The sequence below is a fragment of the Pandoraea eparura genome (genome assembly GCF_902459725.1).
Classification (GTDB): domain Bacteria; phylum Pseudomonadota; class Gammaproteobacteria; order Burkholderiales; family Burkholderiaceae; genus Pandoraea; species Pandoraea eparura.
This window is the reverse complement of sequence record NZ_CABPSH010000010.1, coordinates 54911-110560: the sequence shown is the minus strand read 5'-3', so window position 1 is coordinate 110560 and position 55650 is coordinate 54911. Positions and strand designations below refer to the sequence as shown.

Sequence of the window (55650 nt, the reverse complement as noted above, 5' to 3'; positions counted from 1 at the left end):
CTCGACGCTTGCCACGGGAATGCCCGGGTCCTTGCCACCGTACAGGCCGAGCAACGGTCCGTGCAGGCGGCCGGCGATATCGATCGGCTGGCTCGGGAATTCGGCGCTCCTGTCTCCGACGATTCGCCCATACCAAGCCACCGCCGCCTTGATGTTTGGATTGTGCGCGTCGTAGAGCCAGGCAATGCGCCCGCCCCAGCAGAAGCCGGTAATCGCGAGTCGCGTCCCATCTCCCCCATTGGCCAGCGCCCACTTGAGCGTCGCATCAATGTCGCGCATCACCTGCGCGTCCGGTGTTCTGGCGACGATCTGCGTCTGAATCTCGGCAATCGTCCCCAGCGACTGGGGATCGCCGGCGCGTGCGAACAACTCCGGCGCGAGCGCCAGATACCCGAGTTTGGCGAAGCGTCGGCAGATGTCGGCAATATGCTCATGTACACCGAAGATCTCCGAGACCACGACGATGGTCGGCAGATGCGTCTTGCCCGCGGGCTTTGCGTAGTAGACCGGCATTTTGATGCCGGGCACGTCGAGCAAGGTTTCGCCTGCGTCCAACCCTTGCGTGTCGGTGGTGATGGTTTCGGCCGCCACCGGCAGCACGGCCAGCGCAAACGCCGAACCGACGGCGGTCTTCAGGAAGTCGCGCCGATTGCGCGGCGCCACTTCGGGCACAAGACTATCCAGATCCGCTTGCGACATATCGCACTCCAGGGAAACGCGTCAGTAATGGCTTGCCAGGGAGACCGCCAACGGGACCGTCGGGATGCACCACCGCCCCGAGGCTGGACGTTGCGATCTTACTAGAGTGGGGATGCGCTTGCACTCGGACGCCGGCGCGACGGTGATCGGAACCGTCCGAAACCGGTACCCACAGCGCAAGCCGACTGACACCCGGTCAGGCTGCGAACCCGTGCAGCCTGACCGGCGAAAAAATGTCAGCACATCGTCAGCATAGCTTCACTGTGTCGTCAGCGCAGCTTCAGTGCAGCTTCACGCGCGGCACGGTCGAGCGACGCAGGCGATTGGCAACGGTATCGAGCATCATGCGCCAGACACCATGCAACGCCGCCACGTGCATGCGGTAGAGCGACGTGTACATCACCCGCGCGAAGAGGCCTTCGATGAACATGCTGCCGCCGATGAGCCCGCCCATCAGATTGCCCACCGCGCTGAACTTGCCCAGCGAGACGAGCGAGCCGAAATCGCGATAGGTAAACGTCGGCAGGCTTTGCCCCTTGAGCCGCGCATCAATCGCCTTGACCAGGAAGCTCGCCTGCTGGTGCGCCGCTTGCGCGCGCGGCGGCACAAAGCCGTGTTCCGGCCATTCGCAACTCGCGCAGTCGCCGAAGGCGAAGATGTCCGGGTCCGATTTGCTTTGCAGCGTCGGCAACACTTCGATCTGGTTCAAACGATTGACGGCGAGCCCCAGCGTCCCCAACACCGGCGGCGCGGTGATGCCCGCGGACCAGACCGTGATGTCGGCCGGCAGCACCCGGCCGCCGGTGGTCGTGACTTCGTTCTTGCGCACCTCGGCGACCGAATCGCCACACAGGATGTCGACGTCGAGCTTGCCCAGCAACCCGGCCACTGCCCCCGACACCCGCTCCGGGAGCGCCTTCAGAATGCGCGGACTCGATTCGATGATGGTGATGCGCACGTCCTTGCGCGGATCGAGCTTCAAGCCGTAGGAGCGCAACACTTCCGCCGTGTTGCGCAGCTCTGCCGACAGTTCGACCCCCGTCGCACCAGCGCCGACGATGACGAGATTGACCTTGGGACGCCCCTCGACCCTGGGGGCCGGGGCAAGCGCCGTACCGGGCGGCACGTCGCGACTGTCTTGTTCGGCAGACGCCGCCTGCGCGCTCGGCAACGGCGCGTCGGCTTCGTTCTGCGCGCGCACGCAGGCCGCCATCAGCCGACGTCGGAAGCGTTCGGCCTGCTCAACGGTATCCAGCGCGATGGTATTTTCCTGAGCGCCCGCTACCCCGAAGAAGTTGGTGGTGCTGCCGATGGCGAGCACGAGCGTGTCATACGCCAACGTGCGCTCGGGCAGCAGATCGCCCTCGCCTTCATCGGCTGCCGCCGGCACCGCTGCCAGCCGGATCGTCCGGTTTGCGCGATCGAGCCCGATCATCTCGCCGGCCGCAAACTCGAATCGATGCCAGTTGGCCTGCGCGACGTATGAGAGTTGATGCGTTGCGGTGTCCATGACACCGGCCGCAACTTCGTGCAACAACGGTTTCCAGATGTGCGACAGGGATCGGTCGACCAACGTCACCTGAACGTCCTTGCCACGCCCGTACTTGTCGCCCAGTCGGGTAACGAGTTCGAGACCGCCGGCGCCACCGCCGACCACAACGATACGATGCACACTCACATTCACTCCCCGTGCTTGGAAAACCGTCCGGCCGGTCGGTATTTGCCACCCCGGCAATAGCGATTACCTTACCGCAGAGTGCGGACTTCGGGTATGCCTGTCCCCCTATTCCCGCTATCGAGCCGATCCCATTCCGCCGATGCGTGGCGTCTGCCAAGGCGTATGGCCAGTGGCGCGACGCACTCACTTTAGGTGTCAGCCCAACGCAGTTCAGTGAGCCTGCTCCCAATTCGCGCCCACCCCGACTTCGGCCACGAGCGGCACGCGCAGCTTCGCCACGCCGCACATCAGCTCCGGCAAACGCTTGCGAACCTCGGCCAGTTCATGATCGGGCACTTCGAGCACCAGTTCGTCGTGCACCTGCATGATCTGCCGCGTCTGCAGGCCGCTGTCGTCCAACCAGCGCTGCACGGCGATCATCGAGAGCTTGATGAGGTCGGCGGCCGTGCCCTGCATCGGCGCATTGATGGCGGCACGCTCGGCGGCCTGACGACGCGGGCCGTTGCCGCCATTGATGTCCGGCAGCCACAGACGGCGACCGAAGACGGTCTCGACATAGCCGCGCGCCTTCGCGCTCTTGCGCGTCTCGTCCATGTAACGTGCCACACCGGGGTAGCGCATGAAGTAGCGGTCGATGTACTGCTTGGCCGCGTCGCGCTCGATCCCGAGGTTCGCGGCCAGCCCGAACGCGCTCATGCCGTAGATCAAACCGAAGTTGATGACCTTGGCGTAGCGGCGCTGTTCGGTCGACACCTCGATCGGCGTGACGCCAAAGATTTCCGCCGCCGTGGCGCGGTGAATGTCCTCGCCGTTGGCGAACGCGCGCAGCAGGCTTTCGTCGCCCGAGATATGCGCCATGATGCGCAGCTCGATCTGCGAGTAGTCCGCCGAGACCAACTGGCTGCCTTGCGGCGCCACGAACGCTTCGCGAATGCGGCGGCCCTCGGCCGTGCGCACGGGAATGTTCTGCAAGTTCGGATCGTTCGACGCCAGGCGCCCGGTGATCGCCACGGCCTGCGCATAGTTTGTGTGTACGCGGCCCGTCGCGGCATTGACCATCTTCGGCAACTTGTCGGTGTATGTCGACTTGAGCTTGGCGAGGCCTCGGTAGTCGAGCAGCACCTTCGGCAACGGATAGTCTTCGGCGAGCTTCTGCAGCACTTCCTCGTCGGTCGACGGGGCGCCGCTCGCCGTCTTCTTGACGATCGGCAGTTGCAGTTGTGTGAAGAAGATGTCGCCGATCTGCTTGGGCGAATTCAAATTGAATTGCTGCCCGGCCAAGGCGAACGCCTCGGCTTCGAGCGCGACCAGCTTCTGGCCGATCTCGTCGCTTTGTGCGGCCAGGCGAGCGGTGTCGACGAGCACGCCGTTGCGCTCCATACGCTGCAGCACGCGCGCCGTGGGCATTTCGATGTCGCGATAGACGAACTCCAGCGTCGCCTCACGCGCCACGTCGGGATAGAGCGCGCGGTGCAGCCGCAGCGTGATGTCGGCGTCCTCGGCGGCATAGGCGGTCGCGCGCTCGACGGTGACTTCATCGAAGCCGATCTGCTTGGCGCCCTTGCCGCACACGTCTTCGTACTTGATCGTCGTCACGCCGAGATGGCGCGACGCAAGGCCGTCCATGTCATGGCCGCGGTGCGATTCGAGCACGTACGACTGGAGCATCGTGTCGTGTGCAATGCCGCGCAACACGATGCCGTAGTTCTCCAGCACATGCGCGTCGTACTTGAGGTTTTGGCCGACCTTCTTGTGGTCCGGACTTTCGAGCCAGTGCTTCAGTCGTGCCAGCACTTCGTCGCGTGGCAATTGGTCGACGTCGCCCGGCGCGCGGTGCGCCACCGGGAGGTAGGCGGCGCGACCCGGCTCGCACGAAAACGACAGGCCGACGAGTTGCGCCTGCATCGCATCGAGCGAGGTGGTCTCGGTGTCGAATGCCGTCAGCTCGGCCGACTCGATGATCTTCAGCCATGCGTCGAACTGCGCCCACGTCAGCACCGCTTCGTATTGACGCTCGAGCGTATCGGCCGCAGGCGCCGGCGCTGGCTCACCGGCCTGCGTGGCGACGGCGGCCTGCGCTTCGCGCAGCAAGGTTTTGAAGCCATGACGCACGAAGAAATCGCGCAGCATTTCGACGTCTTCGGGCTGCGACTGCAAGCTCGCGTCGATGGAGGTGACCTGCGGCGCGAGATCGCAGTCGAGCGCGATCGTCACCAGCTTGCGCCCCATCGGCAGCCAATCGAGCGCGCGGCGCAGGTTCTCGCCCACCGCCCCCTTCACTTCAGCGGCGTTCGCCACCAGATTATCGAGATCGCCATACTGGGTGAGCCACTTGACGGCCGTCTTCGGCCCGCATTTTTCCACGCCCGGCACGTTATCGACGGTATCACCGACGAGCGTGAGGTAATCGACGATGCGCTCGGGCGGCACGCCAAATTTTGCGGTGACGGCCTCGGCATCGAGTGCTTCGTTGGTCATCGTGTTGACCAGCGTCACGCGGTCGTTCACGAGTTGCGCCAGATCCTTGTCGCCGGTGGAGACGACCACGCGCATGCCGCGCTCGGCCGCCTGCTTGGCGAGCGTGCCGATCACGTCATCGGCTTCCACGCCATCGATCATCAACAGCGGCCAGCCCATGGCGCGCACCGCCTCGTGAATCGGCTCGATCTGCGCGCGAAGATCGTCCGGCATCGACGGACGATTCGCTTTGTATTCGGGGTACCAATCGTCGCGGAAGGTCTTGCCCTTGGCGTCGAAAACGCAGGCGCTATACTCTGCATGTACGTCTTTACGCATGCGGCGCAGCATATTGACGATGCCGTGAAGCGCGCCCGTCGGTTCGCCGTTGGGACCGCGCAAATCCGGCAGGGCGTGATAGGCTCGATAGAGATAACTCGAACCATCGACCAATAAGAGCGTCTTACCTTCCAGACTTTGCTGTTCCGACATATGATCAAGAGAAGAAAAGAAATACCCAGTCTGCGCATGCTGGCAGACCATGAGCGCGCCACTGCCAAAAAGGCGCGCGCGTCGTGGCAAATGTTCACGATTATGGCAGAGTTCATTGAGGCGACCGAGTACCTGTCCGAGATCCGGCCGGCCGTCAGCATCTACGGCAGCGCCCGCATCAAGCCGAAGTCGCCGTTCTACAAACTGACGATGACCATCGCCCGCAAATTCTCCGACAACGGCTTTGCGGTGATCTCCGGCGGCGGGCCCGGCATCATGGAAGCGGCCAACAAGGGCGCGCATGGTGGCGCCTCGCCGACGGTCGGTCTGAATATCGAATTGCCGCATGAACAAAAGGGCAATCAATACCAGGACATCTCACTGCGCTTCCGTCACTTCTTCACGCGCAAGGTCACGTTCGTGAAGAACTCGGATGCCTTCGTCATCATGCCGGGCGGCTTCGGCACGCTCGACGAACTGTCCGAAGTCCTCACGCTGATTCAGACCCAGAAGTCGCGCCACGTGCCGGTGATTCTCGTCGGCACGGAATTCTGGAAAGGGCTGCTCGACTGGGTGCGCTCGACGATGCTGCCGATGGGACTCATCGGCGAGAAGGACCTCGATCTGGTGCAGGTCATGGACGACCCCGACGACATTCTCAAAGCGGTATTCGCGTTCTATGACGGCCACATCGAACCCGAGACGGAAAGCACCGAGAAGATGTTCTACCTGTAATCGCGGCTGCCCGCCGTGCAGGTGACATCGCACAACATCAAAGCGGCGCCGCGAGTGATCGCAGGCGCCGTTTTGCTGCGCGGCAGACGAACGGCCTGCCGGAAGGTGACGGCATGACATGACTGGGCACGCCCCCCTCGGCAAATAGGTAACGGGCGGTCCATCGCAACGGTGTCGCGGGATGCCAGAACATGCCCTTGACGGGCACGGCTGACTTGCCCGTCACTTATAACCAGAAAGAATATAAAACCGATCGAAGGTGCACCCTCGAATCGTTTATCGCGTCGCCGATGGCGCGAGGCAATGCGCGTCCGAGGCATCGCATTCCCCCACAGACGAGCAACGACGCCACATACGGCGCGATTTCACGATGCGAAGCGGGGGACGTTTGATAGAATGGATAGATTGGAACCCGTTGCGCCGACCCGGCCTGGCCTTAATGTCGCGGATGCGTTCCCGCCCTCGGAGAATAATGATGACATCGCGCTTTTCCCGTGCCCTGCCCCTGGTGATCGGTGCCGGCCTGCTGTTTGCCGGCCACGCGTTCGCCCAGGACGGCAAGGAGACCTCCGCGCAGGCCGCCAAACGCGAGGCCGACGCCCGCGCCGCCGCGACCAGCAAATCGTCGGTCGACGTCAACCAGGAACGCAAACCGAGCTATTACGTCAACGACCAAGGCACCACCGTGACCGAGTTCCGCGACCGCGGCAAACCCACGGAGATCGACGTCCATTCGCGCTTCGGCACCAATTATCAATTGACCACGCCGCCGGACAATGCGCCGCGCACGCGCGACAACACGTCGCAAAACGACCGTTTGCCGTCCGTCGGCCTGAAGTTCTGACGTCTCTGGTACTCTGACTCACCTCCGCGCGCCCACGCTTGATCAAGAGCGCGCCTGCTTCCTGTCTGTCTTGAACCAGCGGCCCGCTGCTCGTGCGCGGGCCGTTTGTCTGAGACACCTCCACCCGACGCACGCATGGCTGTTTTCACTTCCGTCTCGCCCGAGCAGCTTCAGGAATGGCTGCAACGCTACGATTTGGGGAATGTTCTCGACTTCCGGGGCATCACTTCCGGCATCGAGAACACCAACTACTTCCTGACGACCGAGCGCGGCGAGTTCGTGCTGACGCTGTTCGAAAAGCTCACGGCGACCCAGTTGCCGTTCTACCTCCAGTTGATGGGCCACCTCGCCCATCACAGCGTGCCGGTGCCCGATCCGATTCCCGATCGCACGGGCGAGATCCTCGGCGAGCTGAACGGCAAGCCCGCCACGATCGTCACCAAGCTGGCGGGACGCTCCGAGCTGGCCCCTGCGCCCGAACACTGCGCGCATGTCGGGGCGATGCTCGCACGCATGCACCTGGCCGGTCGCGACTTCACGCTGGAGCAGGCCAATCTGCGCAGCCTGCCCTGGTGGCGCGAGGCCGCCCCCGAGGTCGCGCCGTTCCTGAGCGACGCCGAGCGCACGCTGCTGGACAGCGAGATGGCGCATCAGGCGGCGTTCTTCGCGTCGAACGACTATCGCGCCATGCAGGCAGGCCCGTGCCACTGCGATCTGTTCCGCGACAACGTGCTGTTCGACAAGGCTGAAGACGGCTCGCCGCGATTGGGCGGATTTTTCGATTTCTACTTCGCGGGCTGCGACAAATGGCTGTTCGATCTGGCCGTGACGGTCAACGACTGGTGCTGCGACCTGGCGACCGGCGTGCTGGACGAGGCGCGCGTGCATGCCATGCTGCGTGCCTACGAGACGGTGCGCCCCCTGACGGACATCGAAGCGTCGCACTGGCGCGACATGTTGCGCGCCGCTGCGCTGCGCTTCTGGCTGTCGCGCCTGTATGATTTTCACCTGCCGCGGGCGGCCGAAATGCTCAAGCCGCATGATCCGGGACATTTCGAACGAATCCTGCGCCAACGCATCGAAGCCGTTTCCATCCCCTGGCGGTAACCCGACGTCCTATCGGAGTCATTCGAACCCTATGCAATTGCTTGAAGTCCCGCCGAAGAGCGGATACGTGTGGCTGCGCCAAGGCATCTGGCTGTTCCGCAAGAACCCACTCGCCATCCTGACGCTGCTCTTCGCCTATCTGTTCGGCGTGATGGTGCTGTCGATCCTGCCGGTCGTCGGCGCCTTCCTGCCGCTGCTGTTCATCCCCGGCCTGTCGGTCGGCTTCATGGCGGCCTGTCGCGACATCATCAAGAACAAGCAGGTGCTGCCCCACGTGCTGCTCGACGGCTTTCGCGGCCACGGCAAGGAAGTCTCGCGCCGGCTGCTCATGCTTGGCGGCTACTACATCGTGGCGATGACCGTCGTGTTCCTGTTCTCGGCACTGTTCGACGGCGGCGACCTGGTCAACAAGATGCTCTTCGACGGCCGCATCAGCGAAGAGTCGCTCACCAACGGCTCGATGGGCCAGGCGATGCTGGCGGTGGCGGTGGCCTACGTGCCGGTGGCGATGATGTTCTGGTTCGCACCGGTGCTTGTGGCGTGGCACGACATCCCGCCCATCAAGGCGCTGTTCTTCAGTTGGACGGCTTGTGTGCGCAATCTCCGCGCGTTTGTCGTCTACGGCGTGTGCACGGCGGTCATCGCTACCGTGTTGCCCCTGATCGTGACGCTGACGATGGCCGCGATGGGCTTGCATCAGTATGTGATGCTCCTGCTGATGCCGTACTCGATCCTGTTCACGGCCGTGCTGTATTGCTCGTTCTATGCGAGCTATCGCGGGTGCTTCGGCGTGCAGGAGATCGGCGCCATCGACCCGAACGTCGCCCCGCCGGAGGCGTAAGCAGGAACGTCGGCGGCAACGTCGGCGACAACGTCAGACGCGCAAAACAAAGGGCACCCGCGGGTGCCCTTTGTCATGGGTGACGACAACCACGTCGTTACTCGATCGGCTGGAGCTTCGCGACGGCCAGCGCCAGCCACTTCTCGCCGTGCCGGCCGAATTTCACATGGGCGCGCGCTTCGACGCCCGCTCCCTCCAGGCCGATGATCTTGCCTTCGCCGAACTTGGTGTGGAACACGCCCTGCCCCACCTTGAAACCCGTTTCCGACGCGCGCGAACGGTCGGCCAGCGCCTGCTCCGACTTGGTGGCTACCCATTCTTCCGGCTTCGGCGCACTCGTCTTGCCACGCCCGAACCAATCGCGTCCCCAAGCGGGCTCTGCCTGGCCGAGCCGCGCACCCGGTTGCGCACGCGGCGTCAGGAACTTCAGCACCGTTTCGGGGATTTCGTCGAAGAAGCGCGAGCGCACGTTATAGCGCGTCTGACCGTGCAGCATGCGGCTTTGCGTGAACGACAGATACAGTCGCTCCTTCGCGCGCGTGATGGCCACATACATCAGCCGCCGCTCCTCTTCGAGACCGTCGAGTTCGAGCGCACTGTTCTCGTGGGGGAACAGTCCCTCTTCGAGACCGGTGACGAAGACCGCCGTAAACTCAAGCCCCTTGGCCGCGTGGACCGTCATCAGTTGCACCGCGTCTTGCCCGGCCTCGGCCTGGTTGTCCCCCGCTTCGAGCGACGCATGCGACAGAAAGCCAGCAAGCGGTGTCATTTCCACCGGCGTGTCGGCATCGACCACACCGTCGGGCGAAGCCAGCAGATCGGGCGCGCCCGGCAGAGCGGGCCTCATGGCGATCAGACGTGCCGGGGCGTCGAGCCCGTAGCCTTCCTCGGCAACGAACGCCGTGGCCGCATGCACCAATTCCTGCAAGTTCTCGATGCGATCCTGGCCTTCCTTTTCGGTCTGGTAGTGCGCGATCAGCCCGCTCGCGTCAATCACGTGGGCGACCACCTCCGGCAGCGTGAGCCTCTCGGTATCGTGGCGCATCTGCTCGACGAGCCGGACGAATGCCGCCAGGTTCGTGCCTGCCTTGCCGGTCATATAGGGCACGGCGGCATACATCGAGCAGTTGTAAAGCCGCGCCGCGTCGGCCAGTTGCTCCAGCGAACGCGCGCCAATCCCCCGCGTCGGGAAGTTCACGACCCGAGCGAACGCTGTATCGTCGTTCGGATTCTCGATCAGACGCAGGTACGCCAGCGCATGCTTGACTTCCTGACGCTCGAAAAAGCGCAAACCACCGTACACCCGATAGGCGATGCCCGCCCCCACGAGCGCGTGCTCCATCACCCGCGACTGGGCGTTGCTGCGATAGAGAATGGCCACGTCCTGCCGCGAGAGCCCCTGCGCGACGAGCGCCTTGATCTCTTCGACGAGCCAGCTCGCCTCCTGGAGGTCGGTCGCCGCCTCGTAGACGCGGATCGGCTCGCCGTGTCCCGCATCGGTACGCAAATTCTTGCCCAGCCGCCGCGCGTTGTTGGAAATCAACGCGTTGGCCGCGTCGAGAATATTGCCGTGCGAGCGGTAGTTCTGTTCCAGCTTGATCAGGTGGCGCACGCGGAATTCGCGTTCAAAGTCGGCCATATTGCCGACGTTAGCGCCACGAAATGCGTAGATACTCTGATCATCATCCCCCACAGCGAACACCGCGGCGCTCGATCCCGCGAGCATCTTGAGCCACGCGTACTGGAGCTTGTTCGTATCCTGGAACTCGTCGACGAGAATGTGCCGGAAGCGCGACTGGTAGTGCACGCGCAGCGGTTCGTTGTGCTTGAGCAGTTCAAAACAGCGCAGCAGCAGTTCGGCGAAATCGACCACGCCCTCTCGCTGGCACTGCGCCTGATAGGCGGCGTACAGCTCGACGAACTTCTGGTTGAAGGCGTCGTTGGCCTCGACTTCGTGCGGCCGCAGGCCCTGTTCCTTGGCGTTGTTGATGAAATACTGCAGGTTTTTCGGCGGATACTTCTCGTCGTCGACGTTCGACGCCTTCAACAGGCGCTTGATGGCCGAGAGCTGGTCGGCCTGATCGAGGATCTGGAAGCTTTGCGGCAACCCGGCGTCGCGAAAATGCGCGCGCAGCATGCGGTTGCACAGCCCGTGGAAGGTGCCGATCCACATCGCGCGCGTGCTGATCGGCAGCATCGCACCCAGGCGGGCCTGCATTTCCTTGGCCGCCTTGTTGGTAAAGGTGACGGCCAGAATCCCGGCCGGCCCCACGTGGCCCTGCTGGATCAGCCAGGCGATACGCGTGGTCAGCACCCGCGTCTTGCCGGACCCCGCGCCCGCCAGAATGAGGGCCGGCTCGTCCGGAAGGGTTACGGCAGCCAGTTGTTCGGGGTTCAGATTGGCGAGCAGATCGGGCATGTCGGGAAGGAATTTCGAGGGAAGCTCGATTATAAATCCTGCTGCGGCGCGGAAATGGCACCGAATCTTTTATAATTCAGGGTTTCACGCATTACACGGTCCATCCAATCCATGAGCGACAGCGACAATACGCTTGCCAAGAGCTTCGAGCCGCAGGACGTCGAAGCCCACTGGGGCCCCGAATGGGAGCGCCGCGGCTATGCCCGGCCGACTTTCGACGACGCCCGCGAAGATTTCAGCATCCAGTTGCCGCCGCCGAACGTGACCGGCACGCTGCACATGGGTCACGCGTTCAACCAGACGATCATGGATGGCCTCACCCGCTATCACCGCATGAAAGGCGCCAACACCCTCTGGGTGCCGGGCACCGACCACGCGGGCATCGCCACGCAGATCGTCGTCGAGCGCCAGCTCGATGCCCAGAAGGTCTCGCGCCACGACCTCGGCCGCGAGAAGTTCGTCGAGCGCGTCTGGGCATGGAAGGAAGAGTCGGGCAGCACGATCACGCGTCAGGTGCGCCGCCTGGGTGCCTCCATCGACTGGAGCCGTGAGTACTTCACGATGGACGAAAAGATGTCGCGCGCCGTGCGCGACGTCTTCGTCACGCTCCACGAGCAGGGGCTGATCTATCGCGGCAAGCGTCTCGTGAACTGGGAATCGACCCTGCTCACGGCCGTGTCCGACCTGGAAGTGGTCAGCGAGGAAGAGGAAGGCTCGCTGTGGCACATCCGCTACCCGCTCGCCGACGGCTCGGGCTCGCTTACGGTCGCCACCACGCGTCCGGAAACGATGCTCGGCGACACCGCGCTGATGGTCCACCCGGAAGACGAGCGCTACAAGCACCTGATCGGCAAGACGGCCAGGCTGCCGCTGTGCGATCGCGAGATCCCGATCATCGCCGACGATTACGTCGATCTCGAGTTCGGCACGGGCGTGGTGAAGGTCACGCCGGCGCATGACTTCAACGACTACGCCGTCGGCCAGCGCCACAACCTGCCGCAGATCAACATTCTCACGCTCGACGCGAAGATCAACGAGAACGCCCCGGAAAAGTACCGCGGACTGGATCGTTTCGACGCGCGCAAGCAGATCGTGGCCGACCTCGACGCGCTCGGCTTGCTCGAATCGGTCAAGCCGCACAAGCTGATGGTGCCGCGCAGCGACCGCACGGGCACGATCATCGAGCCGATGCTCACCGACCAGTGGTTCGTCGCAATGAGCAAGCCGGCCCCCGAAGGCACGTTCCATCCGGGCAAGTCGATCACTGAAACCGCGCTCGACGTCGTGCGCAGCGGCGAGATCAAGTTCGTCCCGGAGAACTGGACGACCACGTACAACCAGTGGCTCGAAAACATTCAGGACTGGTGTATCTCGCGTCAGCTCTGGTGGGGCCACCAGATTCCGGCGTGGTATGACGACGCCGGCAACGTGTACGTCGCGCGCACGGAAGCGGAAGCCGCCGAGAAGGCCCGCGCCGCGGGCTACACCGGCGCGCTCAAGCGCGACGAAGACGTGCTCGACACGTGGTTCTCGTCGGCACTGGTGCCGTTCTCGTCGCTCGGCTGGCCGCAAGCGACACCCGAACTCAAGCATTTCCTGCCGTCGTCGGTGCTCGTGACCGGTTTCGACATCATCTTCTTCTGGGTGGCGCGCATGGTCATGATGACCACGCACTTCACCGGCAAGGTTCCGTTCAAGACGGTCTACGTGCACGGCCTGGTGCGCGACGCCGAAGGTCAGAAGATGTCCAAGTCGAAGGGCAACACGCTCGATCCGATCGACATCGTCGACGGTGTGTCGCTCGAGGCCCTTCTCGCCAAGCGCACGACGGGTCTCATGAACCCGAAGCAGGCGGCGAGCATCGAGAAGAAGACGCGCAAGGAATTCCCGGACGGCATTGCGCCGTTCGGCACCGACGCGCTGCGCTTCACGTTCGCCTCGATGGCCACGCTCGGCCGGAACATCAACTTCGATCTGGCGCGCTGCGAAGGCTATCGCAACTTCTGCAACAAGCTGTGGAACGCCACGCGCTTCGTGCTGATGAACTGCGACGGCCACGACTGCGGTCTGGCGCCGTGCGTGGGCGATTGCGGCCCCGACGGCCAGCTCGACTTCTCGCGCGCCGACCGCTGGATCGTATCGCTGTTGCAGCGCGTGGAAGCCGATGTCGAGAAGGGTTTCGCCGACTACCGTTTCGACAACATTGCCAGCGCAATCTACAAGTTCGTCTGGGACGAGTACTGCGACTGGTACGTCGAACTGGCCAAGTGGCAGATTCAGAACGGCACGCCGGCGCAACAGCGCGCCACGCGCCGCACGCTGCTGCGTGTGCTCGAAACGGTGCTGCGTCTGGCGCATCCGATCATTCCGTTCATCACCGAAGCGCTGTGGCAGAAGGTGGCGCCGTTGGCTGGCCGCTATCCGGCGGACAAGGCGGCGGGCGAAGCCAGTCTCATGGTGCAGCCATACCCGGTGGCCGACGCAAGCAAGATCGACGAGGGCGACGAAGCCTGGATGCAGCAGTTGAAGGCCGCGGTCGACGCCTGCCGCAACCTGCGCGGCGAAATGAACCTGTCGCCGGCGCAACGTGTGCCGCTGCTGGTGGCGGGCGATGTGGACTTCCTGCGCTCGATTGCGCCGTATCTCCAGACGCTGGCGAAGCTCTCCGAAGTGCAAGTGCTGGCCGACGAGGCCACGCTCGACGCGCAAGCCGCCGGAGCGCCGCTCGCGGTCGTGGGCGCGAACAAGCTGGCACTGAAGGTGGAAGTGGACGTTGGCGCGGAGCGCGAGCGTCTCGGCAAGGAAGTGAAGCGCCTCGAAGGCGAGATCGCCAAGTGCCACGGCAAGCTCTCCAACGAGAGCTTCGTGGCGCGCGCGCCCGCCAACGTCGTGGAACTCGAGAAGCAACGATTGGTCGACTTTGAAGCCGTTCTCGGCAAGTTGCAGGCCCAGCTCGCCCGCCTGCCCGCCTGAGACAAGCTCACACCATCAGGGAGATACCAATGAAAGCCGTTGTGACCAAAGCCGTGTTCCCCGTTGCGGGCCTCGGCACCCGATTCCTCCCGGCGACCAAGGCAAGCCCGAAGGAAATGCTGCCCGTCGTGGACAAGCCGCTGATTCAGTACGCGGTGGAAGAAGCGGCGGCCGCCGGTATTACGGAGATGATCTTCGTGACGGGTCGCAACAAACGCGCGATCGAAGACCACTTCGACACCGCCTTCGAACTCGAAGCGGAACTCGAGGCCAAGAACAAGCAGGCGCTGCTCGACGTGGTGCATTCTATCAAGCCGCCGCACATCGACTGCTTCTACGTGCGTCAACCCAAGGCGCTCGGGTTGGGTCACGCCGTGCTGTGCGCCGAGAAACTCGTGGGCGACGAACCGTTCGCGGTCATCCTCGCCGACGACTTGCTCGACGGCCAGCCGCCGGTGCTCAAGCAGATGGTCGATCTGTACAACCACTATCACAACTCGATCATCGGCGTGGAAGAGATCCCCGTCGAGCAAAGCCGCTCGTACGGGATCGTCGCGGGCAACGAGTGGGGCGAGAAGAATATCGTCAAGCTCACGAATATCGTCGAGAAGCCGGCGCCGGAAGATGCCCCGTCGAATCTGGGCGTGGTCGGCCGTTATGTGCTGCGCCCTCGCATTTTCGATTGCATCCGTGAAATCGATCCGGGCTCGGGCGGTGAGATCCAGTTGACCGACGCCATCCAGAAGCTGATGCAGGATGAAGTCGTGCTGGCGTATCGCTACCAGGGCAAGCGCTTCGATTGCGGCAGCAAGCTCGGCTACTTGAAGGCAACGGTCGAGTTTGCGCTGCGCCACCCGGAACTCAAGGATGCCTTCCGCGAGTACCTGCGCGAGACGCAAATCGATCTGGCGTAACTGCCAGGGATGGCGTCAAAAAAAGCCGACGGCAGTTTCCGTCGGCTTTTTTGTGCCCGCTGCGCCGCGCATTACGCGTCGGCAGGCGGGTTCCGCAAGCGTGCTGGGCGCGATCAGCGGCGGCGCATCAGAAAGTGGAACGTCTTGCCCTCTTCGCGCGACTCGATGAGTTCGTTGCCCGTTTGTTTGGCAAACGCGCTGAAGTCGCGCGCCGAACCCGGATCGGTAGCGATGATGTGCAGCACTTCGCCGCTCTGCATATCGGCGAGCGCCTTCTTGGCGCGCAGGATCGGCAGCGGGCAGTTCAGTCCGCTCGCGTCGACTTCTTTCTGGAATTCCATGCTCATGTCCCTGATATCCCTGATGTCCCTTGGTTCCGACTCGTTCTGATCGTGTGTCGGGATTGCCCCGCAGCCCCTGATTCTACCGTAGTCCTCGCGCCGCCTCGTCAGCCGGCGATCGACAGCCGGGCCGAGTCGACGTAGTCGACCGGCAGATTGCGCCGGCGCAGCCACTCGGCCACCGCGTGCCCGGTGCCGGCGCGCCACGGACGCACCCGCTCGGGGGCGACGAGCCGGAATTCGGCGAGTTCTTCCGAGAGACGTATGTCGCCATCGCAGACCGCGTGATAGGCAATGATCAGCTCGTTCTTGCGCATGAATTCGTAGACACCGAGCAGCGAGATCGCATCGGCGTCCAGATTGGTCTCTTCCTTGATTTCGCGCCGGATACCGTCTTCAGGCGTCTCGTCGCGCTCGAGAAACCCCGTGATGAGCGCGAACATGCCTTCGGTCCAGGCGGCATTGCGCGCCAGCAGGATCTGGCCGCGATATTCCACGAGACCGGCCACGACCGGCAGAGGATTGTCCCAGTGGACGAAACCGCAAGCCGCGTCCGGACAGGCGCGGCGAATACGCCCGGCGACCTCGCGCGAGTCGAGCGGCGAGGCACAGCGGGGACAGAAAATGAGTTCGTTCATGATCGTTCTTCGGCGAATGCGAATATCTTAAAGGAACTCATGACGCGCTGCACATTCGGCAAATTCCGGGACGCTTGCGGAAAATGGCGACGGGGTGCGGGGCGTATAATTATGGTCTATCTTCCCATCCACACCCGCGCCACGTGTCAGACCTGCCACCCCAAACTGCCGCAACGCCGGCCTCACCGCCTCCTTCGCCGTCGTCGTCCGCGCCCGCTTCGCTTTCGGCGCGTCTGGCCAAACGGGGCATCCATCGCTCTCGTCGCCTCTGGCACAACTACGGCGTCTTCTGGCTGGGTGCGGTGCTCGTTGGTCTGGTCTCGGTGGTGTATTCCAAGCTGATCGACTTCGGTTTCGAGCTGTTTCAGCGCATGCTGTCGTATGGCATCTGGATGCCCCTGATCGTGACGCCGCTGGGTGCCGCGCTGGCCATCTGGCTGACGCAGAAGTTCTTCCGCGGCTCGGAGGGCAGCGGGATTCCACAAGTTATCGCAACGCTTCAGGAGCCGCGGCTGTCGACGTCCCTGTTGTCGATGCGCATCATGATCGGCAAGATCGCAATTTCGTTTCTCGGCATTCTTTGCGGCTTCACCATCGGTCGCGAGGGGCCGACGGTGCAGATCGGTGCGTCGCTCATGTATGCGATGCGGCGTGGGTACCGGCGAAGCAGCGTGCACATCGAGCGTCAATTGACGCTGGCCGGCGCCGCCGCCGGTCTCGCGGCGGCCTTCAACACACCGCTCGCGGGCGTCGTGTTCGCGATCGAGGAACTGAGCCGGAGCTTCGTGGCACGCAGCAGTGGCACGCTCATCACGGCCATCATCTTTTCCGGCATCGTGGCACTCGGCCTGCAGGGTAACTACCTGTACTTCGGACAGATCAAGGCGATCAGCGACTTTCACTGGACGCTGATCCCGGTACTCGTTGCCGCCAGCCTGCTGAGCGGCGTGGCCGGTGGACTGTTCGGCTGGCTGATGCTCAACGTGCCGCGCTGGTTGCCCGGGCCGCTGGTCGGCATGCGCCGTGCGCATCCGGTGCGATTCGCTTTCCTGTGTGGCCTGGCGATCGCCTTGATCGGACTCGCCTCGGGGGGCACGACCTTCGGCAGCGGCTACGCGGAGGCGCGCGGCCTGCTGGAGTCGCATGTCGCCCTCTCGCCGCTTTACGCGCTGCTGAAGTTTGCGGCGTTGTGCGTGTCTTACATGTCGGGAATTCCTGGCGGCATTTTCGCGCCGTCGCTCGCCATTGGGGCCGGGCTGGGCAATGTGATGGCTCATCTCACATCGGTGGTACCGCTGCCGGCGATTGCCGCGCTGTGCATGGTTGGCTATCTGGCGGCCGTCACGCAATCACCGATTACGTCGTTCGTGATCGTCATGGAGATGATCGACGGCCACCAGATGGTGATTCCGCTCATGGCCGTGGCCCTGCTCTCGACCCAGGTGTCGAAAACGATCGCACCGTCGTTTTATCACGCGTTGGCGCATCGTTTTCTCAAGCCCGCGACGCACGCGCCGCAGCAGGCGTAAATCATTTCGCGACCGGAACGGATACTGGGTCCGGTCGCCGTTTACGTTACGCGGCGGTGCTCAGCCCCCGAATATCCGCTGCCAGACACTCGACGGTCTCCGGGCGAGTGTCCCACGCGCACATCAAGCGGCAACCGCCCGCACCGATGAACGTATAGAAGCGCCAGCCCTTGGCACGTAGCGCTTCGATCATGTGCAGCGGCAGCTCCGCGAATACGGCATTGGCCTGCGTCTCGAACATGATCGACACGCCCGGCACATCGCGAATGCGTTGGGCGAGCAACTGCGCCATCGCATTGGCATGACGTGCATTGCGCAGCCACGTGTCGTTCTCCAGCATGCCGAGCCACGGCGCGGAAATGAAGCGCATCTTCGAGGCCAATTGCCCGGCCTGCTTCACGCGATACGCAAAATCCTCTGCCAGCGCGCGGTTGAAGAACACCACCGCCTCGCCCACCGGCAGCCCATTCTTCGTGCCACCGAAGCAAAGCACGTCCACGCCGGCCCGCCAGGTCACGTCGCCCGGATGACAGCCTAGCGTGGCAACCGCATTCGCAAAGCGTGCGCCGTCCATATGCACGCGCAAGTTGCGCCGCTTGGCCACCGCCGAGATCGCCTTGACCTCGTCGACCGAGTAGACCGTGCCGACTTCGGTGGCCTGCGTGAGCGTGACGACCTTGGGCTTCGGAAAGTGGATGTCGGAGCGCCGGCTGATGACGGCCTCGATGGCGTCCGGCGTGAGCTTGCCGTTGTTCTCGCGTCCGCGCGCGGTGAGCAGCTTTGCACCGTTCGAGAAGAATTCGGGACCGCCACACTCGTCAGTCTCGACGTGCGCCAGTTCGTGACAGATGACGGAGTGATACGACTGCGACAGCGAGGCTAGCGCCAGCGAATTCGCCGCCGTGCCATTGAAGACGAAGAAGACCTCGCAGTCCGTATCGAACAGGTGCCGAATGCCGTCGCACACGCGCTGCGTCCACGTGTCGTCGCCGTAGGCCACCTCATGACCGCTGGCATTCGCCTCGATCAGATAGTGCAGCGCCTCGGGGCAAATCCCGGCGTAGTTGTCCGATGCAAAGTGTTGCGGTGTCTGGCGCACCCGGTCGTCAGCGGCAGTCGGCGACGTCAGGTTCGTCAGGGCGGAAGCGTGGATATTCGATGCGCACGGGACTTGCGACATAACAACCTCATCATTGCGGCAGGGATCCGGCGAGACCCCGTGCCTTCGAGCTACCGGTAGCGGCCCCCGGGAGAGCCCACCGGCACATTCAGACCGACTCGGGACGCGGATCCGACCAGAGCGTGCCGGCGGTGGCCCAGTTCTCGGGCTTGACGTCAGTGATGATGATGTCGACCGATTCCGGCGTGCAACCGATCGTCTTCACGGCCGCTTCCGTCACCGCTTTGACGAATGCGCGCTTTTGCTCGACCGTGCGTCCCTCGAACATCTCGACGTGAAACGTTGGCATTGCAGTCTCTCTCCTTGTATCGTTTTCAAGATCGGCAGCGCCGCCCTCGCCCTCCAGCGAGGCTCGCAGGCTTGCCCTGCGTTCCCGATGTCGCGCCAGCGCGGCGTTCAATCGCGAAACGAGGCGTCTATTCTATCCAGTTTGCGCAGCAGTGCCGGCCACTCCAGCACGCCTTCGATGGCACCGCCATCCTCGAGCTGAAGGGCCGTCTTGTCCTGCACGGCCGCGCTGGGCAGATGGGGGGGCGTGCCGCCCGCCAGCGCCTGCAACTGGATCTCGCACGCTTTGATCAGCGTGGCCATCAGCACGAAGGCTTCGGCGACCGAGCGCCCGGTCGTGAGTGTGCCGTGATTGCGCAGCAGCATGGCCGGATGCGCCCCGAGCGACGCCACGAGCCGCTCACCCTCCGACGGCGAAAACGCGAGTCCTTCGTAATCGTGATAGCCGATGCGCTCGTGAAAACGCAACGCGTGCTGCGAGATCGGCAGCAGTCCATGCGGCTGGATAGACACCGCGATGCCGGCCGTGTTGTGCAGATGCATGACACAGACAGCGTCTGGACGTGCGGCGTGCACCGCGCCATGCAGGGCGAACCCGGTCACATTCACCGGGTGCTCGCTCTCGCCGACGATCTCGCCGGTCATCGTGATCTTCACCAGGTTCGATGCCGTCACTTCATCGAACGTCAGGCCAAACGGGTTGATGAGGAAATGCCCCGGCTCACCCGGCACCATCGCCGAGATATGGGTGTAGATCAGATCGTCCCAGCCGTACAGCGCAACGAGCCGGTAACAGGCTGCGAGGTCGACGCGCATCTGCCGCTCGGCGTCGCTCACGGCCGTGGCGGCCTTTCTGCCCGCCTGCAGGGTAAACGACATAGCAAGTTCCAGGAGAAGAAGGGGGCGCGGCAGCGCACTACACCACGCCGCTCAGGCGCGTCAGGGGGCGTGTTCGAGCGAACGTCGCCAGTCCCACACGAAGCCGATGGCGCCGAGCGCCAACGCGCCGCTCGCACACAGCAGCGCCGCCGTGAAGTTGCCGGTCGCCGCGACAAGCGGGGCTGCGACCAGTGGCCCGACGATCTGCCCGATCCCGTAGGATGCCGTTACCAGACCGATCAGACCATTGGCATTGTCCCCACGCAGGCGTCGGCACTCGCGCACGGCATACACCGTAATCGCCGTGAACGGCAGCCCGACCAGCACGCTCCCCACCGCGAACCCCACCACGTTCGGCAGCACGATGCCGATCCCGACGCCCACCCCTTGCGTGACATAGCAGGCCGCAAGCAGCAAGCGATTGTCCCAGGTCTGCGGCGCCCTTGCCCCGATGATGGCGCCGGGCATCACCATGAGGCCAAGCAGGGGAAAGAAGAGATCCGGCCACGGCGAGCCAGGCAGCACCTGACGCGCAATCACCGGAAGGAACGTGGCCGTGATGATGTAGCCGAAGCCGGCAAACCCGTAAAGCACGGTGACGGGAATCACCGTCTCGCCGCTGCCATGATTGACGGCGTGTGCCGCGGGCGGCGCATTGGCGGCGTGCGTGGCGTGCCCGGGCTTGGCCGCGCCGGCCGGCTTCGCGGGTGCGGGGCCATCCGGCTCGAAGGTGCGCCAGATCAGCGCGAGCAGCGCCAACGCCAGGCCGCCACACAGCAGCCACCCACCGCGCGCGGGCCACGCGAGCGAGCTGTTCAGGCTTGCAAGCAGCCCTGTCACCACGATGCCGGCACCGGGGCCAGCGAAGATCACGCCCCCCAGACTCGGCATGTGCAGCTCACCGAGCTTTCGGAAGGCCCACCCGGCCGAGAACACCATCGCCCAGGCACTCATGACCCCTGCCAGCGTGCGCACGACGGCCCACACGGCGAATGAATCGAGCAGGCCCATGGCGAGCGTCAGCACCACCGTGAACGCCAGCGCGAAGCGCACAATGCGCGTCGGGGTAAAGCGCAGCCACATGCACGACAGTGCGCCGACAAAGTAGCCCGCATAGTTGAGCGACGCGAGCCAACTGCCGTGCTGAATGTCCGTGAGGTGTTCATGCAGCATCAGCGGCAGCATCGGCGTGAACGCGAAGCGGCCAATCCCCATGGCAATGGCGAGTGCGAGCATGCAGGACAGCGCAATGCGCCACGCTGCCCGTTCAGGGGACGGCTGGCGCGACGAGACGGCGCTGTCGGAATCGGTGAGGGTCGCGGGCATAACGGTAAAGGAGGAAAAACGCGCGTCGACACGCACGCTCTGCCGAATACTTTACATGCAAACCATCATGACAAGCGGGGGTTCCCCTGTGGCATCAGGGGCAATGGGGGGCATTTTCCGAGCGCGCCGGCCGGGATCCCTTATCTCGCGAAACACTGAGGTGCCCCGCTTTCGGATCCTTTCGAATTCCGAAACTGTACCGCTGTGGTATCAGGCCACATGACGCGCTACCGGGGCAGGCAGTTCCCACAGCGAGCCGCGACGGGTGTCGTCGCGCTCGCCTCACCGTTACAGCTTGCCGGCCACCCAGCCCTGCACACCGGCAAGCGCCTGCGGCAATTGCGACGGGTTGGTACCACCAGCCTGCGCCATGTCGGGACGACCACCGCCCTTGCCGCCGACCTGTTGCGCGACGAAATTGACCAGCTCACCGGCCTTGACCTTGCCGGTAGCGTCGGCGGTCACGCCGGCGATCAGGCTGACCTTGCCGCCCTCGACCGCCGCGAGCACGATCGCCGCGCTGCCCAGCTTGTCCTTGAGCTTGTCCATCGTCTCACGCAGCGTCTTGACGTCGGCGCCTTCGAGTTGCGCGGCCAGCACTTTCAGACCGCTCACATCGACGGCCTTCTCGAGCAATTCATCGCCCTGGCTCGACGCCAGCTTCGACTTGAGCGCTGCCAGTTCCTTTTCCAGCGACTTGACCTGCTCCTGCACCTGCGCGATGCGCGGCGTCAGTTCGGCCGGCTGGGTCTTGAGTGCGGCTGCCGCTTCATTGACCTGATCGTCGAGCTTCTGCACGAAACGCACCGAGTTGTCGCCGGTGATCGCTTCCACGCGACGGATACCAGCGGCCACGCCCCCTTCCATCACGATCTTGAACAGGCCGATGTCGCCCGTGCGCGTCACGTGCGTGCCGCCACACAGTTCGCGCGACGTGCCGATATCGAGCACACGCACTTCGTCACCGTACTTCTCACCGAACAGCGCCATCGCGCCGCCCTTGACCGCGTCGTCAAACGACATCACGGCGGCCTGCGTCGGAGCGTTCGCCAACACTTCGGCGTTGACGATGTCTTCCACGCGGCGGATGTCCTCGGCAGTCATCGCGGCATTGTGGGCGAAGTCGAAGCGGGTCTTGTCGGCGTCGACGAGTGAGCCCTTCTGTTGCACGTGGCCGCCCAGCACCTCACGCAGCGCCTTGTGCATCAAGTGCGTGGCGGAGTGGTTGCGAACCGTGCGAGCGCGGCGCACCGCATCGACCTGCGCCGTGACGGACGCCCCCACGCTCAGCTCGCCCGATTCCAGCTTGCCGTAGTGACCGAAGACGTCGGCCTGAATCTTTTGCGTGTCCGACACGCCGAAACGGGCGCTGCCCGCCGTGATCAGGCCTTGGTCGCCCACCTGGCCACCGGACTCGGCGTAGAACGGCGTGGTATCGAGCACCACGATGCCCTGCTGGCCGGCGGCGAGCCGGTTCACGCTCGTGCCGTCGACATAGAGGGCCGTCACCTTCGCACCGTCGAGCGCAAGCTTGTCGTACCCCTGGAAGCGTGTCTTGTCGCCGTCGTATTCGAGGGCCGTGGCCATCTTGAACTTGCCGGCAGCACGCGCCTGCTCGCGCTGACGCGCCATTGCGGCATCGAAGCCCGCTTCGTCGACGGTGATGCTGCGCTCACGGCAGACGTCGGCCGTCAGGTCGAGCGGAAAGCCGTACGTGTCGTGCAGTTTGAAGGCGAGTTCGCCGTCGAGCGTGGTCACACCGTGCTTGGCCAGATCGGCCAGGGCGCCGTCGAGAATCTCCATGCCGTTCTCGATGGTCTCGCCGAAGCGTTCTTCTTCCTGCTTGAGCACGTCGGTCACGCGCTGCTGCGCCTGCGCCAGTTCCGGGTAGGCCGCGCCCATCTCCGCGACCAGATCCGGCACAAGCTTGTAGAAGAATGGCGTCTTGCAACCGAGCTTGTAACCGTGACGGATCGCGCGGCGGATGATTCGGCGCAGCACATAGCCGCGGCCTTCGTTGCCCGGAATCACGCCGTCGACGATCAGGAACGAACAGGCACGGATGTGATCGGCGATCACCTTGAGCGAGTTCGCGGCGAGATCGGTCACGCCGGTCTCACGACCTGCCGCCTTGATCAGATGTTGGAACAGGTCGATCTCATAGTTGCTGTGCACGTGCTGCAGCACGGCCGCGATACGTTCCAGCCCCATGCCGGTATCCACGCACGGCTTGGGCAGCGGCGTCATGTTGCCCTGCTCGTCGCGGTTGAACTGCATGAACACGAGGTTCCAGACTTCGATGTAGCGGTCGCCGTCTTCTTCCGGCGATCCCGGCGGGCCACCCCACACGTCCGGGCCGTGATCGAAGAAGATTTCCGAGCACGGGCCGCACGGGCCAGTGTCGGCCATCTGCCAGAAGTTGTCCGACGCGTAACGTGCGCCCTTGTTGTCGCCGATGCGGATGATGCGCTCGGTCGGCACGCCGACTTCCTTCGCCCAGATGTCGTAGGCTTCGTCGTCTTCCTGGTAGACGGTGACCCAGAGCTTGTCCTTCGGCAGTTTGTAGACGTCCGTCAGCAGTTCCCACGCGTATTGGATCGCTTCGCGCTTGAAGTAATCGCCGAACGAGAAGTTGCCCAGCATTTCGAAGAACGTGTGATGGCGGGCCGTGTAGCCGACGTTCTCGAGATCGTTGTGCTTGCCGCCCGCGCGCACGCTGCGCTGGGCCGTGGTCGCGCGCTTGTAGGGGCGCGTCTCGAGACCGAGAAAGACGTCCTTGAACTGCACCATGCCGGAGTTCGTGAACAGCAGCGTGGGGTCATTGGACGGCACGAGACTCGACGAGCGCACGATGGTGTGCCCCTTCGACTCGAAGAAGTTGAGGAATTTTTCCCGAATGTCTGCGACTTTCATAGCGTGCGAAGGAGCGTGGGGACCGGGCCAGTCAAGCTGGGCGGGGTATTTTGCAAACTTTTGATTATACGGGAAATCGGTCGCACCACCGCGTCGCGCCGACAACCGCACTGCGAAACGGCGCTGGTCAGCCGCCCGTCACACACCGTAGACTCCCTCACTTGAGTTCCGCAATGCAAAACGATGTTCCGCGTATGACATCGAGGGCAGCGATCAGATAATGACATCGAGGGGAGAGAAGACGATGGGTGCGTTGAGTCATATCCGGGTGCTGGACCTTTCGCGCGTGCTGGCCGGCCCGTGGGCTACGCAGAACCTGGCCGATCTGGGCGCGGACGTGATCAAGGTCGAGCGTCCCGGTGCCGGGGACGACACCCGTCGCTGGGGACCGCCGTACCAGCGCGATGCCGACGGGCGCGAGACGGCCGAGGCCGCCTATTACCTCGCCGCGAACCGCAACAAGCGCTCGCTCACGCTCGATATCGCCTCGGCCGAAGGCCAGGCCATCGTCAGGGCACTGGCGGCGCAGAGCGACGTGGTCGTCGAGAATTACAAGGTGGGTCAATTGGCGAAATATGGCCTGGATTATGCGTCCTTGCGCGCGATCAAGCCCGATCTCGTCTATTGCTCGGTAACGGGCTTCGGTCAGGACGGCCCCTATGCGTCGCGCGCCGGCTACGACTTCATCGTGCAGGGCATCGGGGGCTTCATGAGCATAACGGGCGAGCGCGACGAGCTGCCCGGCGGCGGCCCGCAAAAGGCGGGCGTCGCGATTGCCGACCTGATGACCGGGATGTACGCGACCATCGCCATCATGGCGGCCCTCACGCACCGCGACCGCACAGGCGTTGGGCAATACATCGACATGGCGCTGCTCGACACGCAGGTAGCGATGCTGGCAAACATGAACACAAACTATCTCGCGAGCGGCGAGGCGCCGGTGCGCTGGGGCAACGCGCATCCGAACATCGTGCCGTATCAAACGTTCCAGACCGCGGACGACGGCTGGATCATCGTGGCAGTGGGCAACGACGGCCAGTTCCGCAAGTTTGTGGAGGCCGGGGGCGAAGTAGCGTTGGCGGACGATGCACGTTTCGCGACCAATCCGTCGCGCGTGCGGCAACGGGACGTGCTCGTACCACGGCTGGCCGAGATGGTGCGCAAGTTCGGCAAGGATGCCTGGATCGAAAAGCTTGAAGCGGCAGGCGTGCCATGCGGGCCGATCAATACGTTGCCGGAGGTGTTCGCGAATCCGCAGGTGAAGGCGCGCGGCATGGAGGTGACGTTGCCGCATCCGTCGGGGGGCGTCGCTCGGGTGGTCGCGAGTCCCATGAAGATGAGCGAGACGCCGCCGGTCGCCCACACCGCGCCACCCACGCTGGGGCAGCACAGCGACGACATCCTGCGCGAGCGCCTCGGCTACGACGACGCCAGAATCGCGCAGTTGCGCGCCGATGGCGTGGTTTGAACCGGAGTGTCTAAGAGATCACCCGACGCGCATCCTGGCGCGACGTCGGCATGACGTCAAACCGCAATCGGTGCTTTTGACGTGTTGCGTAAAGTGTTTTTGTTATACTCTTGCGCTCGCGAGACTGTGGGACGCCTGCGTCAAACCGTTATCGCGCGCCCTCCCTGTAGTTCAATGGATAGAACGAGTGCCTCCTAAGCGCTAGATACAGGTTCGATTCCTGTCGGGGGGACCAAAGGCGCATTTGGCCCATCCCAAGAATGACCGAAATGCCCCGCGTAGCCTGGCTCGCCGGGGTATTTTTTTTGCTCCCGCCCAAGGCGATGATCATACCGGCGTCGCGCTATGGCACAGCGCTTCGCAGCGACTCACCGCAGGCACGCCGCCCCTCCCCCTCTCCTAACACTGCGCCAGCATCGGGAACCTCAAATATTTTGCCGCCTGGCAAACGAATCCGCCCCGTCGGCAAAAGCGGCATCGAAATGCAATGACCCGCCTCCTCTATCATGTTGGGCGTGCCAGCCTCCGGTATGTCGTAGGCGCTGCGTTGCCGCCCCATCTGTCAGGCGCCGCGATTTTGCCTGTTCTTACCCCCTTTCGATGCCAAGATTCGCATGACGAAGCCTTCGCAGCGCACCACCCACCCCACAACGCATGACGCTGGTGACGCCTCCACCACCAACGCCATCGCCCGTGCCTGGGCCAAGGTCGGCGCGGCACTCACCCCGCATCCGGATTGCCCGCTCCCCGCCTGGACCGGCGGCGGCCAAACGTTGCATCAACATCTCTTGATCATCGGTGCGGGTCACGACGCAGAAGTGCTCAGCCAACTCCGCCATCTGGAAGTCGCCGCCGCCCGCTTCGGCAAGGTCGGATTTGTCGGCCCCGCGAGTTTGCGCCGGCTGGTCGAATGGTCGATAGGAGAACGCGTGGTTGTCCTCTCGCGGATGCCGCGCGATGTGTCGGACTGGGATTTGCGCTGCCCGCTTGGCACGCTCGCACATGTGCTGGGGCCGCAGGCCGCCTCTGCGCACGCCGGACGTCCGTTTCTTCGCGTTGCCGCTATCGCAGCGCGTCACTGGCGCGACCGGCTGGCCGCGGCTGCGCAGCACGGACTCTGCGTGGGCCTCGCAGGATTGAACATCTTCGACACCGACGCCCAAGCGTCCACGCCGCAGAGCGCGTCCCGATTCACTGCGCTTGCGTCGCTGCTGCACGTGCCGGGTGTGTCCTGGGTGCCGCTGGGCCACCCCGCCAACGGGGCGTCCCATGCCGCTCCGCCCGAAGCCGTCGACTGGATCGACTGGCGTTGCGACTGCGACGATCTGGCCGACGAGGCCTCGCTCATCGACAATCTGGATCTGGTGATTTCACTAGACACCGCGTACGTGCACCTGGCCACGGGATTGGGCGTGCCGGTCTGGCAGTTGAATGCCGCGGTGCCCGTGTCGTTCGGCGACGAGGCCCGACGCGAGCCGCCCTACATCCCCGAGGGCTTTACCCTTGCGCACGCCCCTCGCGCGTTCTGCGCCGAGGATGACTGGCACAGCGCCATCGACGCGGCGACCAAGGCGCTGCTCGCCATGGCCACCGAGTTTCAAGGCTGGACGCGCTAACCGTCGCGCGGCACCGCTAAAAGCGCGCCGCAGCGACACATCTGCCCGTCAAGCGGCCCAGCGGTCGCCCACCTGCGCCGTCTTGACCCACGCCATGAAAGCAGTGGCTTCAGGCGTGTCTGCGGGGGCCGACCAACCCGCGTAGTCAGACTCGACGAACGGTCGATACGGCCCGTGCTTCACCTCGAAAATCACGGCCCCTGCATCGAGCGAGAGCACGGTGTGGAATACGCCCTGCGCCGTCTCCGTCGCACTGGTGTCCCCGCCCAGCACCTTGCGATCCGTGACAACGCCCACCTCATCGAACGTCAGCACCACAAAGCGCCCACGCAATGCCGTGAGCAGTTCCCACGTGCAACGGTGCAGGTGCGGACGAATGTACGTCGCCGGCTCCATCGCAATGGCCAGGCGTTGAATCGGGTCGTCCAGCGACTCGTGCAGGTTCTGGTTCATGCGCGCACGCGGCGATTGCTCGGCTTGCTGGGTCAGCGCGTCGAGCGCCGCAAGAGTCAACGTTTTCATAGGGAAATCGTGGAGAGTGTGGGGGAGTCCGGGGAAGGAAGCCCTGGCGGCACCTTAACGACGGCCACGAGTGTAGCAAATCGATGCACCGCTATCCGATCATAAAAAAACCCGCCTCTCGGCGGGTTTCTCACTTCGCACTTCATTGCACCCAAAGGGCGCAACGCCGTGCTTAGTACATCTTCTTCTTCAGGGTCTGGCTGCGCAGACGCTTACGCAGACGGGCCACGGCAGCCGCTTTCTTACGCTTGCGCTCGGCCGTCGGCTTTTCGTAAGCCGCACGTGCCTTGACTTCCTTGATCAGGCCCGTGCCATCGATGGCGCGGCGGAAACGACGCAGTGCGACTTCAACGGGTTCACCGTCTTTAATCAGGATCTTGGTCATGCAATAACTCGTATAGTGAATTGGCTCGCGAGAGCCGCAAATTTAACTTACCGGGCAAATTCACCCTTCCCCGCCCTGCAGGAGACATCTCCTGCCAGGCACGACGAACGGATTTGCCGCGGACTGCACTACACCACATCCGGCGGGACCGCGAATCACCTCCTCTGCGATCTCCCGATTGGCTTTCAACGCCCGACTCGCTTACCGCGAACCCCGCATCGCGCCTTCCAGACTGGCTGAACGGTTGATTGATGGCAAAGCGGCACACCCATCGTTCGTCAATGAGAACCGCTCCCCTCGATGCCCAAGTTTTGGACAAGGTCGGGATTATACACGCAAAGCGCGTGAAATGTACATGATTGGATTGTCGGCGATGGGAGCGCGCTGGCCGACGGCCAACGAAGCCGCTAAATTTGGGCGCGAAATAGCGCCTGCCACCGGCCCAATCAGGCTCAATCAGGCTCGAATGATGCGCAGAGCTGCTCGACGGTTAGGCGGTTAGGCGGTTAGGCGGTTAGGCGGTTAGGCGGTTAGGCGGCAACTAGCAAAGCACACCAGCGATACCGCCACGCGCACAACGGCTTATGTCGCACGGCGGGCCGGGGCTCGTTTGCGCGGCTTGAGTGCCGCGCCACCCACCGACGCAGAGGTCACCGCCTTTGGAGGCGCCACAGATTTCGCCGCCTTCGCCACAGTCGCCAGTTCAAGATCGATCGTGCGCTTGAGCCCTTCGATGATCGGCGCGGTCAGATCATCGGCAAAATGATCGAACCAGCGTTTGGCCTGCAAGAGCTTCTTTCCCCCAAGGCGCCGCTTGTGATCCTCATCGCTGGCAAGCACCTTGGCCGAGAGTCGCGCACGCCCCTTGGGCAGACGCTCGAGAACGGTGAGGATGATGAACCCGCGATACGACGTCTTTTGCTCGGCAGACATATGGCCCCCTGATATACCCGCCTCGCGGCGCGCCCGAACCGGATCGAAACCACGATCTGAATGACGTGGATGAAACTGATCGTACCACGACGCAATCTGCGTGCCCGCAGGTATGTGATCAACGGCAGGCGGTCGCGCTGGCGATGGCGGCAAGGGGCCACCGCCTCCCTTGTCCCCGTCCGCGACGCGCCAAATCACCGTTCAGTCGCCGACTTGCCGTGAACTACCAGGAAACAGCTTGCGCATGAACAACGAATCCCCGCTGCCGGTCACAAGGAGCTGGTGAGTCGCGCGTGTCGCCGCGATGTAGAAAAGGCGAGCCTCTTGCTCCAGATCGGTGTCCTGCGTCGACATCGCCCCGACGCCGGGCACGGCCACGAATGGATATTCCAGCCCTTTGCTGGCGTGCATGGTCAACACGGAGACCGCGTCTGCACCGGGGGAAAATTGCTTGCGATCTCGCTGCTGCCACTGGTAAGGGATTCGCGCCTTCGCCAGCGCGTCGACGCACGCCTGGCCGACACTCCATGTCCGATAGACGATCGCCATGTCCTGCCAAGCAGTGCCGTCCTGATGGGCGCGGTGCATTTGCCTTGAAATCGCCTCGGCCTCGTCGGCAATCGACGGCAGTTTGATCAACATTGGTTGCGGCCCCTCGCGCCCGCAGCTAATCGGCCGAATCAGCGGAACCCCGTCGTCGTCGGTGGCCTTCGCGTCCAGGATATCCTTGGCCACGTTAGCGGCAAGCGCCAATATCTGTCGCGTATTCCGATAGTTGATCTTGAGAATGGTCGTGCGCCCCTGCGCTTGCACGCCAACGCTCTTGAAGCTGAAGCCCTGCCGCTCGGACCGATTGAAAATCGATTGTGCGTCGTCATACAGCACGAGCAAATGGCGGCATTCCGGCGAGACCATTTGCACGACAAGCTTGAACCATGACGGCTCGAAGTCGTGGCCTTCGTCGATCAGCACGGCAGCATATTGCGCGGCCGGAATACTGCCCCGATCCACAGCCTTGATCACGCACTGGACGAGTTGCGCAAAAAACCGCTCACCGCCGCCTTTCGGACGCGTGACGTGATAGGCGCTCAACTGATCCGAGCACCACCCATGAAAATGCCTGACGATGACCTTGGCCGACAAGCCCTTGGCGTCCATCACCGATTTGATCTGCCGGGAAAGTGGCTCGCTGAAGCAAAGCACCAAGACGGGCTTTTCCGATTGCATTGCCAGATATTCGGCGCGATAACCAAGAATCATCGTCTTTCCCGACCCCGCCACGCCGTGAATGACACGGTGACCGTCGCCCAGGCTACGCGCCAACTGCTCCTGCTGCACATCCATCACGGCCATGATGTCGGGCAATTCGATCTGATCCGAAAGCAGATCGAGCTGGGACGCCTGCACGCGCACTTCCGGGAAGAGAATCCATCGGATGCGATCGATCTGCGGCAGCGTCAGCTTGTCGCGAAAGTGGAATTTGAACATCTGCCACAACCGGTCCTGAAACGCTTCCGCATCGACCGTCTCGGTCATTTCGTCCGAGCAAATGACGCGAGACGGCTCGAGCGCATGACCCAATCCGCCGTCCGTGAACTGCTTGCGCGTCATATTCGGCAGCACGACGCCGAACGTCCAGGGCAGTCGCAATTTCCCCGCATAGGCATGTCCCGGTGGATTCACCAGTTGTGGATCCCGCTCCAGCGCATTGACGATTTCGAGCGTATATCGACGCGCCTGCTCAAGCGGACTGATGACGGTTTTGGGGCCATTGCTGCCCAGAATTTGCCAGTCGCCTCGATCGGCCTGCAGGACGGTCGCAATCTTCCAATCCTTGACTTCGAGAATGAGCAACCCACGTTGAGGGTGAAGCACCACAAAGTCGGGATACGACCGCATCGTGGCGACGGGGACGTCATACCAGATCAAATAGTCGTCCTCGAGCTTCTGCTCCAGCCGCTCGGCAAGTCTGCGCTCACCGGACTGCATTCTGCCCACACACGAGGACAGCGAGGGAATGATCGTTGCCATGCGCCTCCAGGTTTTGGCGAAATTGGTCCTCAAAGTATCGAGGTTTTCGCTTTGACCGTATCCCGCTTTCCTCATCGCTCGCAATGGCGGGATGTTTCATTCCGACGTTCACGACGTGGATACATCGGCGTCACCGGCCAGTCAAAGGGGCTGCGTGGCTAACGCAGTACGGATACATGATGTAATGCGTTCGCACAAAAATCGGATACATCCCAATTAGAAAACGCGCTCGATCATCAAAGTGCCACTGCGCAAGACAAGGTCAGTGACCGTCATCTCGGCATTATCATGGATTGCCAATAAATTTTGAGTGCCGCATTCATCAATGAGCGACACCCAATTGACCGACTCGGCGTATCGTGCGAGCCGCCACGACAAACCACGCGGCACATACTCAGCCGCGAGTCGATATTCTTGAAGCTATCAGGGAAATAAAAGGGCAGAGAATAGGGACAATAGATGTTGCCTGTCCCAACCCCTTGAATTTAGTGGTCGGAGCGATAGGATTCGAACCTACGACCCTCTGATCCCAAATCAGACCAAAAAAAGCTGGCGGCGTCCTTTGCTGGAAATGCTTTCTACGGTTTCACGTCTAACATAATGCTCAACTATTAGGCACGGCTACATGCGGGTTTGCAGGCATGTGCCACCGGAATATTAGACGCCGATCAAGCCTTCTGCCAACCGCCTCTTCGACATCGCTGCAGCGTCGAAAGCATCGCGAATGCCCTCGTCTGGCCGCCCCCCCAAAGAAAGATAATGAAGACTATCAAATCACTGAATTTGATAATCATCACGCTCTTTTTTCGGCGCTGCCCTTTGGCCTGACGGCAGCGGGCGTCTTCACCCAGTGTGATGCCCCGCCGAGCCGAACGCCCCAGTACATGAGCCAGCGGCGCCACGCCGGCACGCAGGTGACTGCTGACGCTTCACGCAACACTTTGTCGGCTACCGCCCGCGGCACCGGCTGAGTGGTGTACAGCCAGTCATGCACGACAGCCGCCTCGTTCGATGTTCCGCCCGTCAGCCAGTACACCACGGGCAGACGCGGCACCGACGCCAGGTCGGTGATGAACCCGCGCGGCACGATGAAAACTTCGTCGGCCACGTCGGATTGATACACCAGCGCCGCGGCGAGCCGCCATCGGCCATCGTCGCAGCCGGTGGCGTTCTCGATGACCAGGCGCGTGAGGAACCGGCTCATTTTGCGGCCGGTGCCGACGCGGCCGCCGGAATGTCCACAGGCCACGCCGCAATCGCGGCCGCCAGCAGAATTTGCGCGGTCGTCACCCCCATCACGATCCGATCCTGATCCTGCGCCGACAGAGGCGACGCCTTCGCGACCGTGATGATCGCCGGAAGGCCCGCGCTCGCGAGTGTCTGAAGGTTGACGGCGTCGGCAGTTGAGCCCGACTCACACACAGCCCTCACGACCGGCTGCGCGTCGGAAAGTGCCTTCAGCGCTGTGTCGCTCATGCCATTGACCTGCTGCAGCGAGGAAATGGCGACTTCGACCGGCGGGCACACGCGGGCGGCGACCTGCGCCGGCGACGGCACGGACTGGCCGGTCGTGGAGCAAGCCGCGAGGACGAACGAAAGCACGGCCGCGCACGCGGCCAGAATGGCAAAACGCTTCATGGTGGATTCCTTACGGGGTGGTGAGCTTGATTGCGGCGACCGCCGCGCTGGTGACGGCAGTCGAAATGCTGGAAGCGATGCCGCCGCCGGCGGCGATCGGCGCGCTGGCAGAAACGCCCGTCTCGCCGAAGTCGAGGCTGAAGCCGTCGGGGGTGTTGGTGACGCGTACGGTGACGGTGCCGACGTCCTTGCTGCTCGATACTGACGCCGCGCAGCAGATCAGCCGGCCGGTGGCGTCATAGAACGGCCGCACCTCGTACCGGGCAGTGCCGGCGCAGGCCGCCAGCGCCAGGCCAACCCCACACGCGAGCGCGGCGCGGATCATTGCGGGGCGCTCGGGGGCGGCGGCTGATCGGCCGGCGGCTTACCTGCCGCAACGTGAACTGCACCCAGGGTCGCCAAGGCCGCGCCGATGGCCGTGATGAAGCCATCGACCGGCGTCTTCCCTGCGTAGGCGAAGAAGCCCCAGGCGCCGAGCAGCGCGGCATAGCACAGCACCTTCGTGCGAGTGTTCATTTCGTCGTTTCCTTCTCGTGGTGGTGGATGATCTCGGTCGGCGTGAACCGGTAGCCCTCGATCGCGTACTTCTGCGCGACCCAAAGCGGGAACGGCATCGCGTGGATGCCCTCGTCCTTGCCGATGTGGTGGTCCTTGCACAGCAACATGCCGTTGACCGTCATGTCATCGATGAACAGGTACGGGTCAGCCGGCACCAAGTAAGTGACGTCGGGATGTAGCACCGTCTCGCCCGCGACAGTCATTTGCTGCGCGCCCTTGAGGAAGCCATCCCAGTCGAATTCCTGGGCACGCGCGCCCCATACGCCGGCGCGACAGTCTTCCGCGAAGCGAGACCAGTCGATCAGGTTGGCGGTGCTGCGCTCGATGGGGCTGTGATGCGCCTCGAGCGGATGGCCCGTGTCCTGCTCAGTGCCGCCGCAGACGAAGCACCGCCCGCCTTCGCGTTCGATCAGCGTCTTGCGCGTGCAAGTGAATAACGCGGTGGTCGTGCGCGGCTCATGGCCAGGCAGCATCACGTCGACGCTCAGGGTTTCCTTCTCTTCGTGGGTCTGGGTGACGTCAGACATATGCCCTCAGAAATAAACAAACCGCCCGAAGGCGGTCTCGTTGACGCAAGTGGCAGACGGATCAGACGGGGGCCGGGGTGAAATCGACGTAGTACTTCTCGCCGACCTTGAACTGGCCCAACAGGGACGGATTGTTGATATGAATTTTGAACTCAGCCGACGGCGAGTACTTCGCATAAGTGTTGTCCTCGTCGCTCCCGTCTGCCGGGTAAGCCTTGGCCGCAACGGCGTTGAAGTGCAGAATCTCGCTGCTCTGGAATTGTTCGATCCGATTCAGTTGGACCTTGGCGCGCATGTTGGGCATCTGTGATGTTCCTTCTGGTGGTGAAAAAAGCAATAAGCCGCTCAAATGGCGGCAGTTACATGAGGCAGAGCTGCCGCTCTTGTTCGCGGCGTTGAACCAAGCCGGGCAAAATCTGCCCCTTGGAATAGACCCACTTGGGCAACTCGTTGCAGGCGCCAACGGGATCGCCGGCATTGAGCTTGCGCAGCATGGTGCTGCTCGCGAAATTGCCCGCGCCAGCGTTGTAGACGAAGCTGGCCAGGGCCGCGCGGCGCGTCTCAGGCATCGGCACCTTGACCAGGCGGTCGACAGTGGTGAGCGCAATGCCCAGATCGCCGCGCAGCAGCTCGTCGCACTGCGCCTGGCTCTTCACCTGCCCCACCCTCACGCCGGCCGTGTGTCCGTAGCAGATAGTCGGAATGCCGACGGGATCGAGATAGGCTGAGAGCCTGGATCCCTCGAACGCGGGCACGAGCACGGCCGCGATCGCGACGGCGCCCCCCGCTGCTACAGCCATGGCTCGCTTTATCAGGGGATTCGACGTGTCGCTCATAGTCGATCCGGCCATTTGCCGTGCATCAATGCCCACACCGCCCCCGCGAGCGCGACGAACGGCGTCAGGAATTTGGCAATCTTCCCGAGCACGCCCAGGAAACGGATGCCGCCTTGCATGATCTGAAAGACCTCGATCAGGCCCTTCATGGCCTCACCGGTCTCTTTTGTCTGCTCTGTGTTCGCGGCCATTTCGGCCCGCATCGCGGCAAGATGCTGGCTCACGAAGGCGCGAAAATCGCTCTCGGACATTTCCATGATCTGTTCCTGATTCATGGTTCCCCGGAAATGAAAAAGCCGCCCGAAGGCGGCGGTGGTGTGTGTGGGTGGTAGCGGCCTGCTTACGGCGCGACCTTATCGGCTGGCAGCGGCGTGTTACCTGCCGCGAGCCATCGCTTGAACTCCTCATAGTCCACGTTGCCATCGGCAAACGGAATGGTTGCGCCGTCCGAGAGGCGCGTGACGAAACCATCGGTGACATATAGCTGATACATGTTTAGAGCCTCGCGGTGATAACGAAAGCGGCGTTGTTATACGCAGTAGTCTGCCCCGCCGATACGGTGCCAGTCGTGGTTAATCGCAACGACCTTGTCGTATTGAATACAATGTTTGGCGTGTTGGCTTGACTTAGGGAAAAGGAGATGGAGGGCACGCTAGGAGCGACGCGCATCTCTACCGGATAGTCAGCCCCGGTTGTTCCTATGGGCGCACCAACCGACCCTGCCCAACCGTTGAGATGTATTGTCCCTACAGGAATCAGGAGGGCATACCGCTGACAGTCCTTGAGGTCGTCCGGGTAGCTCTTGCGCACGACAGCCGACGCAACGGTGCCCTCCTCCAGTTGCCACTCGGTGAACCAGAAATTCTTCGTCGTGACCGCGCCGCACGCGACCTGAACTTCAATCTCCAAGCCCTTTGAGCAATCGCCCAACGCCTGCGTTGCCGTGACCACAGCGCCGGTCGCGCTGGCCACGGACGACGCCGAGCTGGTACCGATCGTCGTCACAGCGGAAAAATCATCAGCGGTCGTGGTCGGCTTGCGGAATACCACCGTGTAATTGATGGCCGAGCCGACATCGTGCTGAACGCCGATTTGAAAGGTGCCGGTCTGGTTCTTGAATTTGACCGCGTCCGCCGCTTCCATTCGGTACCGCCAAGATACCTGGCCGGCCCCTGTCAGCGTGCAACCCGCGAGCTTGACCGCGTACCCAGTTCGACCAACGGGCGCTGCCGTGTCTTGCGTCAGCGTGCCAGCGGTGATCGCGCCGCCCGACGCCCACGCGGCAATCATCTCGACCGGTCCGTACTGCGGCGATGTGGTAAGCGTCGGCACAGTCGACTGGATCGCCACCTGTGCGCCGCTGTTGAAGAGCTTGTTTCTCGAAGACGCTGCCCCCGTCGAGCCGACACTGGATTGAAGCTGGGCAAGTTGCACCGCATGCTGCGGCTGCGTGGCCGGCGCGACCTGTTGAGCACCACCGGCGCATTCCATAAGCACGCAGATCGGGTTTCCGCTATTCACACCGGCGATCGTCGCATGCATGAGAACAGCGGTGCCGTTGAGTGCTAGTTCGCCACCCTGAAGCGGTTGCAGGCCGAGCCCATAGATGGGGATCGCCGTCAGGCCATCGGGCGCATACGTCGATGGGCCCGTATTCGCATGCGCAATCTTGATCTGCTGCACAACGCCATCGACCCACGTTCCAGCCACGAGCGGCGTCGCATTGACAGCGGCATAGGCGTTCGCCGCCCCTGCGTCGGCGAGGATGACGGTGTTCTGGCAGATCCGCTTGATCGCGGACAGCACTTGGTTATACGTCGTTTTACTCGGCGTCAAGCCGCCCGCAACAACGATAGCGCGCAGCTCTTCCTGAATCATGTTCAGCCACGATCCGCGCACATTAGTCGCGGGCGTGCCGGCCGTCGGATTACCTTCGGTGAAGTACCCTTCCGAGCCTGCTGCTTCCGGTGTTGGGAGCGCGGTTGCGGCGGTTGCGTCATCAATACGGAACATGTGACCTCTTATGCGTAAGCAAAAATTGGGATCGTGTGGGCGGGAATCACCGCGCGCAACTCGCATTCGAGTACGCTGTTGCCCCATGCCGCGAGTGGGTCACCAGCTGCCATCGCGCCAGCTACAGCGCGCACGATTGTGTTCAATGGTGCCGTGATCTTCCAGGCAAAATTCCAGTCATATCCGCAGCACGGATCGCTCGCTTTCAGCATCCCGGCGCGAGCTTGCGTGTACTGCGTGATCGTTACCGTGTAGCCGAGGCGCGCGGCAAATTGCGTCAGGCCAGATATCAAGGGACCACCGACTCCCACGAAGCGCGCCAGCACCTGGGCTTGCCGCTGCGCAATCGAGGGCGCCACGCCGGCACACGGATCTGGCAAACCTAGCGTCGACTCCCAATCTGGAAGGAGTTCATAGGTCGTGGCCGGAAATGCATCCTTGAGAAGGTAGTTCGCACGTGCTGTCGCGCGCTCGTAGCTCGGCGCAAGTCCAGAAAGTACCTGGGTCTGCACTGCATCAGCGTCTCGCGGCCAGACCCTTCCGCGCGGCATTAGTCCCTGTAGCGCCTTGAGAAAGTTGGCGGCGGTCAAGTTAGGTGCGAGCATGGAGCCTCAGACGTAAAGCACATTTGCAAGGACGGGAAGCTGCCCGAACCCGCTCGTGATGTTCCCCGGATAGGTGGTGGTGGTAACACCAACGATGCCCTGAATCAGAGTGATCAGGAAACCGCTTGTCCCCGACACAGACCGTATTGCGGCCGAAATGTCGTCGCGGTTGATCGTCCCCGCCCGTGGATCACCGTTGCGAAACAGCACATCCGCGATCGCCGCCGCGATCGCCGCGCGCGTCGCCGACGTCGCCGATGTGAGGCCTGAAAGCGTGATCGTCAGGTTGTTAGCGATCGGCGCGCACGAATAGACGAGCGCCGTCACCGGCTGCTTCGTGACAATCGCGTCAGCGACAACGAGCTGGTCGCCCACTGCGACTGCGCCCCGCGGTACTCCGCCCGGCCCCTTATCGTTCTGCGAGACGCCGTCGCTTCCCTGAGGAAAGCCGTTGTGTGCCGATTCGGCGTTGTCCCACATCGTATAGACGACGACAGTGCCTGCACCGAATCCATTCGGCGCGCACCAGGCGCGCGTCACGCCCGCGATGGCGAGCGCCCATAGCACATAGTCGTCCGAATCGCCGCCCTGAGGCGTGCTCTGATACGCATCGAGCATCCGGCTCCGCAGAGAATCGTTGTCTTCAATGTCTGCGCCAGATTTGACCGTTGCTGTAATCGTGCCACCCTGCTGAATGCCATCGACCGCTACGCTTAACGAAACCGATGCGCCCGGATCCGCGTTGCCCGCTGCTCCCGCCACATCGGCCACGATCGTAACCGAGACGTTCCCTGTCTCGTCGACGGTGCCAGTCGTTGAAGTGGTATATGTGACCCCATCGCCGCGCGCGACGGGAGTGCTTGAGCTCAGCACCTTTCCCGCCACCCCCGGGAATTGGGCAGTCAATTGCGCTTTAGACGCTTCCTTCTGATAGACATCTTTCAGTGCTGCCCAGCCTTGCAGATATTCATCTTCGGCCGTGAATGGGACCGCCTGCTTCGCGATCCAATCAAGGTATCCAAACTGCTGGTGGCACATACCAGCCTGGATCTTGCCGACAATTCTCAGCACGGCAAAACGCAGAAGTGCATCCGCCCCCTGAAGCGCCGACGAAATATCGGCGGCCACCTCAGAGATCAAGGTGGAAAGCGTCTTTCTTTGAAATGGCATGTCAGGCGAGCTGGTTCCAGGCCCACGCGTAGGTCATGTCGATCTGCGTGCCCGTCGGTTGATAGAGCGTGATCTGCGCGCCGAGAAACGTGTCGCGCACCCACTGCGTCTGCACATCGATGCTAGCGACGACGCCGTCATCAATCAGCCATTGAAGCGCCTCGTTGATGTAATCGCGAGCGTTGTTCAGCACTTCCTGCGTCTGCTTTGAGCGGTCGAGCAACCAAAGGCGCGAGCCGATCGGTTTGTCTTCGCCGATGTCGCCCCACCAGCCGCGCGGATCACCAGTCCCATCGGGAATCGGATCGTCTGGATTCGCCACACGGTCGGTGAAGATGCTGACGAGGACTTCGGTTTGCAGATCGTTCCCGGTGATGAGGACCGGCGCGACAAAGCGCCAATCGCCGCGGCTGTTGTCCACGTCCCAAATAACAGAGATGTCGGACATGTATCATTCCTGTTCGGTCGGAACTTCCGACGAGATGTTGCTGCTGCCGCCTTGAACGTTCTTCACAACATGATGGTGGCCGTCGAAGATCATGCGATCCGCAGACATGCTGCGGCCGGTCGTATCACAGTTGTCGACAATGTCACCCGTGCATTCGAAGAGAAGCGTCTCGGCACGCACCTTTGAGGCATTTGTCAGCATGATCGGGTTGCCACCGCCATTCACTACGATGCCCGTCGACGAGAGGTAGACCGACTGCCCCTTATCGTCGCTGATCGCAACTTCGCCGCTTGCGAGCGCCTTCATGCGGTACTTCGCGTTCGACGTCGCGATCACGAAGCCATCGTTGCGATCGCCGTTCTTGAAGGCGATGAGCGCCTGCGTGCCGGACGGCGGATTCGACGTGAATCCATACTCTGCGTAGCGCGGCACGTCTGGGATCAGCTCCAGCGCGTTCAAACGAACCTGCAATGTCTGTACACCTTTCGTGTCGTCGACCAGCGCGATCGCACCGCGCGCCATCAGCAGGAGAATGCGGCGCCCGAGCCGGTTAAGTTCTTGCAGCACTATTGCTCCACTGGTGTTTGCGTTGATTCGTCCATCGGCAAAATGTCCAGCGCGATCGGCTCTGGCAGGAAACCCTGCCGCGGACCGAACACCAACTCGGCATGCGTGCCGTTCTGATCGAGGATGAACGTCACCTCGGCGAGCAGAAGAATGGTGTTATCGGGGATGCCAGCCGCCGGTGCGGACACCGGATAGTTGATGTTTGGAATCCATGGAGAGCCGCTCGCATCACGCCAGTTATCCACGAGCGCGCGTACGCGCCGTGCGCGTCCATAAGCCCGCGACGCCATCCAGTTGACACGCTTCTCGATAAACCGCCGATCTGTTGCGCTCTGCTCCGATACAAAGTACGTCGGTCTTAGCCGAGCGGGATTAGCCGCCGGCCCCGTCGCCACCACCGTCACCACCGGCAGGTTCGGGATGCTTTCATCATCCGCACCAGCGCTGTATGCGCTCAGCACAGCGTTGTAGGTGCTGAATGTTCCCAGGACGCTTTTCGTGCAGACAAGAGCCTCGATGTTGTTGCCGAGGGCAATGCCCGAAGCCGCAAGCTCGGTGCCTGCCTGCGAGATCGTGATCTCTCCCTCTTCGCTCTCGAATACCAGCAACCCGCAGTAGCGCGCGTAGCGCTCGATCACTTCCCACGCCGTCTCGGTGATGCTGACAATCTGGCGCGGCAGCGCCGGCAACGCATCGAGAACAGCCTGTGTACCGTTCGGCGGCACGAAAACGTCAATCGAATATGGCGTCGCGATCATGGCGCACAGCTTCTGCAGCCCGGTATTCGCGTTGACGCGATCCAGACGACACGAGCAATCAACCAGGTCCGCGAGCTTGCCGCGGCCCGAGATGGTGATGTCATGGCTATACGGGGTGATGATCGTCTCGACGGTCTCCACATATCCGGACAACACGAGGTCATCGCCGATCGAAACCTTGATAGGAGCGCCCTCGCGCGCGAGCAGCTTCAGGGTGTTCGCGTCAGACGAGCATGTGAGCACGAATGCCGATGTCGCAACCTCAATAGAGCGCGTAACCCTCACCGCCTTCCATCCCGTCAGCAGCAAGCCATCCTGTGTCAGCAGTACGCGTACTTCATCGACGCCGGGCTTTCCCCCCAGAGCGTCGACGACTCGATCTGCATTCGGCATCAGAAGCTACCAGGTGAATAGGCGTATTGATCGCCGAGAGGTGCATGTTGGCGATCCGTTTTCAGTTGCGTGTCGACGTTCGGCGACGATGTGACGTTGGTGCTCGTGCCCGGCGGCGCATTCTTGTGGACGATCTCGACCGTGACCTTTCCGGGCTCGCCAGTTCCCTGGCCTAGCTGCGCATCAAGCTGGCGAGCGATTCCTGCCCGAACGTTTGCCTCGTTCGGATCCTTGGGCCGCTCGTACAATGACGAGACCTTCTCCGCCGCTTCGGGCGCTGTCGTCGATGCCATTAGGGCGTCGCCAGCAGCCCTCTCGTTGTTCTGAAGCTCCCACAAAGAGTAGCCAAGCTGTTCCTCATGACTTGCGGAAGCAAGTGGCGTCTTGAATGTGCGCTCATAGATCGCCTGGCGATCAGGATGCCACTGGAATAGCCCTACCGCCTTCCCGTTGTCGCCCACCGCACGATCGTCAAGCCCACTTTCTCGGCTCGAATTTGCGACCATGCCAATCGCTTGCTCGCGCGAAAGACCATGATTCATATACCACTGGACATCGGACCGTGCCTGCTCGAGCTGTGCACCATTACCAACAGCCGTCTTCTCGTTCAACTGCGCCATAGTCACAGCGCCGCGCCCGCGCAGCGAATTACCGAAGCGCTCAAAGCCATCCCAGATACGCTGCTCAGTGCTATTGGCGCCGCTCGGTTGCGGTGCCGGCCGGTTGCGGCCGCTTGTGGCGTCGAAGAAGAACTGGATACCTTGCAGCAATGAATTGAGTGCCGGCTCAACGCCGCTCAGCACAGTCGTCTTCAACCGGTCGTACGTGATGCCAAGCTTGGCAGATGCATCCGCATACTCGCGAGCGCGCTGGATATCCTGCTCATCAGGGATGTATTCCTTGGCCGTCGCGAGATCCGCCGACACCTGCGCCGGACCGCGGCTCAAGAAATCGACCAGCGATCCCGCGCCGGCGGCATTCAGGAAATTCTGCGCTCCGCCGTATTTTCCCTGCCCGCGCAGCGTCTCCGCATATGCGGCCAACTTCGTGAGCACCGACTCGATGGATTCCAGCCGGCTCGGATCGGTAGAGATGCCAGCGGCCTGAAACCGCTTGAGCGCCTCCGGATTCCGATTGTTCAGCGCGTCGCTGTACGTCTGGCGCACCTGTTCAACGCCGGCGTTTGCCTGCTCCGGCGACAGCCCGGCAAGGCGACCCGCATATTGCACGCCGTACGCAGTTGATGTGGAAAGGCCGCTGCGCAGGGCCAGATTGCTCATCGATCGCATCGACGATGCCCACTGCGATTCCATCTGCGCGATCTTCACAGTCAGCGCCGTGATGCCGCCGATGATGCCCGCTTTGCCGACGAAACTTGCAATCTCGGAGATCGCGCCGCTGTTGGAATTGAAGCCGGCAGCGATCGAACTGCCGAGACTGTTCAGTTTCCCCTTATTCGCCTGCGCCTGCAGCTTGGACAGGCTGTTGGTCACCTTCCCGATCGGGCCGGATGCCTGATTCTTAGCGGTGATTGCAATCGAGATTTTGCTTGCCATGGGGCCGCTCGGAAATCATTTTGCCAGCGCATTGAAAGTCGTTGGCATGAATGCAGGGTGTATTGGATTCGCCTGCGCAACCAGTTCGTCGGCCCGCGTCGGGTCGCGATACAACCGTGTGGCGAGCGCGAGCGACGGCAGCATCGACGGAAGGTCGAACGTCTTGATAGACGAGAGACCTGCACCGCGCTTGTTCAGGTCGGCCACTACCGCCGCGCGCAGGGCCGACAAGGCTTCATAGGTCTCGTCCTCCCCTTTGTCGCCGGCAACAGTCATCTCGGCGTCGACCAGGTCGGTGACCAGATCGCGCACGCGCATGGCGTCGTCGCTAGACGTCGGCTGATACGTCGATGACGCCTGCGCGACCGCGCCGATCGAAGCGCGCCGAAAAAGATCGCTGCACGCTGATTGCATTTCGCCCATCGCCGTGCCAATGACGGACGTGGTCGTGCCGGCATCAGGAATGAACGTCGAGAGAGCCGACAACAGCCGGATCGAATCGCTCGGATCGCTTGTCGCCGCCAGAACTGCCGTGGTTACGCCACGAACCGATGCCGTGAAGGCATCCACCGAGGACGCGTCGAAAGCCGCTGCAGCAGTCGCCATTGCATCGGCCGCCGCGCTGACGTTCGCGCGCGCCGCGGTGGCGGTCTCGAACAGCGCCTGAGTCGTCGTCGAATGGACCGAGGAACTCGGATACTTGCTGAACGTCGGCACCGTGGCGCTGCCTGCGAAGCGACCGAAGTCGCCCGGCAGGTTAAACAGCAACTGAAACAGGTTCCTCGCGTCGCCGACAATGTTTTTGGCGTACAAGTACCAGCCGAGCGCCGTATTGACGACCGTGCCCAACACCGCAGCGCCATATGCAATCGCGGTCATGGCCGTCTTCGCGAAATTGAGCGCCGCCGCAACATTAAGTCCTGTCACCGCGTTCAGCACAGACTGCGTTGTCGCGGGATCTGCCGTCGGGTAGGTGCGCTGCCCTGCCTCGATGAATTCGAAGTGAAGCTCGAAGTACCGGCCCTTTTCCCAATGCTCGATACTGCGGAACCCGTCAAGGTTGACGGTGAGCCGGCCGAGTGTCGGATGAATCAGCTCACCGTCGCCGGCAGTCTCGACGGCCGCAATCATGACGTCGCGCTGCGCGATGACGTCGTCGCCGACGACGAAGCCATACATGCGGATGCGCCGCGCGCCGCGGCCGAGATCCTCGATCCATGGCGTATCCCGCATCGGATACTGGTGCATCTGGTTGCGGCGACCGAACGCCGCCTCGCTGCCGAGAGACACGAACGGCACGCCGCGATACGACGCCGGGCGCAACTGCTTAAAGTACGACTGCGCTGAGCCGCCCAGCCGAGCCGCTAGCGAACTTGCCAGATTGGAAATGCCCGAGGCGGTGCTGAGCACGGCGCCTGCGCCGCCACCGATGTTCATGCGCCAACTCCAATCCGTTTGCCCAAGCGCCGCGCTCTCGCGAGCCAGTGCAGGGTCTCGGTTTCTGTCATCTGCTCGACCCGGTCAGGATCGAAACGCATCATGTGCGTCAGTTCGGTGAGACGATCGTCCCACCACTCCGGAATCGAGATCTGCTCGGCGATCAGTCGTCCGAGTCCGGTGATCGCCGAACCTGAAAACCGTTGAAGTACGCCACCGCCTCGAGGAAGTCCCGCGCGGACAGCGCGCGCACCGAGCTTTTCGGAACCTTGCCGATAAGGCTTATGAGCGCGACCATGCGGGCGAATGGACCGCCCGCGGATTCCGCTTTCCGCTTCTGCTGATTCGTCGGCTCGCACAGCGTCAAAGACGCAATGTTCAGCGCGCTGTCGTCGCGAGTGATCTGCACCGGCTTTGTCAGCTGAATGACGATCTCGTCGGAGCTCCGAGCCGGGTTCCGCACCGCGTCGTGACCGAATGAGGCGATGAAATCCTCAGCCTCGTCGATCTGACTGCCATACATCTGGTCGATCACGTCTACAGGCGCGCTGCTGAGTAGCGCTATCAGCGCGACCGACGTGCCATAGATGCCTGCGGATTGCTCTGCCTTCTCATAGTCGCCTGCGAGCGGCTCGCGAAGCGAGATTTCTGAGACGGTTGTCTCGGCGTCTCCCTTGCCATACTTCAGCGGCTTGCGGAGAATGATTGTTTTCGTATCGCTCATCACTTATTGCTCCGTGACCGCGTTCTGCAGGCCTTCCCAGCGGCACGTGAACTTCGCCTCGGCCGTATCGACTTCTTGCGCCTCCACCGTCCACATGTTGCGGCCAATGACCGTTTTGCCGTTCGCAAGCTCGACCACAAGCGTCACGTTGCGCATCGCGTTGAACGCGGCGAGGCTAAGACCGCCGGAATCGCGGATTGATGCACTGATATACGGCGCCTTCGGCATTTCGCTGAAGCCGTGCACGGTGTCTTGACCGACCTTCGTCTCGCGCGTCACGCTGCCGACGTCATATTTCAGTTCGCCTTCTATCTGATAATTCACCCCATCCGCCGTCAGATACGCGGTACCGGCAATGAGGCCTGTGTTGTTCGCCATTTACATCTCCCAGAAATGACAGCGTTGCCCCGGATTACATGGCAGCGCTTTGCGTTTGACGGACAGATCAGGACTGCGTAGTCGACAGGCGGAACTGCGCAAGCAGCGCGAAGATGCGTAGCTGGTTGATCAGTGTGCCAGGCCACAGTACGTCGACGCGATTCGGGTTCGATGCGTTCTGCTCAACGATGATCGACTGCGCGAAGATATCGCTTCCCTGCACGTAGCCTTCGTATTCCATCGCGCGGTACTCCGCGATCTGATCGGCCTTGATGATCTTCGGCGTGACGATGCCGGAACCCGGCGCGAAGCGCGTGCCGTCGGCTGCGAGCTTCACGCGCGCGTATTTCGTCGTCACCATCGTGCGCAAGCGGCGCAACACATATGTCAGCAGGAACATCGTCTCGATTTCGAGATAGCTGTTGTCCGGCTGTCCCGACGCGTTCGTCTGGTAGGTCGTGATAAGGTTTTCGATCGCGACCGTGCCATCATCGGCAACCGTGAACGTTGAGACGCCGTCGTAGAGCAGCGTGTTGCGCTGGCTCAGGTTGAAGCGAGACTGCAGCGGCGGCGCCAGCACGCCGGTGAGCGCGACCGTCTGCATGGGAATGCCCGGATCTGCGCGTACGCTCACGGCAGTCTGTGCCGCGATTGCCGCTGCCCATTGCCACGGCGGCGTCGGCGAATCGTTGAAGCCCATTACCGTTTCATGCTGGTTGTTTCGGGCTGTGCCAAACGTCGTCTGATTTGCCCATGTCGCTCGATACGCATAGAACGCGTGCCCGAACACCTGCTGCTGCCAGCTCCATCGCCCTGTCGAATCGTTCAGGAACGCCTTGATCGCATCCATCGAGGTCGTGTCCGTGAACGCGCACGCGATGAAGTCAAACGGCATGTCGAGCAGATTGCCGAGCGCCGTCGTCAGCGTCGGGTTTGTCGCGCCGCCGGTCATCGCCGTGATCGTCGCAGCAAACCCAGTCGGGAACACTTCGCCATTCGCCGCACCCTGGTAGTTGAAACGAATGTCGATGTCGTTGCCGACTAGCCCCTTGTTATCCGCCGTCAGGTCGATCGTGCTGGTCGTGACTGCCGCGGTCACCGGCATGCCAGGAATTGCATTGATCGCTCCACCGATGGCAGTGGCAACCTGTGCCGTCGTCTGACCCGCAGCGACAGCAACAGAGACCAACTGCCCGGCAATATACAGCGCCACCGTTCCATTCGCCGTCGGCGCGCCTGTAACGCCGATCGAGCCGCTTGCGGCCGTGGCGCCAGCGGCATCAGCCAACGGGAGGGTCCACAACTCACCGAACGTATCGTTCTGTCGATATGCCCCCACCATCAGCGCGAGCACAGAATTCGCACCGAACTGCGTGTTTGCGTCGCCTGTTCCAGCGGAGAGCAGCGGCACATCCTGAGCAGCCGCGCCGGTCGTCATCGGGCCGATCAGCAGCCCGCGCTGATTCGCAACCGCTGAGTTGGCATGCGAGCTATCGATCTCGGCGAAGAACAGCGGCGTGCGCAGGTTCTGCGGGATCTGTTTGAACGGTACGGTCATTACGCGTTACCCCCGGCCTTCTTCGTTGCGGTTGCGGGCGCCTCGATAACGACGTCACCGTCGTTCGCTACGCGCGTCCAGAAAATATCGCCGTCCGGCACTTCGATGCCTTCGGGCGGAAGAAACTGTTTCGTTACCGGATGCCGCACTTTGAGGCCCGGCGCAGGTTTGACGATCATTCGTCACCTCTTAAGAGAATGTTGCTTTGACGAAGCCTTCAGCCCGTCCATCGGGGCCTTCGGTGCGAGGGGCCGGCGTAACTGCGTCAGGGAAAGGAGGATTCGGGTAGGTCTCTGCCGAATCGAAGACGTTGATCAGATCTGCCGTCAGATCGATTTCCGTGAGTTGTGCGGTAACGTCCGGATAGAACGTCTCGTACATCTGCACGCCAATCGAAACGAGCATTCCGCCTATGTGTGTCTCGCCTTCGGCGCTCACGTCCGTTTGAATCCGCACAAACGGGAAGTCCTGTGCGAGTTTGCGCAGTGGCACGCTCTTGAAGATCGCTGCCTCAATGTCAGCCTGCAGACCTTCGAGCGCGAGAAGCGCCGCCGGACCAGACGCTGCCGATACCTCAACGCGGATCTCGAAGATGCTTGTCGTGGTGAAGGCAGTCTGGCCGCTATTACCGAGCGACTGCTTTTCTTCACCGCCATACCTCACCTTGATGGAAGGCAGCTTCGCTGCCGGCAAATTCCAGTCGCCCGGCGATTGCAGCTTGACGCCCTGCAGCATGCCGAGAACGGACAGCAGCGCAGCGCGGAATTCCGCGCGTGCAGTCTGATCAGACATCGGTTTGGCCTGGTACGTTGAGCATCAACCGGGCTGCGCCGTGGCCGTCTGGATGTACCTCCCGAACTTCCCACTGCTCGCCCGTCTTGTTGATCAGAAGTTGGTCGCCTTGAAGCGGCAGCATCTGGCCGGAGAACTGCGAAAGCTGCACACCGATCGTCGGCTGATTCGTGACAACCGATTCCCCCGACGTTGGATCAACGCCGAAAAACGCCTTGTCGTAGATCCCGGTGATCGGGAACGATGCGCCAACCGCTGCTTGATACGTGATCTCCGTGCCGAATTCCTTCTGGAGAGGCCCGAGAATCTTCGCGTCGACGACGTCGTCCCAGTCCATCTCTTATGCCACCTTGACCGTCGGACCTTCTGACGGCGAAAAGACGGGACCGTCACCGCGCGGAAGTTCAGCTTCACCGGGCGTCGTCAGAAACCCTGCCTTCCGGAGTTGGGCGATTTCGGCCGGCGGTAAAGAGACCTCTTCGCCGGGGCCAACCTGCTTGCCGTCGATGGTGATCGTGCGGCCTCGCGCTACGGTCGCGCGCGAACCGCCCTTTTCGGGCGCGGCCATTAGCTCACCACCGGGTCACAGACCGTCGCGGCGAAGCACGCGTTGACGCGGCTCGGGATCACGATCGGCGACGACTGCATCATCAGGAAGCGCTGGGCCGGGTCTTCCGACACCCAGGTCTTCGGCGCATACGGCAACGCCTGATAGTTGAACGCGGGATCGAGCACCGTGCCGAAAGCACGCGTGCCCATCAGGTCCGCACCCGACATGATCACCGTGCCGTCCGTCAGCATTGGCTGTTCGACGTTGTTGTCGTCGACGTACCAGTCGTTGTAGACCCACAGGTCATACTGACCCCAGTGGCCCTTGTACTGCGCGCCGCGCTGGATCTGCGCGCCGACGTTGATGTTGTTCCCTTGACCACCATTGCCCGGATACCAGATCGCAGCCTTCACGACCGGATCGGCAATGAAACCCGTCCATGCGCTCGTCGTGAAGATCAGGTCGGTTGCAACGCCGCCGGACTTCTTGAGCATCAGATGGCCCCACTGCTCGAGGTTCGTCGACGGTGTGGCGTTGCTCGCGGCCACGTTGGCCGCCGTCCACTTGGCAGTGCCCGTCAGCGCCGTCGTCAGCTCAGCGTCGCGCCCGAAGTCGACCACGACCGTCGGGAAGCCATCACCCGCGATCGTCACGGAGCCGCCTGCCAGCGCTTGAGCTGCCATCCATTCCAAGCGACGATCAAGCATGTCGATCTGGTCTTCCATTTCGAACGTGAGGTTCGCCATCTCGCGCTCGCCCGCCGACATGTCGCCGCCGATGCGCTCGCCGATCATGCGGCGAACCGGCTTACGCAGGTCAGGAGCGCGCTTGTCCTTGATGTACGCCGGCTTGAATTCGTTCGTCTGGTAGCGGCGCTGCTCAACCAGTTTGCCTTCGACAAGCGGCGAGACGAACGGCGACATACGGCGCTTGCCGACGTCGACATCGATCGACACGAACTCCGTATCCGATGTGACGACATTCGGGAAGAACTTGTCGAGCAGGAACTGCTGCGACTTCTTCAGATTGGGAACCATCTGAATCAGTACGTTGGTGTCGAAAATCAAATTTCCGGCCATTTTTTACTCCATGCGGATGCTTTTGAGATTCCCAAAACAAAAACCCCGCCGAAGCGGGGTTCTCGTGGTGTGGGCTTTTGGGTTAGCTCGGGTCCGCAGCGGAGACCGAGGTTTTGACGTAGATGTTGGCGTTGGTCAGCAGAGCCGCCTTCGCGGCAGCGAGCGTGATGCCGGTGCCCAGCGTCAGCGCGGCTCCGTTCACCTCTGCCTGGAGGTAGACACCGGAGATGACATCGCCCGCGCTACCGTCGGCAGAGTCAGCGAGCACCGCACACGGGTTCTGGCTGCCGTCCGCCGACGCTGAGAGCGCTTGCGTGTACTTTCCCGAAGCTGTGATCTTGCCGAGTACCGTGCCGCGCACGAACGGGCCTCCTGTGATCGTCACCGAGTCGGTGACGATCTGCAGCGGGCCCGCGATCAGCTGATCCGGGATGAAGGCTTGAGCGGTAATGCTTGGCTGTTGGGGGTTCTCCCCGATGGTGCTGACGTTCAGCGTCATGGTGTTTGCTCCTTATCGGGGAGTGGTTAAGCTTCGCCGCGGACACGAGCCGCGGCGGCGATTGCGCGTTGCGCGATGGCGCGCGGATCATCCGCTGCCGGCGCTTCGGCCTGGGGTGTTGCAATCGGCGCGGCGACCGTCGACATACGCTCACCGAGCCCGGTGCGCGCTTTCGGCTTGTCGAGTTCGCTGGCACCGAGCGCCGAGATCGCCTGAGCGACGCTAAGCGATGTGTCGAACGCGAAGACGGCAGCCTGATTCACGCGACCAGCCTTGATGCCTGCGGCGATGATTTGCGCGCAACGGATGCGCTCGCGCTGACGCGCACCTTTTGCGCGACCTGCGCGCTTGCCGTCTTCTTCATCATCTTTGTCATCAGCCTCGGCGTCGACATCGTCGTCGCCTTCATCGGCGCGCTTGGCTTCCTTGTCTTTCTCTTCCTCCTCAGCCTTGCGCGCTTTCTCTTCCTTCTTGTCCTGCTCTTCCATGCGCTTCGCGTAATCCTCATCGGACTCGTCGTCGCGCTGCTTGCGATCGTCGGTCTCTTCCATTCGCGGCGCCGATGCGCTCGGCAGGCCGAGGAAGTGCGCAAACGGCATCGCCGCCGCGATCTTCGTCAGTTTCGACATGTGATTTCCTGAGTAGATGGTCTAGGCATTGATCTGCTGGATCAGCGCCCGAAACGCGGCATCTGGCGCCGCCACTTCGTCCGCAAGCCCAAGGGCAACACCTTTCTCGCCCATGAACGTCGCGGCCTGCGTACCTCGAACCGTGGCGGCCGAGATATTCCGATTACGAGCGACTGTTTCGACGAACAGCTCGCCCATGGATGTGATGTCTGCCTTGTGGCGATCGAGTTCTTCCGGCGTGATCGGAAGTTCGCAATGGCCATCGGCTTTGAAATCGCCATATGTGATGAAGTGCACATCGACGCCTGACTTCGACAGCGCCTGCGACATGTCGACACGCGCTGTGATGACGCCGATGCTGCCAGTTCCACCTGTGCGCGGAACGACAATGCGATCGGCCGCGCTCGCGATTGCGTATCCGGCGGAGTACGCCGATTCGTTCAGGATCGACCACATCGGCTTGCGCCCACGTGCGGCATAGATCGTATCGACGAGATCGAAGCAGCCCGCCACCTCTCCGCCCGGCGAGTCGATGTCGAACGCGATCGCACTGACTTCCGGGTCATCGATCGCAGTCAGCAGGTTCTGCCTGATGCCGTCATAGCCCGACATGCCCGAATAAGGCCGCAGCGATCCGAGCTTCTGCACGAGCGTACCCTGCACCTCGATCACCGCGACGCCGCCGACGTTGTCGTAACCCTTCCGCTGCACGCGGCCGGGTTCAGCAAAGCCGTACTCGTCATCTTCCATCGCGAGAGGCGTGAGCGCGGCTCCGCCCATCCGCACAATCTGGCTGATGCCGAGACGGTCCGCGAGCGCTGCCATCACGATCTCCGCCTTACGCGGATGGATCGCCAGCGGAGTATTGAACATCCGCTGGGCGAGACGTGGTAGCAAGTGGTTCATGCGGGTTCCGGTTCCTGTGGCGGGTCGCCAGCTTTCTTTGCTTCGACGCGGGCCGCCCACGCAGGCAGAGGGATGCCGAGCTGCTTCATCCTGTTGATTTCCACAGCTTGGCGGTCCATCACTTCGCGCCAATCCGAGCCAGCAAGGTCGGCGCACTCGTCCTCAAGCGTGGATAGACCAGCATCCATGCCCATGATCGCGCCAGCTTTTTCCTTCGTCGGGTCGACGTATCCCTTCCCGGGCCCCATCCACTTTGCGCGCGAGTAAGCTGTGCGGCACTCAATGAAGTCAGGCACGTGACCACTGGGCATCGGAAGGTCGTCGACCTCGTGCGATTCCTCGACAAATGCGCCCGCAATGGGCTGCGAAAAGCCGCGTGCGAAGTTGACACGACGCCGATAGAACGTCTTCCACGCCTCGAGCATCGCAGCGCGATACGAGGAATAGTTGACATCTGACCAGTTCTGGCTTATCTGCTGCGTCGATGTGCCGGTACCGGCGGCAATATTACGCAGCATCGCCGCTTCGAATGCCTCGAAGTTGCCTGCCGGCCGCGAGGCGGCAACCGTCGAGATGATTTCGCCCGGATACAGCGACGTCAGCTGTGCACCGCCAAGACGAATGCGACGCTCACGATGGAAATCCGCACGACCTTCCTGATACGCGCCAACACCACCGCCGCCGAGCGATTCCTCGACAAAATTCTGATCAAACGGGCTGGTGATGTACGCGCCGAAGATCGCGTTGATAATCGCCGCATCGAGTTCCGTGCCGTCGTACTTGATCAGCATCTTCAATCGCTGCAGCACGGGCGTCAGAATTCCTGCGCCGCCGCGATGCTGGCCCGCACGATCCGGCGTGAAATTGTGGACGATGATCGGGCGGCCCCACTCCGTCTCACGCGGGATCAGATCCCAGTGGATAGAGTCGCCAGCACTGAACCAATCCCCCTGGTGCGCGCGCCGGATGAAATATCCGGTTGCGGCTCCGTAGCTATCGACCTGCACACCGCCGCGCTGCGTCTGCTGGTCGAACCGAAGTTGCGGATTCGACAGACGGTCGGGGTCGACCAGCATGACGGTCGTCGCATACCGCGCACGACCTCGCCCGACGCGTTCCGGCAGCCAGAGCATCTGAGCCAGCGAATCACCGTCGACCAGCTCGTGACGGAACGCGACGGCCATGATTTCGGGCAACGTCAGATTGCGCTGGGCATCGCAGTAGCGGCCGAGATCGTCAGCCCATGTGCGCCAGTTCGCTTCGAGTGACTGGCCATACTCTTCAGCCCAGACGTGATCGAAGCCTTTGTTTCCACTGTACGCGCGCAGTGCCTGATAGTCAGGCTTGAACACAGGATGAAAATTCGCACCGACGACGGTGTCGAGAGTACGCGTAACGGCCGCCGAAGCCCATCCGTCGTTTCTGACGAGATCACGCACGCGCGCAACGATGCGGTCGCGGTACATGTTGAGCTCGCCATCCGGCGACCACAGATACGGTTGCCAGTCAGCGACGTGATCGCCATACAGATCGGCGGCGTCGTACGGCGTACGAGATCCGCCTGTCAGCATGCGCGCGCGACTCGGCGTGAGCGGCGCACCGCTCGGCCCGAGAATCGACACTTGATTTTCCATTATCGAAACACGAAGCGAATTGGTCGGCGAGCCCGGCAGACGATGCCGAGTTCCTGCTGAAGTTGACGGATCAGCGCGGTGAGCGCTGCGATGTCGGTTTGTTGATACGTGACGGCACGCGTCCCATCGCCCTGCGTGTAGCTGAAAGTGACACCTTTCGCGCCAGTCTGCAATTCGATCAGCGCGTTCTGTGCATTCGACAGCGCCTGCTGCAGCGCGGTCGGCGACATTCCGGCGAAGATCGACGGCGTGAGATTCGACAAATCCGGCTCCAAACTGTGAGTTATGCGAGCCGACTTGCTCGCGATTGCTTCGCTGGTTCCGCAACGATCACGCGCGGCATTCGCTCAGGTTCCGCCTTCGGCAGAGGCTTAACGTCGAGCGTGACTTCTTGCGACGTCGTTCCGGCTACTCGCTGCATCGGCTCCGAAGGCGGCGCCGCAACTTCATCAGCGCGCTGGTTCAGCCTCAGACCGAAGTGCATCAGTCCACAGAGCGCGGCATAGCTGTAGACAGCAAGGTCGAGCGCCTCATTTGCCCGTCCGGGCGGAAGCTCCCATATCCGGAACACCTGCCCGTTCAACATCTTCTTCGCCGACCTTTCCGACACAAGCTGCGCGAAATAATTGATGTCGCGGTCTGCCGGGAAGTGCATGTATCCCGGCCCTGGCTCTTCGATATGAAGACGCGCGCGGATAACGTCCTTCGCTGCGTTCACGCCGATGATCACTGGTCGATAGCTCGACTTCGTGCGCGATGTCGGCTTCTTCGTCGGCCATACGGGTGACCGAGCGCCGCGGCGTGCAGACTCGCCCTTAATCGCCCAAATGCGGCGGCCGATCCGCGCCTTGCAAAACTCGTAGACCTTCTGCGTGTGGTGGCCGCCAGAGTCGATACACGCGGCCATTACCTCGTATGGCCGCCCGTCAGCGCGAAGCCAAATCCGCATCAGGTGCGCGTCGACGCGCCCCCACAACTCATCGCTGTCGGGGTCGCCCTCGAAGACCGCGTGATCAATAGACCAACGCTCTTCGTTACGGCCCCAACCGACCGTTTCGATTTCGACCCGGTCGTCCTGCACGTCACCAGCAGCTGTGATCACCGCAACGCCGTCGGGGACTTCAGCCGCCCAGACCTCTGTGCGAGACACCAGCTTCGCTTCGTTCAGCGCGCGCTCGCCGCGGTCCTCGTATGGCTCACCCAGTACGAGGTTGATGAACGTCTGGCGCGCGAGCGGATCGTCTTTCACCCGAAGCCATTCGGCGACGAGATTCGGCCACGACGCATTAGGGAACAGCGAATAGCCCGCCCAAATGTGAAATCCAGCATGGCTGTTGAACGGCTTCGACGCGCGCCACTCGCCGGCAGCGATCATGTCGGCTTTGTCGACCTCATAGACGATGCAGCCGTTGTGCTTGCAGACGTAGTACGTCGATTCGGGAAGTCCTTTGCCGTTTTCGTCCTTGTCCCACTTCATGCCGTGCGGCGTATCCGGACCGCCCCATTCGAGCACTTGGAACTCGCCGCAGTGCGGGCACGGCACCCAATACCGCCGCTGGTCGCTTTCGCCCCAGCTTTTCTCTATCCGGCTGTAGCCTTTGACTGTCGGCGTCGAGCCGAGCACGATCTTCCGATTCCAGAAGGTCTCCGACCGCTTCGTGCCGAGCGCAATCTGATCGCCTTCGTTGCCAGCTCCGTCGACGGGATAAGCGTCCACCTCGTCGAACATGACGACGCGCGAGGTGATACGTCGGAAGCCGGCCGGGCTATTTGCGCCGACAAGCGTCAGGCTGGCCCCGTTTCGGAACGTCTTCGCCAGAATAGTCTGGTCGCTGTTCTTCGCCTTCTGATCGCCCGCGATCACCGAAAGCACGGGCGTATCGCGCAGCATCGGCGCAATTTCTGTCTTCGAGTAGCTTTCAGCATCCTCGACGCGCGGCTGCACGACGAGGATCGGCGACGGATCCTGATGGATGAAGTAGCCGACAGCATGGTCCATCAGCTTCGTATAGCCGACGCGCGCCGACTTCATGACGCTGATCTTCTCGACCGACGGATCGGTCACGGCATCCAGCATGCCTCGCTGATAGCCGAATGCGCGGAAGCGGCCCGTCTGGGCGCTCGTCTCGCGCGAAAGCACTGCATATCGCTCGGCCCACTGGCTGAGCGTCAACTTCGGAGGGGGAAGCAAGTTCTCGCGGCGAGCCGCGAGAAGACCCGCATGGAGTGCGTCATACCCGCGCGCGTAGCGCCGCGTGCTATGTTTGGTTGCCTGCTCCGTCACGGGTTAGCTCTTCGAGTGCTTCTGTGATGACCTCCTGCAGCATGTCCTGTAGTTCGGCCGGCGTCTTGCAGCGATGAAGACGCGGCGCCTGTTCCGCGGGAATGGACAGCAGGCGGGTTCTGACCTTGGCGTATTCGTTCCCGACGGCTTTCGCCACCTCGGCCACGTCCACCACCTGACCGGAATCCCGGTCATATTCGAGCTGAGCCTTCAGCCCGAGATAATTCTCTTTGAAGCAGCGCGCCTCATCGAAGTCCAGCAACTGAACATTGCCAGTCAGGATGCGTTCGGCTGCTTCGTCGGCGCTCTCTCCTGCACCGAGCGTTACCTCGGCCGCCGCCTGGGTAACAGTTTTGCGCTTGTTACCCTTGCGCTCCTGGGTAACAGAAGGGGTAACAGCCGGAGCGCCGTCGCGACGATAGCGCTTGAGCAATTTGTCGGACTCTTCGACATTGATCGAATCGCCGTCAAACACAAGCCAGCCGCGCTCCTTCCACTTCGTGACCGTCTTCCGACTGACGCTGTGGCGTGCTGCGTACTCGCTTTGATTCATCGCTCAGTTCTGTTACCTGTTACCCAAATTTGGAAAGTTTGTAGCTAGCCGAAGATCGCACGAGCGCAGTGCCCGCGTGCTCGGAAGGGCGGGAAGGACCCGCCTGCATGATGGGTGCAGCCCCCTCGCTGCGCACCAAATCAGTGCGTCGACGGATGGTCACCCTAGTTTCGCAGTCGCAAGTGCCTTTGCCATCGCTTTGTCGAACTCTCGCGCGAAGTTCGCATCGACCACCTCGAAGGCCCGCTCACCAAACTCCAGATGACGCCTGACCGGCATCCCATCGCCGAATCGGATCAACAACTTCAGATGTCCCGTAGTGTTTGCTCCTCGTACGGCGACACCGCGCT

The 55650-nt window shown here is 62.5% G+C and carries 57 protein-coding genes and 1 tRNA gene (2 of these 58 only partly in view); 10 read left to right on the top strand and 48 right to left on the bottom strand.

Translation table 11 applies throughout. The features are described from left to right. The 3 genes from PEP31012_RS18275 to polA form a co-directional block, all read right to left on the bottom strand. Nucleotides 1-699: the 5' portion of a dienelactone hydrolase family protein gene (locus tag PEP31012_RS18275; protein ID WP_150590718.1), read on the bottom strand. The gene continues 177 nt to the left of window position 1, outside the view; only the first 699 of its 876 coding nucleotides appear in the window; its start codon is at nucleotides 697-699; the stop codon falls past the left edge of the window. A gap of 280 nt (nucleotides 700-979) precedes the next feature. Then, nucleotides 980-2371, bottom strand: coding sequence for an NAD(P)/FAD-dependent oxidoreductase (locus tag PEP31012_RS18270; protein WP_174978303.1), 1392 nt, complete (start codon nucleotides 2369-2371; stop codon nucleotides 980-982). A 216-nt stretch (nucleotides 2372-2587) separates the two neighbouring features. After that, nucleotides 2588-5326, bottom strand: a complete 2739-nt coding sequence (gene polA, locus PEP31012_RS18265; RefSeq protein ID WP_150590716.1) for a DNA polymerase I — start codon at nucleotides 5324-5326, stop codon at nucleotides 2588-2590. Between the two features lie 3 nt (nucleotides 5327-5329). Between polA and PEP31012_RS18260 the strand changes: the two genes are divergently transcribed. The 4 genes from PEP31012_RS18260 to PEP31012_RS18245 all read left to right on the top strand — a co-directional run bounded on the left by PEP31012_RS18260 (nucleotide 5330) and on the right by PEP31012_RS18245 (nucleotide 8853). Beyond that, nucleotides 5330-6061: an LOG family protein gene (locus PEP31012_RS18260; protein ID WP_150590812.1), complete on the top strand. Its 732-nt coding sequence runs from the start codon at nucleotides 5330-5332 to the stop codon at nucleotides 6059-6061. A gap of 508 nt (nucleotides 6062-6569) precedes the next feature. Next, entirely contained in the window at nucleotides 6570-6905 is a 336-nt protein-coding gene (locus PEP31012_RS18255; RefSeq protein ID WP_174978296.1) for a hypothetical protein, read from the top strand. A 135-nt stretch (nucleotides 6906-7040) separates the two neighbouring features. Continuing rightward, on the top strand, nucleotides 7041-8012 hold the full coding sequence (locus tag PEP31012_RS18250) for a homoserine kinase (protein WP_150590714.1): 972 nt from the start codon (nucleotides 7041-7043) through the stop codon (nucleotides 8010-8012). A gap of 31 nt (nucleotides 8013-8043) precedes the next feature. Then, entirely contained in the window at nucleotides 8044-8853 is an 810-nt protein-coding gene (locus PEP31012_RS18245) for a BPSS1780 family membrane protein (RefSeq protein ID WP_150590713.1), read from the top strand. Between the two features lie 97 nt (nucleotides 8854-8950). Here PEP31012_RS18245 and PEP31012_RS18240 read toward each other — a convergent pair whose 3' ends face one another. Beyond that, entirely contained in the window at nucleotides 8951-11272 is a 2322-nt protein-coding gene (locus PEP31012_RS18240) for a UvrD-helicase domain-containing protein (RefSeq protein ID WP_150590712.1), read from the bottom strand. Between the two features lie 111 nt (nucleotides 11273-11383). On the opposite strand from PEP31012_RS18240, the gene PEP31012_RS18235 reads away from it, so the two are divergent. Further along, nucleotides 11384-14245, top strand: a complete 2862-nt coding sequence (locus tag PEP31012_RS18235; RefSeq protein WP_150590711.1) for a valine--tRNA ligase — start codon at nucleotides 11384-11386, stop codon at nucleotides 14243-14245. 29 nt (nucleotides 14246-14274) lie between these two features. Next, nucleotides 14275-15159 (top strand): UTP--glucose-1-phosphate uridylyltransferase GalU, encoded by an 885-nt coding sequence (gene galU, locus PEP31012_RS18230; RefSeq protein ID WP_150590710.1) that lies wholly within the window; start codon nucleotides 14275-14277, stop codon nucleotides 15157-15159. A 113-nt stretch (nucleotides 15160-15272) separates the two neighbouring features. Here the strand turns inward: galU and PEP31012_RS18225 are convergent, their stop codons facing one another. Next, nucleotides 15273-15500 (bottom strand): sulfurtransferase TusA family protein, encoded by a 228-nt coding sequence (locus PEP31012_RS18225; protein ID WP_017231876.1) that lies wholly within the window; start codon nucleotides 15498-15500, stop codon nucleotides 15273-15275. A 107-nt stretch (nucleotides 15501-15607) separates the two neighbouring features. Next, nucleotides 15608-16138: an NUDIX domain-containing protein gene (locus tag PEP31012_RS18220; protein WP_150590709.1), complete on the bottom strand. Its 531-nt coding sequence runs from the start codon at nucleotides 16136-16138 to the stop codon at nucleotides 15608-15610. A 302-nt stretch (nucleotides 16139-16440) separates the two neighbouring features. Here PEP31012_RS18220 and PEP31012_RS18215 point away from each other — a divergent pair, with 302 nt between their 5' ends. Next, entirely contained in the window at nucleotides 16441-17667 is a 1227-nt protein-coding gene (locus tag PEP31012_RS18215; RefSeq protein ID WP_425494973.1) for a chloride channel protein, read from the top strand. A 46-nt stretch (nucleotides 17668-17713) separates the two neighbouring features. Here PEP31012_RS18215 and PEP31012_RS18210 read toward each other — a convergent pair whose 3' ends face one another. The 5 genes from PEP31012_RS18210 to alaS all read right to left on the bottom strand — a co-directional run bounded on the left by PEP31012_RS18210 (nucleotide 17714) and on the right by alaS (nucleotide 24253). Further along, nucleotides 17714-18847: a threonine aldolase family protein gene (locus tag PEP31012_RS18210; RefSeq protein ID WP_246171368.1), complete on the bottom strand. Its 1134-nt coding sequence runs from the start codon at nucleotides 18845-18847 to the stop codon at nucleotides 17714-17716. Between the two features lie 88 nt (nucleotides 18848-18935). Next, nucleotides 18936-19193, bottom strand: coding sequence for a 4-oxalocrotonate tautomerase (locus PEP31012_RS18205; protein ID WP_425494975.1), 258 nt, complete (start codon nucleotides 19191-19193; stop codon nucleotides 18936-18938). Between the two features lie 50 nt (nucleotides 19194-19243). Beyond that, nucleotides 19244-20014 (bottom strand): class II aldolase/adducin family protein, encoded by a 771-nt coding sequence (locus PEP31012_RS18200; protein ID WP_150590707.1) that lies wholly within the window; start codon nucleotides 20012-20014, stop codon nucleotides 19244-19246. Nucleotides 20015-20074: 60 nt separating this feature from the next. Beyond that, nucleotides 20075-21340, bottom strand: a complete 1266-nt coding sequence (locus PEP31012_RS18195) for a YbfB/YjiJ family MFS transporter (RefSeq protein WP_150590706.1) — start codon at nucleotides 21338-21340, stop codon at nucleotides 20075-20077. A 288-nt stretch (nucleotides 21341-21628) separates the two neighbouring features. Next, nucleotides 21629-24253 (bottom strand): alanine--tRNA ligase, encoded by a 2625-nt coding sequence (gene alaS, locus PEP31012_RS18190; RefSeq protein ID WP_150590705.1) that lies wholly within the window; start codon nucleotides 24251-24253, stop codon nucleotides 21629-21631. A 244-nt stretch (nucleotides 24254-24497) separates the two neighbouring features. Between alaS and PEP31012_RS18185 the strand changes: the two genes are divergently transcribed. The 3 genes from PEP31012_RS18185 to PEP31012_RS18175 all read left to right on the top strand — a co-directional run bounded on the left by PEP31012_RS18185 (nucleotide 24498) and on the right by PEP31012_RS18175 (nucleotide 27337). Continuing rightward, nucleotides 24498-25721: a CaiB/BaiF CoA transferase family protein gene (locus PEP31012_RS18185; protein ID WP_150590704.1), complete on the top strand. Its 1224-nt coding sequence runs from the start codon at nucleotides 24498-24500 to the stop codon at nucleotides 25719-25721. 160 nt (nucleotides 25722-25881) lie between these two features. Then, nucleotides 25882-25956 (top strand) — tRNA-Arg (locus tag PEP31012_RS18180). Nucleotides 25957-26335: 379 nt separating this feature from the next. Then, nucleotides 26336-27337, top strand: a complete 1002-nt coding sequence (locus PEP31012_RS18175; RefSeq protein ID WP_150590703.1) for a glycosyltransferase family protein — start codon at nucleotides 26336-26338, stop codon at nucleotides 27335-27337. A 48-nt stretch (nucleotides 27338-27385) separates the two neighbouring features. Here PEP31012_RS18175 and PEP31012_RS18170 read toward each other — a convergent pair whose 3' ends face one another. From PEP31012_RS18170 to PEP31012_RS17995, 37 genes are all read right to left on the bottom strand, one after another. Further along, a complete protein-coding gene (locus tag PEP31012_RS18170) occupies nucleotides 27386-27859 on the bottom strand; it encodes a WbuC family cupin fold metalloprotein (RefSeq protein WP_150590702.1) in 474 nt (157 codons plus the stop codon). Nucleotides 27860-28031: 172 nt separating this feature from the next. Next, entirely contained in the window at nucleotides 28032-28244 is a 213-nt protein-coding gene (gene rpsU, locus PEP31012_RS18165; RefSeq protein WP_017231887.1) for a 30S ribosomal protein S21, read from the bottom strand. 582 nt (nucleotides 28245-28826) lie between these two features. Then, nucleotides 28827-29177: a hypothetical protein gene (locus PEP31012_RS18160; RefSeq protein WP_150590701.1), complete on the bottom strand. Its 351-nt coding sequence runs from the start codon at nucleotides 29175-29177 to the stop codon at nucleotides 28827-28829. A 201-nt stretch (nucleotides 29178-29378) separates the two neighbouring features. After that, nucleotides 29379-31208 carry a DEAD/DEAH box helicase gene (locus PEP31012_RS18155; protein WP_174978295.1) on the bottom strand — a complete coding sequence of 610 codons (1830 nt, stop codon included), beginning with the start codon at nucleotides 31206-31208 and terminating at the stop codon, nucleotides 29379-29381. A 793-nt stretch (nucleotides 31209-32001) separates the two neighbouring features. Beyond that, nucleotides 32002-32412 (bottom strand): DUF1353 domain-containing protein, encoded by a 411-nt coding sequence (locus tag PEP31012_RS18150; protein WP_150590700.1) that lies wholly within the window; start codon nucleotides 32410-32412, stop codon nucleotides 32002-32004. After that, nucleotides 32409-32846 (bottom strand): hypothetical protein, encoded by a 438-nt coding sequence (locus PEP31012_RS18145; protein WP_150590699.1) that lies wholly within the window; start codon nucleotides 32844-32846, stop codon nucleotides 32409-32411. Before PEP31012_RS18145 ends, PEP31012_RS18150 begins: the two co-directional genes overlap by 4 nt. Nucleotides 32847-32856: 10 nt before the next feature. Continuing rightward, a complete protein-coding gene (locus PEP31012_RS18140; RefSeq protein ID WP_150590698.1) occupies nucleotides 32857-33171 on the bottom strand; it encodes a hypothetical protein in 315 nt (104 codons plus the stop codon). Further along, nucleotides 33168-33362: a hypothetical protein gene (locus tag PEP31012_RS18135; RefSeq protein ID WP_150590697.1), complete on the bottom strand. Its 195-nt coding sequence runs from the start codon at nucleotides 33360-33362 to the stop codon at nucleotides 33168-33170. Before PEP31012_RS18135 ends, PEP31012_RS18140 begins: the two co-directional genes overlap by 4 nt. Further along, entirely contained in the window at nucleotides 33359-33931 is a 573-nt protein-coding gene (locus PEP31012_RS18130) for a hypothetical protein (RefSeq protein ID WP_150590696.1), read from the bottom strand. The genes PEP31012_RS18135 and PEP31012_RS18130 overlap by 4 nt, the downstream gene beginning before the upstream one ends. Before the next feature lie 61 nt (nucleotides 33932-33992). After that, nucleotides 33993-34235, bottom strand: coding sequence for a hypothetical protein (locus tag PEP31012_RS18125; protein ID WP_174978294.1), 243 nt, complete (start codon nucleotides 34233-34235; stop codon nucleotides 33993-33995). A 55-nt stretch (nucleotides 34236-34290) separates the two neighbouring features. After that, the gene (locus PEP31012_RS18120; RefSeq protein ID WP_246171367.1) at nucleotides 34291-34767 is read right to left on the bottom strand and encodes a lysozyme; all 477 of its coding nucleotides are present in this window, start codon (nucleotides 34765-34767) and stop codon (nucleotides 34291-34293) included. Then, the gene (locus PEP31012_RS18115) at nucleotides 34764-35024 is read right to left on the bottom strand and encodes a hypothetical protein (RefSeq protein ID WP_174978293.1); all 261 of its coding nucleotides are present in this window, start codon (nucleotides 35022-35024) and stop codon (nucleotides 34764-34766) included. The genes PEP31012_RS18120 and PEP31012_RS18115 overlap by 4 nt, the downstream gene beginning before the upstream one ends. Before the next feature lie 83 nt (nucleotides 35025-35107). Next, complete coding sequence (locus PEP31012_RS23720; RefSeq protein ID WP_174978292.1) at nucleotides 35108-35260, bottom strand: hypothetical protein; 153 nt, start codon at nucleotides 35258-35260, stop codon at nucleotides 35108-35110. Nucleotides 35261-35262: 2 nt separating this feature from the next. Then, nucleotides 35263-36780: a hypothetical protein gene (locus PEP31012_RS18110; RefSeq protein WP_150590694.1), complete on the bottom strand. Its 1518-nt coding sequence runs from the start codon at nucleotides 36778-36780 to the stop codon at nucleotides 35263-35265. Between the two features lie 8 nt (nucleotides 36781-36788). Then, complete coding sequence (locus PEP31012_RS18105) at nucleotides 36789-37385, bottom strand: YmfQ family protein (RefSeq protein WP_150590693.1); 597 nt, start codon at nucleotides 37383-37385, stop codon at nucleotides 36789-36791. 6 nt (nucleotides 37386-37391) lie between these two features. Further along, entirely contained in the window at nucleotides 37392-38555 is a 1164-nt protein-coding gene (locus PEP31012_RS18100; protein ID WP_150590692.1) for a baseplate J/gp47 family protein, read from the bottom strand. 1 nt (nucleotide 38556) lies between these two features. Next, a complete protein-coding gene (locus tag PEP31012_RS18095) occupies nucleotides 38557-39003 on the bottom strand; it encodes a phage GP46 family protein (RefSeq protein ID WP_150590691.1) in 447 nt (148 codons plus the stop codon). A 3-nt stretch (nucleotides 39004-39006) separates the two neighbouring features. Continuing rightward, nucleotides 39007-39570 (bottom strand): phage baseplate assembly protein domain-containing protein, encoded by a 564-nt coding sequence (locus tag PEP31012_RS18090; protein WP_246171366.1) that lies wholly within the window; start codon nucleotides 39568-39570, stop codon nucleotides 39007-39009. After that, on the bottom strand, nucleotides 39570-40721 hold the full coding sequence (locus tag PEP31012_RS18085) for a phage baseplate assembly protein (protein ID WP_150590690.1): 1152 nt from the start codon (nucleotides 40719-40721) through the stop codon (nucleotides 39570-39572). Before PEP31012_RS18085 ends, PEP31012_RS18090 begins: the two co-directional genes overlap by 1 nt. Further along, entirely contained in the window at nucleotides 40721-42277 is a 1557-nt protein-coding gene (locus PEP31012_RS18080; RefSeq protein WP_150590689.1) for a phage tail tip lysozyme, read from the bottom strand. Before PEP31012_RS18080 ends, PEP31012_RS18085 begins: the two co-directional genes overlap by 1 nt. Before the next feature lie 15 nt (nucleotides 42278-42292). Beyond that, nucleotides 42293-43714 carry a DNA circularization protein gene (locus PEP31012_RS18075; RefSeq protein WP_150590688.1) on the bottom strand — a complete coding sequence of 474 codons (1422 nt, stop codon included), beginning with the start codon at nucleotides 43712-43714 and terminating at the stop codon, nucleotides 42293-42295. 163 nt (nucleotides 43715-43877) lie between these two features. Beyond that, a complete protein-coding gene (locus PEP31012_RS18070) occupies nucleotides 43878-44438 on the bottom strand; it encodes a phage tail assembly protein (protein WP_150590687.1) in 561 nt (186 codons plus the stop codon). A 3-nt stretch (nucleotides 44439-44441) separates the two neighbouring features. Then, nucleotides 44442-44816 carry a phage tail tube protein gene (locus PEP31012_RS18065; RefSeq protein WP_150590686.1) on the bottom strand — a complete coding sequence of 125 codons (375 nt, stop codon included), beginning with the start codon at nucleotides 44814-44816 and terminating at the stop codon, nucleotides 44442-44444. Nucleotides 44817-44883: 67 nt separating this feature from the next. Continuing rightward, nucleotides 44884-46374 (bottom strand): phage tail sheath subtilisin-like domain-containing protein, encoded by a 1491-nt coding sequence (locus PEP31012_RS18060; protein ID WP_150590685.1) that lies wholly within the window; start codon nucleotides 46372-46374, stop codon nucleotides 44884-44886. Continuing rightward, nucleotides 46374-46553 (bottom strand): DUF2635 domain-containing protein, encoded by a 180-nt coding sequence (locus PEP31012_RS18055; protein ID WP_150590684.1) that lies wholly within the window; start codon nucleotides 46551-46553, stop codon nucleotides 46374-46376. The genes PEP31012_RS18060 and PEP31012_RS18055 overlap by 1 nt, the downstream gene beginning before the upstream one ends. Nucleotides 46554-46563: 10 nt before the next feature. Continuing rightward, the gene (locus PEP31012_RS18050) at nucleotides 46564-47166 is read right to left on the bottom strand and encodes a hypothetical protein (RefSeq protein ID WP_150590683.1); all 603 of its coding nucleotides are present in this window, start codon (nucleotides 47164-47166) and stop codon (nucleotides 46564-46566) included. Then, the gene (locus tag PEP31012_RS18045; protein WP_150590682.1) at nucleotides 47159-47503 is read right to left on the bottom strand and encodes a head-tail joining protein; all 345 of its coding nucleotides are present in this window, start codon (nucleotides 47501-47503) and stop codon (nucleotides 47159-47161) included. The genes PEP31012_RS18050 and PEP31012_RS18045 overlap by 8 nt, the downstream gene beginning before the upstream one ends. A 3-nt stretch (nucleotides 47504-47506) precedes the next feature. Next, entirely contained in the window at nucleotides 47507-47734 is a 228-nt protein-coding gene (locus PEP31012_RS18040) for a hypothetical protein (protein WP_150590681.1), read from the bottom strand. After that, nucleotides 47734-48795 (bottom strand): major capsid protein, encoded by a 1062-nt coding sequence (locus PEP31012_RS18035; protein ID WP_150590680.1) that lies wholly within the window; start codon nucleotides 48793-48795, stop codon nucleotides 47734-47736. Before PEP31012_RS18035 ends, PEP31012_RS18040 begins: the two co-directional genes overlap by 1 nt. 82 nt (nucleotides 48796-48877) lie before the next feature. Next, nucleotides 48878-49294, bottom strand: coding sequence for a head decoration protein (locus PEP31012_RS18030; protein ID WP_150590679.1), 417 nt, complete (start codon nucleotides 49292-49294; stop codon nucleotides 48878-48880). 26 nt (nucleotides 49295-49320) lie between these two features. After that, nucleotides 49321-49845, bottom strand: a complete 525-nt coding sequence (locus PEP31012_RS18025; RefSeq protein ID WP_150590678.1) for a hypothetical protein — start codon at nucleotides 49843-49845, stop codon at nucleotides 49321-49323. Between the two features lie 99 nt (nucleotides 49846-49944). Next, a complete protein-coding gene (locus PEP31012_RS18020) occupies nucleotides 49945-50829 on the bottom strand; it encodes a S49 family peptidase (RefSeq protein WP_150590677.1) in 885 nt (294 codons plus the stop codon). Further along, nucleotides 50826-52400 carry a phage portal protein gene (locus PEP31012_RS18015; RefSeq protein ID WP_150590676.1) on the bottom strand — a complete coding sequence of 525 codons (1575 nt, stop codon included), beginning with the start codon at nucleotides 52398-52400 and terminating at the stop codon, nucleotides 50826-50828. Before PEP31012_RS18015 ends, PEP31012_RS18020 begins: the two co-directional genes overlap by 4 nt. Nucleotides 52401-52462: 62 nt before the next feature. After that, nucleotides 52463-52693, bottom strand: coding sequence for a gpW family head-tail joining protein (gene gpW, locus PEP31012_RS18010; protein ID WP_150590675.1), 231 nt, complete (start codon nucleotides 52691-52693; stop codon nucleotides 52463-52465). A gap of 53 nt (nucleotides 52694-52746) precedes the next feature. Then, on the bottom strand, nucleotides 52747-54747 hold the full coding sequence (locus tag PEP31012_RS18005) for a phage terminase large subunit family protein (protein ID WP_150590674.1): 2001 nt from the start codon (nucleotides 54745-54747) through the stop codon (nucleotides 52747-52749). Next, on the bottom strand, nucleotides 54722-55300 hold the full coding sequence (locus PEP31012_RS18000; RefSeq protein WP_150590673.1) for a hypothetical protein: 579 nt from the start codon (nucleotides 55298-55300) through the stop codon (nucleotides 54722-54724). Before PEP31012_RS18000 ends, PEP31012_RS18005 begins: the two co-directional genes overlap by 26 nt. 159 nt (nucleotides 55301-55459) lie before the next feature. Beyond that, nucleotides 55460-55650 carry the final stretch of a hypothetical protein gene (locus PEP31012_RS17995; protein ID WP_150590672.1) on the bottom strand. It continues 496 nt past the right edge of the window, so the window shows 191 of its 687 coding nt (coding positions 497-687); the start codon falls outside the window, past its right edge — the gene reads right to left on this strand; the stop codon is at nucleotides 55460-55462.

What these genes read in the sequence shown, in the direction of transcription:
- PEP31012_RS18140 (WP_150590698.1), bottom strand. Translation starts at nt 33,171, where the DNA reads ATGATCCGCGCCGCGCTCGCGTGTGGGGTTGGCCTGGCGCTGGCGGCC.
- PEP31012_RS18125 (WP_174978294.1), bottom strand. Translation starts at nt 34,235, where the DNA reads ATGCCCAACATGCGCGCCAAGGTCCAACTGAATCGGATCGAACAATTC.
- PEP31012_RS18130 (WP_150590696.1), bottom strand. Translation starts at nt 33,931, where the DNA reads ATGTCTGACGTCACCCAGACCCACGAAGAGAAGGAAACCCTGAGCGTC.
- PEP31012_RS18115 (WP_174978293.1), bottom strand. Translation starts at nt 35,024, where the DNA reads ATGGAAATGTCCGAGAGCGATTTTCGCGCCTTCGTGAGCCAGCATCTT.
- PEP31012_RS18135 (WP_150590697.1), bottom strand. Translation starts at nt 33,362, where the DNA reads ATGAACACTCGCACGAAGGTGCTGTGCTATGCCGCGCTGCTCGGCGCC.
- PEP31012_RS18210 (WP_246171368.1), bottom strand. Translation starts at nt 18,847, where the DNA reads ATGTCGCAAGTCCCGTGCGCATCGAATATCCACGCTTCCGCCCTGACG.
- PEP31012_RS18185 (WP_150590704.1), top strand. Translation starts at nt 24,498, where the DNA reads ATGGGTGCGTTGAGTCATATCCGGGTGCTGGACCTTTCGCGCGTGCTG.
- PEP31012_RS18150 (WP_150590700.1), bottom strand. Translation starts at nt 32,412, where the DNA reads ATGAGCCGGTTCCTCACGCGCCTGGTCATCGAGAACGCCACCGGCTGC.
- rpsU (WP_017231887.1), bottom strand. Translation starts at nt 28,244, where the DNA reads ATGACCAAGATCCTGATTAAAGACGGTGAACCCGTTGAAGTCGCACTG.
- PEP31012_RS18110 (WP_150590694.1), bottom strand. Translation starts at nt 36,780, where the DNA reads ATGTTCCGTATTGATGACGCAACCGCCGCAACCGCGCTCCCAACACCG.
- PEP31012_RS18065 (WP_150590686.1), bottom strand. Translation starts at nt 44,816, where the DNA reads ATGGCGAACAACACAGGCCTCATTGCCGGTACCGCGTATCTGACGGCG.
- PEP31012_RS18175 (WP_150590703.1), top strand. Translation starts at nt 26,336, where the DNA reads ATGACGAAGCCTTCGCAGCGCACCACCCACCCCACAACGCATGACGCT.
- PEP31012_RS18080 (WP_150590689.1), bottom strand. Translation starts at nt 42,277, where the DNA reads ATGGCAAGCAAAATCTCGATTGCAATCACCGCTAAGAATCAGGCATCC.
- PEP31012_RS18075 (WP_150590688.1), bottom strand. Translation starts at nt 43,714, where the DNA reads ATGAACATCGGTGGCGGCGCAGGCGCCGTGCTCAGCACCGCCTCGGGC.
- PEP31012_RS18245 (WP_150590713.1), top strand. Translation starts at nt 8,044, where the DNA reads ATGCAATTGCTTGAAGTCCCGCCGAAGAGCGGATACGTGTGGCTGCGC.
- PEP31012_RS18060 (WP_150590685.1), bottom strand. Translation starts at nt 46,374, where the DNA reads ATGACCGTACCGTTCAAACAGATCCCGCAGAACCTGCGCACGCCGCTG.
- PEP31012_RS18240 (WP_150590712.1), bottom strand. Translation starts at nt 11,272, where the DNA reads ATGCCCGATCTGCTCGCCAATCTGAACCCCGAACAACTGGCTGCCGTA.
- PEP31012_RS18000 (WP_150590673.1), bottom strand. Translation starts at nt 55,300, where the DNA reads ATGAATCAAAGCGAGTACGCAGCACGCCACAGCGTCAGTCGGAAGACG.
- gpW (WP_150590675.1), bottom strand. Translation starts at nt 52,693, where the DNA reads ATGTCGCCGACCGCGCTGCAGCAGGCGCTGTCGAATGCACAGAACGCG.
- PEP31012_RS18155 (WP_174978295.1), bottom strand. Translation starts at nt 31,208, where the DNA reads ATGGCAACGATCATTCCCTCGCTGTCCTCGTGTGTGGGCAGAATGCAG.
- PEP31012_RS18070 (WP_150590687.1), bottom strand. Translation starts at nt 44,438, where the DNA reads ATGAGCGATACGAAAACAATCATTCTCCGCAAGCCGCTGAAGTATGGC.
- alaS (WP_150590705.1), bottom strand. Translation starts at nt 24,253, where the DNA reads ATGAAAGTCGCAGACATTCGGGAAAAATTCCTCAACTTCTTCGAGTCG.
- PEP31012_RS18085 (WP_150590690.1), bottom strand. Translation starts at nt 40,721, where the DNA reads ATGCCGAATGCAGATCGAGTCGTCGACGCTCTGGGGGGAAAGCCCGGC.
- PEP31012_RS18250 (WP_150590714.1), top strand. Translation starts at nt 7,041, where the DNA reads ATGGCTGTTTTCACTTCCGTCTCGCCCGAGCAGCTTCAGGAATGGCTG.
- PEP31012_RS18020 (WP_150590677.1), bottom strand. Translation starts at nt 50,829, where the DNA reads ATGAACCACTTGCTACCACGTCTCGCCCAGCGGATGTTCAATACTCCG.
- PEP31012_RS18030 (WP_150590679.1), bottom strand. Translation starts at nt 49,294, where the DNA reads ATGACGCTGAACGTCAGCACCATCGGGGAGAACCCCCAACAGCCAAGC.
- PEP31012_RS18100 (WP_150590692.1), bottom strand. Translation starts at nt 38,555, where the DNA reads ATGCCATTTCAAAGAAAGACGCTTTCCACCTTGATCTCTGAGGTGGCC.
- PEP31012_RS18145 (WP_150590699.1), bottom strand. Translation starts at nt 32,846, where the DNA reads ATGAAGCGTTTTGCCATTCTGGCCGCGTGCGCGGCCGTGCTTTCGTTC.
- PEP31012_RS18025 (WP_150590678.1), bottom strand. Translation starts at nt 49,845, where the DNA reads ATGGAAGAGACCGACGATCGCAAGCAGCGCGACGACGAGTCCGATGAG.
- PEP31012_RS18045 (WP_150590682.1), bottom strand. Translation starts at nt 47,503, where the DNA reads ATGGACTGGGACGACGTCGTCGACGCGAAGATTCTCGGGCCTCTCCAG.
- PEP31012_RS18040 (WP_150590681.1), bottom strand. Translation starts at nt 47,734, where the DNA reads ATGGCCGCGCCCGAAAAGGGCGGTTCGCGCGCGACCGTAGCGCGAGGC.
- PEP31012_RS18170 (WP_150590702.1), bottom strand. Translation starts at nt 27,859, where the DNA reads ATGAAAACGTTGACTCTTGCGGCGCTCGACGCGCTGACCCAGCAAGCC.
- PEP31012_RS18050 (WP_150590683.1), bottom strand. Translation starts at nt 47,166, where the DNA reads ATGTCTGATCAGACTGCACGCGCGGAATTCCGCGCTGCGCTGCTGTCC.
- polA (WP_150590716.1), bottom strand. Translation starts at nt 5,326, where the DNA reads ATGTCGGAACAGCAAAGTCTGGAAGGTAAGACGCTCTTATTGGTCGAT.
- PEP31012_RS18105 (WP_150590693.1), bottom strand. Translation starts at nt 37,385, where the DNA reads ATGCTCGCACCTAACTTGACCGCCGCCAACTTTCTCAAGGCGCTACAG.
- PEP31012_RS18055 (WP_150590684.1), bottom strand. Translation starts at nt 46,553, where the DNA reads ATGATCGTCAAACCTGCGCCGGGCCTCAAAGTGCGGCATCCGGTAACG.
- galU (WP_150590710.1), top strand. Translation starts at nt 14,275, where the DNA reads ATGAAAGCCGTTGTGACCAAAGCCGTGTTCCCCGTTGCGGGCCTCGGC.
- PEP31012_RS18195 (WP_150590706.1), bottom strand. Translation starts at nt 21,340, where the DNA reads ATGCCCGCGACCCTCACCGATTCCGACAGCGCCGTCTCGTCGCGCCAG.
- PEP31012_RS18120 (WP_246171367.1), bottom strand. Translation starts at nt 34,767, where the DNA reads ATGAGCGACACGTCGAATCCCCTGATAAAGCGAGCCATGGCTGTAGCA.
- PEP31012_RS18220 (WP_150590709.1), bottom strand. Translation starts at nt 16,138, where the DNA reads ATGAACGAACTCATTTTCTGTCCCCGCTGTGCCTCGCCGCTCGACTCG.
- PEP31012_RS18225 (WP_017231876.1), bottom strand. Translation starts at nt 15,500, where the DNA reads ATGGAATTCCAGAAAGAAGTCGACGCGAGCGGACTGAACTGCCCGCTG.
- PEP31012_RS18235 (WP_150590711.1), top strand. Translation starts at nt 11,384, where the DNA reads ATGAGCGACAGCGACAATACGCTTGCCAAGAGCTTCGAGCCGCAGGAC.
- PEP31012_RS18035 (WP_150590680.1), bottom strand. Translation starts at nt 48,795, where the DNA reads ATGGCCGGAAATTTGATTTTCGACACCAACGTACTGATTCAGATGGTT.
- PEP31012_RS18200 (WP_150590707.1), bottom strand. Translation starts at nt 20,014, where the DNA reads ATGTCGTTTACCCTGCAGGCGGGCAGAAAGGCCGCCACGGCCGTGAGC.
- PEP31012_RS23720 (WP_174978292.1), bottom strand. Translation starts at nt 35,260, where the DNA reads ATGTATCAGCTATATGTCACCGATGGTTTCGTCACGCGCCTCTCGGAC.
- PEP31012_RS18160 (WP_150590701.1), bottom strand. Translation starts at nt 29,177, where the DNA reads ATGTCTGCCGAGCAAAAGACGTCGTATCGCGGGTTCATCATCCTCACC.
- PEP31012_RS18015 (WP_150590676.1), bottom strand. Translation starts at nt 52,400, where the DNA reads ATGCTGACAGGCGGATCTCGTACGCCGTACGACGCCGCCGATCTGTAT.
- PEP31012_RS18095 (WP_150590691.1), bottom strand. Translation starts at nt 39,003, where the DNA reads ATGTCCGACATCTCTGTTATTTGGGACGTGGACAACAGCCGCGGCGAT.